Source organism: Scytonema sp. HK-05 (assembly GCF_963872035.1).
Classification (GTDB): domain Bacteria; phylum Cyanobacteriota; class Cyanobacteriia; order Cyanobacteriales; family Nostocaceae; genus Kalymmatonema.
In genome coordinates, this window is sequence record NZ_CAWMYC010000134.1 from 1 (window position 1) to 57,671 (window position 57,671).

Annotated in this window: 39 protein-coding genes and 1 pseudogene (1 of these 40 running past the window's edge); 17 read left to right on the forward strand and 23 right to left on the reverse strand. The window is 42.5% G+C overall.

From position 1 onward, the window contains the following. Nucleotides 1-329: 329 nt before the first annotated feature. From AACT52_RS29905 to pstS, 5 genes and pseudogenes are all read right to left on the reverse strand, one after another. Nucleotides 330-2,753 (reverse strand): annotated as a pseudogene (locus AACT52_RS29905) (esterase-like activity of phytase family protein); the annotation flags it as partial. A gap of 706 nt (nucleotides 2,754-3,459) precedes the next feature. Then, nucleotides 3,460-4,239, reverse strand: coding sequence for a phosphate ABC transporter ATP-binding protein PstB (gene pstB, locus AACT52_RS29910; RefSeq protein WP_073634440.1), 780 nt, complete (start codon nucleotides 4,237-4,239; stop codon nucleotides 3,460-3,462). A gap of 49 nt (nucleotides 4,240-4,288) precedes the next feature. Further along, a complete protein-coding gene (gene pstA, locus AACT52_RS29915; protein WP_073634441.1) occupies nucleotides 4,289-5,167 on the reverse strand; it encodes a phosphate ABC transporter permease PstA in 879 nt (292 codons plus the stop codon). Between the two features lie 239 nt (nucleotides 5,168-5,406). Further along, complete coding sequence (gene pstC / locus AACT52_RS29920) at nucleotides 5,407-6,399, reverse strand: phosphate ABC transporter permease subunit PstC (protein ID WP_073634442.1); 993 nt, start codon at nucleotides 6,397-6,399, stop codon at nucleotides 5,407-5,409. A gap of 86 nt (nucleotides 6,400-6,485) precedes the next feature. Next, complete coding sequence (pstS, locus tag AACT52_RS29925) at nucleotides 6,486-7,529, reverse strand: phosphate ABC transporter substrate-binding protein PstS (protein WP_073634443.1); 1,044 nt, start codon at nucleotides 7,527-7,529, stop codon at nucleotides 6,486-6,488. Between the two features lie 557 nt (nucleotides 7,530-8,086). Between pstS and AACT52_RS29930 the strand changes: the two genes are divergently transcribed. Next, a complete protein-coding gene (locus tag AACT52_RS29930) occupies nucleotides 8,087-9,130 on the forward strand; it encodes a hypothetical protein (protein WP_143172916.1) in 1,044 nt (347 codons plus the stop codon). Nucleotides 9,131-9,395: 265 nt separating this feature from the next. Here AACT52_RS29930 and AACT52_RS29935 read toward each other — a convergent pair whose 3' ends face one another. Then, on the reverse strand, nucleotides 9,396-10,061 hold the full coding sequence (locus AACT52_RS29935; protein ID WP_073634445.1) for a MotA/TolQ/ExbB proton channel family protein: 666 nt from the start codon (nucleotides 10,059-10,061) through the stop codon (nucleotides 9,396-9,398). Nucleotides 10,062-10,284: 223 nt separating this feature from the next. On the opposite strand from AACT52_RS29935, the gene AACT52_RS29940 reads away from it, so the two are divergent. The 3 genes from AACT52_RS29940 to AACT52_RS29950 all read left to right on the forward strand — a co-directional run bounded on the left by AACT52_RS29940 (nucleotide 10,285) and on the right by AACT52_RS29950 (nucleotide 13,914). Beyond that, a complete protein-coding gene (locus AACT52_RS29940; RefSeq protein WP_073634446.1) occupies nucleotides 10,285-11,793 on the forward strand; it encodes a UbiD family decarboxylase in 1,509 nt (502 codons plus the stop codon). Nucleotides 11,794-11,873: 80 nt separating this feature from the next. Beyond that, nucleotides 11,874-12,659, forward strand: a complete 786-nt coding sequence (locus tag AACT52_RS29945; RefSeq protein ID WP_073634447.1) for a DUF4058 family protein — start codon at nucleotides 11,874-11,876, stop codon at nucleotides 12,657-12,659. A 181-nt stretch (nucleotides 12,660-12,840) separates the two neighbouring features. Further along, a complete protein-coding gene (locus tag AACT52_RS29950) occupies nucleotides 12,841-13,914 on the forward strand; it encodes a ParA family protein (RefSeq protein WP_198941020.1) in 1,074 nt (357 codons plus the stop codon). A gap of 183 nt (nucleotides 13,915-14,097) precedes the next feature. On the opposite strand, the gene AACT52_RS29955 is transcribed toward AACT52_RS29950, so the two are convergent. Beyond that, complete coding sequence (locus tag AACT52_RS29955) at nucleotides 14,098-14,553, reverse strand: endonuclease domain-containing protein (RefSeq protein ID WP_083630618.1); 456 nt, start codon at nucleotides 14,551-14,553, stop codon at nucleotides 14,098-14,100. 278 nt (nucleotides 14,554-14,831) lie between these two features. Here AACT52_RS29955 and AACT52_RS29960 point away from each other — a divergent pair, with 278 nt between their 5' ends. Next, nucleotides 14,832-16,457, forward strand: a complete 1,626-nt coding sequence (locus AACT52_RS29960) for a tetratricopeptide repeat protein (RefSeq protein ID WP_073634448.1) — start codon at nucleotides 14,832-14,834, stop codon at nucleotides 16,455-16,457. Nucleotides 16,458-16,598: 141 nt separating this feature from the next. On the opposite strand, the gene AACT52_RS29965 is transcribed toward AACT52_RS29960, so the two are convergent. Together AACT52_RS29965 and AACT52_RS29970 are read right to left on the reverse strand one after the other, a co-directional pair. Further along, nucleotides 16,599-17,672, reverse strand: a complete 1,074-nt coding sequence (locus AACT52_RS29965; protein ID WP_073634449.1) for a WD40 repeat domain-containing protein — start codon at nucleotides 17,670-17,672, stop codon at nucleotides 16,599-16,601. A 188-nt stretch (nucleotides 17,673-17,860) separates the two neighbouring features. Beyond that, the gene (locus tag AACT52_RS29970; protein ID WP_073634450.1) at nucleotides 17,861-18,844 is read right to left on the reverse strand and encodes a CobW family GTP-binding protein; all 984 of its coding nucleotides are present in this window, start codon (nucleotides 18,842-18,844) and stop codon (nucleotides 17,861-17,863) included. A 257-nt stretch (nucleotides 18,845-19,101) separates the two neighbouring features. Between AACT52_RS29970 and AACT52_RS29975 the strand changes: the two genes are divergently transcribed. Beyond that, entirely contained in the window at nucleotides 19,102-20,169 is a 1,068-nt protein-coding gene (locus tag AACT52_RS29975) for an HlyD family secretion protein (RefSeq protein WP_073634451.1), read from the forward strand. A 205-nt stretch (nucleotides 20,170-20,374) separates the two neighbouring features. On the opposite strand, the gene AACT52_RS29980 is transcribed toward AACT52_RS29975, so the two are convergent. The 6 genes from AACT52_RS29980 to AACT52_RS30005 form a co-directional block, all read right to left on the reverse strand. After that, complete coding sequence (locus tag AACT52_RS29980) at nucleotides 20,375-23,020, reverse strand: phospholipid carrier-dependent glycosyltransferase (RefSeq protein WP_073634452.1); 2,646 nt, start codon at nucleotides 23,018-23,020, stop codon at nucleotides 20,375-20,377. Between the two features lie 573 nt (nucleotides 23,021-23,593). Continuing rightward, on the reverse strand, nucleotides 23,594-24,031 hold the full coding sequence (locus AACT52_RS29985; protein ID WP_073634453.1) for a GNAT family N-acetyltransferase: 438 nt from the start codon (nucleotides 24,029-24,031) through the stop codon (nucleotides 23,594-23,596). A gap of 77 nt (nucleotides 24,032-24,108) precedes the next feature. Next, a complete protein-coding gene (gene pruA / locus AACT52_RS29990; protein WP_073634454.1) occupies nucleotides 24,109-27,096 on the reverse strand; it encodes an L-glutamate gamma-semialdehyde dehydrogenase in 2,988 nt (995 codons plus the stop codon). A 343-nt stretch (nucleotides 27,097-27,439) separates the two neighbouring features. Next, nucleotides 27,440-28,558 carry a pentapeptide repeat-containing protein gene (locus AACT52_RS29995; RefSeq protein WP_073634455.1) on the reverse strand — a complete coding sequence of 373 codons (1,119 nt, stop codon included), beginning with the start codon at nucleotides 28,556-28,558 and terminating at the stop codon, nucleotides 27,440-27,442. Between the two features lie 305 nt (nucleotides 28,559-28,863). Further along, on the reverse strand, nucleotides 28,864-30,051 hold the full coding sequence (locus AACT52_RS30000; protein WP_073634456.1) for a glycosyltransferase: 1,188 nt from the start codon (nucleotides 30,049-30,051) through the stop codon (nucleotides 28,864-28,866). Between the two features lie 55 nt (nucleotides 30,052-30,106). Further along, nucleotides 30,107-31,234 carry a glycosyltransferase gene (locus AACT52_RS30005; RefSeq protein WP_073634457.1) on the reverse strand — a complete coding sequence of 376 codons (1,128 nt, stop codon included), beginning with the start codon at nucleotides 31,232-31,234 and terminating at the stop codon, nucleotides 30,107-30,109. A gap of 668 nt (nucleotides 31,235-31,902) precedes the next feature. Here AACT52_RS30005 and AACT52_RS30010 point away from each other — a divergent pair. After that, nucleotides 31,903-32,601, forward strand: coding sequence for a response regulator transcription factor (locus AACT52_RS30010; RefSeq protein WP_073634458.1), 699 nt, complete (start codon nucleotides 31,903-31,905; stop codon nucleotides 32,599-32,601). A 94-nt stretch (nucleotides 32,602-32,695) separates the two neighbouring features. Continuing rightward, complete coding sequence (locus tag AACT52_RS30015; RefSeq protein ID WP_073634459.1) at nucleotides 32,696-33,736, forward strand: sensor histidine kinase; 1,041 nt, start codon at nucleotides 32,696-32,698, stop codon at nucleotides 33,734-33,736. Between the two features lie 8 nt (nucleotides 33,737-33,744). Here AACT52_RS30015 and AACT52_RS30020 read toward each other — a convergent pair whose 3' ends face one another. Continuing rightward, on the reverse strand, nucleotides 33,745-34,383 hold the full coding sequence (locus AACT52_RS30020) for a restriction endonuclease subunit R (RefSeq protein ID WP_073634460.1): 639 nt from the start codon (nucleotides 34,381-34,383) through the stop codon (nucleotides 33,745-33,747). Between the two features lie 417 nt (nucleotides 34,384-34,800). Here AACT52_RS30020 and AACT52_RS30025 point away from each other — a divergent pair, with 417 nt between their 5' ends. Next, the gene (locus tag AACT52_RS30025) at nucleotides 34,801-36,651 is read left to right on the forward strand and encodes a serine/threonine-protein kinase (protein ID WP_073634461.1); all 1,851 of its coding nucleotides are present in this window, start codon (nucleotides 34,801-34,803) and stop codon (nucleotides 36,649-36,651) included. Nucleotides 36,652-36,669: 18 nt separating this feature from the next. Here AACT52_RS30025 and AACT52_RS30030 read toward each other — a convergent pair whose 3' ends face one another. Then, entirely contained in the window at nucleotides 36,670-38,772 is a 2,103-nt protein-coding gene (locus AACT52_RS30030) for an NACHT domain-containing protein (protein ID WP_073634462.1), read from the reverse strand. Nucleotides 38,773-38,945: 173 nt separating this feature from the next. Here AACT52_RS30030 and smc point away from each other — a divergent pair, with 173 nt between their 5' ends. Further along, nucleotides 38,946-42,617: a chromosome segregation protein SMC gene (smc, locus tag AACT52_RS30035; protein WP_073634463.1), complete on the forward strand. Its 3,672-nt coding sequence runs from the start codon at nucleotides 38,946-38,948 to the stop codon at nucleotides 42,615-42,617. Between the two features lie 58 nt (nucleotides 42,618-42,675). Further along, entirely contained in the window at nucleotides 42,676-43,671 is a 996-nt protein-coding gene (locus tag AACT52_RS30040; protein ID WP_073634464.1) for a PRC-barrel domain-containing protein, read from the forward strand. 211 nt (nucleotides 43,672-43,882) lie between these two features. On the opposite strand, the gene AACT52_RS30045 is transcribed toward AACT52_RS30040, so the two are convergent. Next, nucleotides 43,883-44,197: an RNA recognition motif domain-containing protein gene (locus tag AACT52_RS30045; RefSeq protein ID WP_073634465.1), complete on the reverse strand. Its 315-nt coding sequence runs from the start codon at nucleotides 44,195-44,197 to the stop codon at nucleotides 43,883-43,885. Between the two features lie 282 nt (nucleotides 44,198-44,479). On the opposite strand from AACT52_RS30045, the gene AACT52_RS41570 reads away from it, so the two are divergent. Continuing rightward, a complete protein-coding gene (locus tag AACT52_RS41570; RefSeq protein ID WP_073634466.1) occupies nucleotides 44,480-44,662 on the forward strand; it encodes a hypothetical protein in 183 nt (60 codons plus the stop codon). A 269-nt stretch (nucleotides 44,663-44,931) separates the two neighbouring features. Further along, a complete protein-coding gene (locus AACT52_RS30050) occupies nucleotides 44,932-45,861 on the forward strand; it encodes a cobalamin-binding protein (protein ID WP_073634478.1) in 930 nt (309 codons plus the stop codon). A gap of 118 nt (nucleotides 45,862-45,979) precedes the next feature. Here AACT52_RS30050 and AACT52_RS30055 read toward each other — a convergent pair whose 3' ends face one another. The 5 genes from AACT52_RS30055 to AACT52_RS30075 form a co-directional block, all read right to left on the reverse strand. Continuing rightward, nucleotides 45,980-46,267, reverse strand: a complete 288-nt coding sequence (locus AACT52_RS30055) for a protealysin inhibitor emfourin (RefSeq protein WP_073634479.1) — start codon at nucleotides 46,265-46,267, stop codon at nucleotides 45,980-45,982. A 149-nt stretch (nucleotides 46,268-46,416) separates the two neighbouring features. Beyond that, the gene (locus tag AACT52_RS30060) at nucleotides 46,417-47,496 is read right to left on the reverse strand and encodes a M4 family metallopeptidase (protein WP_073634467.1); all 1,080 of its coding nucleotides are present in this window, start codon (nucleotides 47,494-47,496) and stop codon (nucleotides 46,417-46,419) included. A gap of 535 nt (nucleotides 47,497-48,031) precedes the next feature. After that, nucleotides 48,032-49,048 carry a PP2C family serine/threonine-protein phosphatase gene (locus AACT52_RS30065; RefSeq protein WP_158054816.1) on the reverse strand — a complete coding sequence of 339 codons (1,017 nt, stop codon included), beginning with the start codon at nucleotides 49,046-49,048 and terminating at the stop codon, nucleotides 48,032-48,034. Nucleotides 49,049-49,062: 14 nt separating this feature from the next. Continuing rightward, nucleotides 49,063-49,764 carry a vWA domain-containing protein gene (locus AACT52_RS30070; protein WP_073634469.1) on the reverse strand — a complete coding sequence of 234 codons (702 nt, stop codon included), beginning with the start codon at nucleotides 49,762-49,764 and terminating at the stop codon, nucleotides 49,063-49,065. Next, nucleotides 49,721-51,349 carry a hypothetical protein gene (locus AACT52_RS30075; RefSeq protein WP_143172917.1) on the reverse strand — a complete coding sequence of 543 codons (1,629 nt, stop codon included), beginning with the start codon at nucleotides 51,347-51,349 and terminating at the stop codon, nucleotides 49,721-49,723. The genes AACT52_RS30070 and AACT52_RS30075 overlap by 44 nt, the downstream gene beginning before the upstream one ends. A 703-nt stretch (nucleotides 51,350-52,052) precedes the next feature. Here AACT52_RS30075 and AACT52_RS30080 point away from each other — a divergent pair. From AACT52_RS30080 to AACT52_RS30095, 4 genes are all read left to right on the forward strand, one after another. Continuing rightward, a complete protein-coding gene (locus AACT52_RS30080; protein ID WP_073634471.1) occupies nucleotides 52,053-52,793 on the forward strand; it encodes a hypothetical protein in 741 nt (246 codons plus the stop codon). A gap of 99 nt (nucleotides 52,794-52,892) precedes the next feature. Continuing rightward, nucleotides 52,893-54,092 carry a DUF1822 family protein gene (locus AACT52_RS30085; protein WP_073634472.1) on the forward strand — a complete coding sequence of 400 codons (1,200 nt, stop codon included), beginning with the start codon at nucleotides 52,893-52,895 and terminating at the stop codon, nucleotides 54,090-54,092. Between the two features lie 27 nt (nucleotides 54,093-54,119). Then, nucleotides 54,120-57,065: a CHAT domain-containing tetratricopeptide repeat protein gene (locus tag AACT52_RS30090; RefSeq protein ID WP_073634473.1), complete on the forward strand. Its 2,946-nt coding sequence runs from the start codon at nucleotides 54,120-54,122 to the stop codon at nucleotides 57,063-57,065. Nucleotides 57,066-57,148: 83 nt separating this feature from the next. Continuing rightward, nucleotides 57,149-57,671, forward strand: partial view of a PIN domain-containing protein gene (locus AACT52_RS30095; RefSeq protein ID WP_073634474.1) — the 5' portion only. It continues 650 nt past the right edge of the window; the window shows 523 of its 1,173 coding nt (coding positions 1-523); it begins with the start codon at nucleotides 57,149-57,151; its stop codon lies beyond the right edge, outside the window.

Below are 57,671 nucleotides of genomic sequence, written 5' to 3' on the forward strand. Positions count from 1 at the left end.
TTGTCTTGGTTCGGCGTGTGTTTTCTTTCTTCACACTTAATCTAGTCTAGCCACCGCTTTTTTTTTTGTCAAGGGGTTTTTCAAACTTTTTTCTTGCCCTTGATTTTTAATGGCTATGAGTCGCTTTGCGGCAACTGTCCTATCATAACTCAAAATCTTCTACTCAGCTTTTTGCTTCCCCTGTTTTGTTTTCAAAGCTTCGGTCTGCCAAAGTCTTCTTGACTTCACTACTTGGCTCACTATAAAAAATTCCCCTGTATTTGCTGCATTAGGGGGGTAAAGGCGAACTGAACTAAAAAAATTAAGACATTTCCCAGTTATGACTTTAACTAGACAGTACTCAACGTGGTTGGCTGTGCCCACTCCTGCGTCAGAGTAACATTGCTAGCTGTGAGTGGAGTGCTGGCAGAAAGACCACTATCGGGACTGATTTGGTCAATCGAGGTGAAGCCAAGGGAAACCTGGATGTCAACGACACCAGAGAGGCTTGGCTCGTTTTGTGTACCACCGCCTTTAGTGGCAAAGGTAAGTCCGGCAAGACCGACACGCGGATCAACGTTGAGAGATTTTTCTAACCCCAAAAGGATGATTTCGTCATTATCGATCGCAGGAGGACGACCTACAGAAAATGGATAGTTGTTGTCATTGGCAACTAAAATGGTCTTTTCATCAATCACGAGCACATTTTCAATGGTTTGGAAGGGGAAGGTGAACTTTGTGCTGCCATCTTGATTCAAATCATTTGGGTCTTGAATATTGAGTAGATCCGCGACTTCTTCTTTTGCTACATATCCATTGGCATCTTTCTCAGAGAAGTCAACCTTATATATTTTCTTGAATTTGGCGGCGTCTGCCTGTCCGTTATCGCGCTCAATCACCAAATATTCATTGTCGTTGACAACGGTAAAGTCACCAATCGCATGGCTGGTGTCTTCTAGACGGTAGTACCCAACTAGTCCGTCATACTGTTTGCTAGCAACATCAAACTCATAAATTCGCAGGGCATTGCTGGGATCGCCGAGAACTGTTCCTTCTAGCAGGGGATATAGTTTGGTTTTGTCAGGACTAATTGCCAAGCCTTCAAAGCCTTTGGAACCGCCGAGGTTAGAGGGGGCAAGGGCTGCAAGCACATCAGGGTTGTCGGGCGATCGCACAAATTCGCCAGTAATTTGATCGCGGACTTTGTCTCCGGTACCAGGGAAGTCGGTGAAGTAGCCATCCACTCCTAACTTGATAAACTGCTGGAACTCCAGTTCTGGGTTTCCGTTGTAATCTGCTGCCAAGTATTGACTTTCATTACGGAAAGTGTAGGGATGTACCAGCAAACTTGCTGCATGGGCATCTTGTACCAAAGTTGTGGGAGGTAGAGTGGTTTTGTCAGCGTCGTTGACGGCACCATCTCCATTGACATCATCCGCTTTGCCATCGCCATCGGCATCAACACCCTTAACAGAGACAATCATCCGCTTCCAAGGACCAATACCATCGGCGTATGTCGCAATTTCCTGCAAACCCTCAGGAGTCCGCAGGTCCCCATAGGTACGGGGATCACCACTCACGACAAAATCGTAGGGCTGCTTTTCAATCAGCGTACCGTCAAGGTTAACATCAGTTGCATCCAGTAATTGGATCAGCGGTACATCTATTTTCTGGTTGAGTTCTTTAAGATTCCCAACTTCAAAAGACTGGATGAACACCCGGCTTGGATCAGTAAAATCGTTTTTCTCGAGAGTTTCAACCAGTGGTTCTTCCAAGGACAAGCCCACAGAATCGTGGTAAGTGGGGTGCTTGGTTTCGGGGTAGATACCAATTTTGCGACCTGTTTCGGCTTCTACCTGCTTGACCAAATCGATGATTTCTTGAAAGGTAGGAATTTCAAACTTGCCATTATATGACTGATCCCGGAAAGAAAGACGTTCTTTGGCTCGCAAAGTCTTAATTTCTTCCAAGGTAAAGTCGTCCGCAAACCATCCTTTTTCAGTGACACCGTCAATGGTTTTGGTCGTATAGCGATCGCCAAACTCTGGACGACTTGCTACATCGGTGGTTTCTGTTATATTTACTTCATGGCGAGCGATTAACACTCCATCTTTGGTGGAAACTAGGTCTGGCTCAATAAAGTCAGCTCCTCGCTGGATTGCCAATTTGTATGACTCTAGGGTATGTTCTGGACGCTCACCACTGGCACCTCGGTGACCAATCACAATGGGGGGTTGACCATTGAGAGTGTTCAGATTGTAGTAGTTGGGCGTGGGAATCGGAGCCTCTAATAATTTACCTGTTGTATCAAAGTGCAATAGGTAAGGACCAAATTCATCGCCAATCCAGATAGTATCATCGCCAGGTAAGACAAAGGATTCTGTGTCGAAATCTGCACCAGTTAGCAGACGGTCTGTGGTACCTTCGTTGACGATTTTGAAGGGGACTTGATTATTGGGATCAGAAAGCTGGATGAAATTCGATACCTGAACGCTACCGTCACCTCCGTGCGTACCACGAAAGCTAGGGTTAAGGCGATAAATCCGCAGTTGGAAATCAGCACTGTTGTTCTTTGCGCCGAAACCGTTGTCAGGCAGAAACCAGAAAGTGTTTGGATCAGCAAACTGCACGGCACTAAAGCCTTGAACAGGCTGATTTGGAAACGGTGTTGCCCTTCCATTTGTAGTGCCTGTGATAAAGTTTCCAGAGGGAGGACCCTCAGCAAATGTATCTGCGTTTAAAACTGCAAATCCCTTGAGTGTTACGTTTGCCATAGTTTTTCCCTTGTTTGTCGCAACCTAATTTCTTAAGCGGTAACTAACTATCTGCCTAGCATTGAGGAGAAGTTTTTTTTGCAGCACAAATATCGAGATTGAATCTCTTTTTTATGACAGATGCGGTGGAAAAGAAACTGTAAACATCTGTCAATCTTGAAATGTACTGAAGTTATGATATTTACTTCTCTACATTCCCATCGAACCTCTCATACGTAGGTTAAGAATAAGAAATGCTTTGATTAAAAATATTTTTTTCTGAAGTAGCAGCAATCCAATTAAAGCTAGTATCACTATGAAGTCACTGAAAAATTCACTCATAGCGGTTCTAATATTGCGTACAGCATGGCTAAGGACACAGCAATGCTGTGTCCCTACAATTGTGACGCCAGTTTAAACTCTTGAGGAGACCTCCAAGGGCGTACTACCTCCTGTATTGCACTTAATTAAAAAAGCTTATAATTTCATATTATTTGTAAAAGTGAAACATTAATTAAAGTTGAAGATTATCAATAAGGCACTTATTTGAGAGTAAGAAGCTAGCTTATCAAGCGGGAACACAAATGATACTTGAATGATCAGCTTGTGAACTTTTCTTGAAGGTATACTTCATAAAAATACTGTGATAACCTGAGTCAGGTTAGAGCATCTCTTTTTCTAGCCTTTTAGACACAAGCTAGCGATTTTTTTTAGATGGTTAAACTCTTTATCCAAAACGTCCGGAAGTGTAGTCGCGGGTACGAGGATCTAGGGCGTTGCTGAAGATTTGAGTTGTTGATCCAAATTCAACCATTTGACCAATCCGACTTTCGTCGGTGCTGAAGAAAGCGGTGAAATCAGAAACCCGAGCTGCTTGCTGCATATTATGAGTAACAATTGCAATTGTCAGTTCGTCGCGTAAACTGTAGATAAGTTCCTCTATTTTCATTGTTGCAATGGGGTCAAGAGCCGAACAAGGCTCATCCATTAATAAAACTTTTGGTTTAACTGCCAAAGCACGGGCAATGCACAGTCTTTGTTGTTGACCCCCAGAAAGCCCCAAAGCAGATTTCTGTAGTTTATCTTTTACTTCATTCCAGATAGCAGCACCTTTGAGAGCCGATTCGACAATTGCATCTAACTCTGCTCTCGGACGCCATCCAGCTATTTTTATACCGTAGACGATATTATCGTAAATACTCATGGGAAAAAGATTCGGCTTTTGGAACACCATACCTATCTGGCGGCGTAGCCGATTTAAGTTCACACGAGAGTTGTAAATATTCTGACCATAAAATTCTACGCTGCCATCTACTTTTACTGGTCCTTCTAATTCGCTAATACGATTAAGGCATTTAATAAAAGTTGATTTTCCACAACCACTAGGACCAATAATTGCGGTAACTTGGTTCTGGTAGATGTCCATTGACACGCCTTCCAACGCTTTGGAAGTGCCATAGTAGAAGCGGAGATTCTTGACTTGGATGGCTGGGTTTAACTTACTCATACTGTGCTAGGTACTACAACAAAAACTCACACCGTTGCTGATGTTGTGATTATACGTTTCTCTTTCTAGTGAAGACACGAGAGAGAATACTGATTAACATAATGATCCCAACTAAGACCAGAGAAGCTGTCCAGACTAATGCTGTTTTTTCTGGTGAGGGATCGTTATATAAGTTAAAAACTAATACTGATAGCGAAGCTGTTGGACTGATTAAGTCGCTTGACCAATCTAGACTAAACAAAGCAGTAAAAATCAATGGTGCTGTTTCACCAGCAGCACGCGCTACGGCTAACAAAACTCCTGTGGTAATTGCAGGAAGTGCTGCGGTAACAACGACGCGAAAAATGGTCTGGAAGCGAGTTCCTCCCAAAGCGGCAGATCCAAGACGTACAGAGGTGGGAACAAGTTTTAAGGCTTCTTCTGTTGTCAGTACGACAACAGGAAGCATGAGAACTGCTAATGCAAAACCACCTGCGATCGCACTAAATTGCTTAGTGATTGATACAATCACAGCATATGCAAAAATACCTACTACAATCGAAGGAACTCCAGTGAGGATAGAGGCGACAAAGCGAACAGCACGACCAATTCGATTTCCTCTACCAATTTCTGATAGAAATATGCCTGTCATGAGTCCAGTGGGAACACTCAATAGCACAGCAATTGCTACCATTTCTAAGGTACCAAGAATTGCATTGCCAAATCCATCATAGAGGACTGATGTTACAAACATTGACGGCTTGAGGCTTGTTATACCTCGTCCGATGATTTCCCACAGTAATGACAGCAAAGGAATCAGAGCTAAAGCTGAGAGCAAGAATGCTATCACAGTCATTCCATTGTCAAATATCAGCCTGACAGACGGTAGAGGACTATATATTTCTGCTGCCACAGATTTATCTATTTCAGATTCTCGATTACTGGTCATATCGCTTACGCCTTTACATATTCAAATGAGTTGGCAACTTTGGCGTCTCTCTTTGGAAATATCCCTAAGAGGAGATTGTTGTCAATGATTTGCGCTACAAGTATGTGTCCTTAGCGTGTTTACAGTTATGGCGGTTTTCATTTGAGCCGAATACACATCCCGATTTTTGGATGTAATATTTTCTACATAACTGTAGAAAATAAAGTGTATGAATCCTTATTAGGGATTGAAATAGCTTCTTATCTACTCTTACGACCAACAAACTGTACTATCACCACAGCACAAATATTGACAACTAAAGTCACAACAAACAAAATCAAACCCAAATATGTCAGAGCACCAATGTGCAATGGATCTTGAGCTTCAGCAAATTCATTGGCTAGTACAGAGGGAATTGTGTAACCTGGGTCGAGTAGTGAAGCACTAATCTGAGCCGAGTTACCAATCACCATAGTGACAGCCATTGTTTCTCCCAAAGCTCTTCCCAAGGCAAGCATAGCTGCACCGACAATTCCAGAAAATGCAGCAGGTAGTATGACCCGAAAAATGGTTTCCCAACGGGTAGAACCCAAAGCCATTGAGCCGCTTCGCAACTCCTTAGGAACGACTAACAAAACTTCACGACTAATTGCTGCCATCGTAGGCAGAATCATAATCGCAAGAATTATGCCAGCAGTCAACATATTGAATCCAGCCGGACCTGGTGTACTAAACAGAGGTATCCAAGAAAAGGTGCTGGATAGCAAAGTTTGTAGGGGTACCAGCGCCGGAATAAAGATATAAACACCCCACAAACCGATAATGACGCTAGGAATAGCGGCGATCAGCTCGACAACAAAAGCTATGGTCGTTCGTGCTGAAGGAGCGATAAAATTTTCACTGGTAATTAAAGCGACCGCTATCCCTACTGGTACAGCTAACAACATGGCGATCGCACTACTAACCAGAGTTCCGTAAATGTAAGGCAAAGCACCAAAAACCAGATTCCCTGTATTCCATTCTTGACCCCATAAGAAGCCGAGTCCAAACTTTTGAATAGCTGGTAAAGCTTGTTGGAAAACGACCAAACTCATCCACAACAGGACAGCAACCGTCACGCCAGCAAGTACGTAAACTAGCCATGTAAATCCTTGGTCTATCCAAAAATTTTTCCCACTGGTCGCTGTTATGTCTATACTCTCATCAATCAAATTAGGTTGATTGCTATTAGCTGGTTCAGAGGAATTAGCCATTACTCATCAGTAAATTAAACTATTTTCATGACATTAGGGTGGACTGCTTGGCCACCCTGGTAGAGCAAAAAGTGTCAGATGATAAATTATTTGATAGCGCTGTTAACCGTTTGTATTACCTTTTGAGCTACAGGAGCTGGAATGCGAGTGTAGTTGAGGTCGTCATTAATCTGTTGACCATCGGTTAACACCCAATTCACAAAGTTCTTCACAGCAGTTCCTTTGGCAGCATTAGGATAACTCTTGTAGACCAATAGCCAGGTCAGACCAACGATAGGATAACCTTGTGTTGGATCGCCAACAAAAACGCGGTAATTTTCTGGGAAGCTTACATTTGACAATGCTTCATTTGCAGCTTGTAAAGAAGGAGCTACAAATTGTCCTTGCTTGTTCTGCACCTGTGCTGAACTTAATTTGTTCGTCTGGGCATATTGATATTCAACATAACCAATAGCACCAGGAGTGCGAGTTACTAAATTAGCAACGCCTGGGTTTCCTTTCCCCTTAAGCGCATTTGGAATAGTCCAGTTCGGAGTGGTGCTGGCACCAATTCTGCCCTTGAAATAAGGACTAATGCTAGTTAAGTGGTTGGAGAAAATAAAACTTGTACCGCTACTATCAGCGCGAACAACAACCTTAATCGGCTGATTTGGTAAATTGACACCAGGATTATCAGCTTTAATTTGAGCGTCGTTCCAGTTAGTAATTTGACCAGAGAAAATACCTGGGAGTGTCTTGCGAGACAATTTCAGTTCTTTTACACCAGGAATATTATAAACAACAGAAACAGCACCACCTGCAGTCGGTACTAGGATGACACCATTCTTGACTTTGGCGATTTCCTCATCTTTCATTGCAGCATCACTAGCACCAAAGTCAACAGTTCCGCTAATGACTTGACGGATACCAGCACCACTACCAACGGCTTGATAGTTCACTCCTAGCTCTGGATGCTTCTTTTTTACTTCACGAGCATAACGTTCGTAGAGCGGAGCCGGAAAGGTTGCTCCTGCACCATTGATAGTTTGTGCTTGTTGGGAATTTGCTGTAAAAATCGGTCCAAAAGCAACAACAGCCGTGAGCGCTGAAGCACTAACTACACGATTCAAAACGGTAGTTGAAAATTTCATATGCCTCGTTAATTAACGAAAAAAATTTTGTTGAACGACAATACGCAAATACCCTACTATGACGCTAGTTAATAAAAGATTAAGGGATGATAAATTAAAAATTAAATATTTTTTAAATGTCCTCAATATTTTGGAAAAGTAAATTTCAAATATTTATTATGTAGACTCAATATTAAAAAGTAAAGGCTATTTTTTTTCCTAGGTATTATATTTAATTCCTAAGAAAATTATAAAACCTCTTAAGAGTAAATATTTTTATATTGCATAAAATAAGATATAATTTTATACTTTAAAAATAATGAATTGATGGTATAGGACTCCTCCGCAGATTTTTGAACGACACGCTTCTGTGGGCAGTGCGAACGCAAAACCCGGATGTAGTCGGGAAAATACGGTAAGCACTGCCCACCCTACAATACTTAAGATTTTTCATAAATCCTGCGCGGATTGCTATATTTTAGATTTTGTTTGAATGAGTTTGAAGGCTAATTGAGCAATTCAAAGAGCGCAAAACCCTTATGCTCCAATCATTTTCTCCTAAAACTTTACTTCTAGGCTTGCAGCAAATATCTCCATATATGCTGCTACTTTCATTAATATTACATGGCATATTACTTGCAATACCAATATCTTCATTGTTTCCTGGAAAGACACAACTGTTTATAACAGCAAAAAATGAAGAAACAGCAAAAAATGAAGAAACGGCAAAAAATGAAAAAGACTTAAATGTGTTTCCAGTAACAACAGGTACTGAACTTTTCAGCGCAGATAAAACGCTTGTAGCTCCTAAACCACCTGTGGATACTTCTGTGGTAACAGAACCTGACCCTCTGATTGAGGAAGTCTCACCACCGCTTGCTACCCCCGAATTTATGGAAACATGGGAACGCAGTCAAGAGAATGCGCTTCCGGAGGGATACATGGAAGAGGACACCGAGAATAGAGAAGAACTCACTGCATCGCTTCCTTTACTCTCCCCGTCTTCGGTACCCTCGCCTGTCATAGCTAATTCTCAGGAGCAGACAACTAAGAATAAGAAACAATTGCCTACTTCCACAACTAAGCGAAAACCTTATTTAAAACAAAAGAAGAAATCTCTTGCTCGCCCTTCTAAAGATTCTACTGCTTCTGGTGTTGTTTCTGACTTTTCTACAAACACGAGTACTCAAAAAGTTTACGTTGATTCGTTACCAGGATATATAGATAAACCTGATCTGCAAACATCCGAGATGCTACCCCAGATTTCCGACAAAGAAGCATTTGATACTACCTTTATCAGTCTTGGAAGAGAAATTATCTTGACAGCAGATTTAAATTTTGCAGAACCAGATAAATTTTCTCTTTCAAAACCTGGAGTAGAGAATATCTTTGGTACCGCTATAGACAAAACTCCTGATGAATTAGCCTTGCTTATCAAGACAAAACTGGAGGCGCAAGGTTTTCAAGTATCTCAAATAAATACTTACGGCGGAGGACCACTTTATGAAGTTAAAAAGAGTACTTTCACCGAATACATTTCTTTTGCGCCTACCACAGATGGAACAGGAGCAATTATTGTTACTTGGAGAACTGCTCCTGTTTCAGTCAGTTATCAGTTGTGAGTTGTGAATTAGTCATTAGATTTCTTGCATTCATTCCAAAAAAAAGAATAATTAACCACAGATGGACACAGATGGACACAGATGGACACAGATAGAACTCACATTCTGCAATCTTGTCTATTAGATTTCTTGAAAAAGTATGATTAATGGATATTTAGAACTAGTGATATTAGGTATTTTACCCTGGGGGAACGCAAGAGCGGCGAACGGGCGGGAAGGGAGTAGTTATGTTTTGTTCACTCATCACTAAATAACTGTTCACTGTTTACTGGTCATTATTAGTCTGGGTGCTTGGTTGGGTAGAAGGTTGATGCCAACATTGCAAGTAAATGAGTTCCAATTCGTTACCAACTTGAGAAAAAAAGCTCATTTGCTGTGATTGCAAACATAAAAAAATTCTGAAGAATACAAAGGCAAAAATTGCTACAGCTATCCCAGTTATAGAGGTAATCAGCGCCTCAATGATACCAGAGGTTACTGTAGAGAAATCAGTAATGCCCACAGAGTTAGTTTTGAGATGAGTGAAAACAGTGAACAGACCATTTGCCGTACCTAGGATACCCAGCAAAGGGGCGATCGCCACTACACTTTCCAGTAGCATATCACCTTTACGCATTGCTATGCATTCTTTATCACAAGCGGCTTTGATTGCCAAATGAAACGTTTCGGGAGTGGGATTTTTTAGCCTCAGAGGTTCCACTAAAAAGCGACTAATGGCTAAAGTTTGGCTAGTTTCTGCAATTTTTTCGGCTTTCTCTAAGTCTACCTTTGCCGCGGCAAAAATTTCACGCACTACTTGTTTTTCTCGAATCACTAGCATCAACCAGAACCAACTGCGTTCCAAGATACATGCTAAAGTTACTACGGATAAACCCAACAGAGGCCACATGACAAGACCGCCTGCTAGAAAAGTATCATATATTCTAGTCATATTGAATCAGGTAAGCCCTTACTGGTAAAAATAAATGCATACTCCGGTGAGAATAGCAGAATTATTTTTATTATTAGTTAAAGAAAATGAATTCCCAAGTTAATTGGCAGTTAAAGCGAGTGGGGGACTAGAGGAAAAACATATCATAACGAGTGACTCATGACTCATGACTAATAATATAAGAAAGCGCTTCACACTTCTTAAATATTAATTTATTGGAACAATGGCAAGAGATTTGCGGGGATTCATCAAAATTCTGGAAGAAAAGGGACAATTACGGCGGATTGCAGCGCCAGTTGACCCAGATTTAGAAATTGCTGAGATTGCCAACCGGATGCTGCAAAAAGGTGGTCCTGGACTCCTATTTGAAAATGTCAAAGGTGCATCCTTCCCGGTGGCGGTGAACTTGCTGGGAACAGTGGAACGGATATGCTGGGCGATGAATATGCAGCATCCCCAGGAGTTAGAGGAATTGGGCAAAAAGTTAGCAATGCTGCAACAACCAAAACCACCTAAGAAGATTTCTCAGGCGGTAGAGTTTGGTAAGGTGCTGTTTGATGTCCTGAAGGCAAAACCAGGACGCGACTTTTTCCCCGCTTGTCAGCAGGTGGTTGTTGAAGGTGATAAGTTGGATTTAAATAAGTTACCTTTGATACGTCCTTACGTGGGTGATGCAGGCAAGATTATCACGCTTGGGCTAGTGATAACCAAGGATTGTGAAACGGGAACCCCAAATGTGGGGGTGTATCGCTTGCAACTGCAATCTGAGAATACGATGACCGTTCACTGGCTATCCGTGCGGGGTGGCGCAAGACATTTACGCAAGGCAGCAGAACGTGGGAAAAAATTAGAAGTGGCGATCGCCCTTGGTGTAGATCCTCTGATTATCATGGCGGCTGCAACGCCAATCCCTGTAGACTTGTCAGAATGGCTGTTCGCTGGGCTTTACGGCGGTTCTGGTGTGCAGTTAGCAAAGTGTAAAACGGTAGATTTGCAAGTTCCAGCGGATTCGGAATTCGTCCTGGAAGGGACAATTACACCAGGAGAAGTATTGCCAGATGGTCCGTTTGGTGATCACATGGGTTATTACGGCGGCGTGGAAGATTCGCCCCTGATTCGCTTCCATTGCATGACGCATCGCAAAGACCCGATTTATTTAACCACATTTAGCGGGCGTCCACCGAAAGAAGAAGCAATGATGGCGATCGCCCTCAATCGCATCTACACCCCCATTTTGCGGCAACAAGTCTCAGAAATTGTGGATTTCTTCTTGCCGATGGAAGCGCTATCGTACAAAGCAGCGATTATATCTATAGATAAAGCATATCCCGGACAAGCGCGACGGGCAGCTCTTGCTTTTTGGAGTGCTTTACCACAGTTTACTTACACCAAGTTTGTGATTGTGGTGGATAAAGACATCAATATTAGAGATCCGCGTCAAGTGGTGTGGGCGATTAGTTCTAAAGTTGATCCGACGCGAGATGTGTTTATTTTGCCGAATACGCCATTTGACAGTTTGGATTTTGCCAGCGAGAAGATTGGTTTGGGTGGAAGAATGGGAATTGATGCAACAACAAAGATTCCGCCGGAAACTGAACATGAGTGGGGTGCGCCTTTGGAGTCAGATCCAGAGGTGGCGGCGATGGTTGAGAGGCGTTGGGCGGAGTATGGTTTGGGGGATTTGCAGTTGGGAGAAGTGGATGTGAATTTGTTTGGCTACGATGTGAGGTAGAACCCCACCCCCTAACCCCCTCCCCGCAAGCGAGGAGGGGGATAAGAGAAGATTCTCAAATTTGCTGTTGAGGTGTTTTTATGCCTTCGCCGTTTCCTGGAATGAATCCGTATTTAGAAAACCCTGCATTATGGCAGAAAGTTCATAAGCGATTGATAGTGGCAATTGCAGATTCTCTTTCTCCCCAAGTGCGTCCTAAATACATAGTGGACATTGAAGAACGGGTGTATCAAACAAGTGGAGAAGATTCTCTGTTAGTGGGTATTCCTGATGTTGCGGTACAACGTTCCCAAACTGCAACAAACCCAGAAACGGCGAATATTGCTGTTGCGACACCTCCAGTTACGCCCATGACAGTGACAATTCCTATGCCTGAAACTGTTAGGGAAAGTTATCTGGAAGTGCGAGAAGTGACGACGCGGGAAGTGGTGACAGTTATTGAGGTTCTCTCACCTAAGAATAAACGTGCAGGAGAAGGACGCAAGGCATATGAAAGAAAGCGTCAGCGGGTGCTAGGAAGTTTCACCAATTTAGTTGAAATCGACTTGCTGCGAGACGGCAAACCAATGCCGATTTTGCACAATGATATTCAAAGTGATTATCGGATTTTGGTCAGTCGCGGTGAAAACCGTCCCAAAGCTGATTTATATGCTTTTTATTTACAAAATGTGATTCCTTCTTTTCCGTTGCCTTTGCGTTCAGAAGATGTTGAACCATTAATTTATTTACAAACATTAATAAGTGAAATATATAATCGGGCTAGTTATGATTTAGTCATAGATTATAGCCGTGAACCAGTGCCACCACTATCAGAAGAGGATGCCGCATGGAATGATACTTGGTTGCGGCAGCAAGGACTTCGTTGAAAATCAAAATTATATCAATGCCTTCGCTATTTCGTGGAATGAAGCCTTTTTTAGAACATCCTGAATTATTTTCAGGATTTACGTAGATTATTAAATTTAGAACTGTTGGAGGCAAATCCAAATTTTGTTGCTACTATCAGAAGAACATTATCTTGCCCAAAAGCTTTAAATAACAAATATTATGGCATTAATTAATAGTTACGCTATTTGGAATAACAAAGGTGGAGTTGGCAAAAGTACTATCACTTTTCATATTGCCTCCAGGTACGCCGAAAAATTCCAAAATAAAAAAGTTTTAGTAATTGATATGTACCCACAAGGTAACTCATCCATGATGCTGTTGGGTGGTGGCCAAGTGGGTGAAAGAAAACTACTCGAATACTGCACAGTACAACCAATTCCAAAAACAGTAGTTGGATACTTAAGCGAAGTAATCTGTAGTGGTGCTCGTGCTCCGTTGCCACCACCAATGGACTTTGTTACTCAGATTGTTCAAGTTAACAGTAAAATGCCAGAAAACCTGTACTTGCTCTGTGGTGATGGCAACCTTGAACCAATGGTACCAGCAATAAATCAGGCTGCCGCAGCACCAGCACTGACTCCCAATTCAGATCCTTGGCTGTGGGTGCACACTATATTGCGTGAGTTCATCAATAAGATTTCTCAAGAAGATCGTCAAGCAGACTGGATGGTTTTCGTTGATACAAATCCAAGTTTCAGTATTTACACAGAAATTGCTATATCTTCAGTAAGCAGATTGATTGTTCCGGTAAATGCTGACGATTCATCAAGAGTTGCAACAAGAGCAATGTTTACACTCCTGCATGGCACAAATCCACCACATCCAATATATGGTAGTTGGACTTATGCAACACGTGGAGTTCAGGCTCATCTGGACGTACCCAAGATTCACATAGTTGTAGGGAACAGGCTAACCCAATATCAAGGTCCAGCACAAGCTTTTAGAGCGCTTTCTGATGCCACAGCAGATACTCTATATAATGCTTACAAAGCAAATCCTGAACGATTTACTCCACGGAATCAATCGATTAATTCCATAGAGGAATTTCGAGATACTTACTCTGTGCCGCTTCGTGACTTTAACACTGCAGGTGTTGTAGCTGCTCACTTAGGACAACCACTATCAAAAATGGTACAGGGACACCACAAGGTGTACAACCAAAATGTACTTGTTGTAAAGCAGCGTATTACTGATTGCGAAGACGCTCTTGATCAAATTATTCAGCGGCTCTGAAAAGGGGAGCACCTGTAGCTTATTGGTCGCGTTTGTATTGTTTTGTATTGTAATCTAAAAATCACATTGGCATTGATTGATAGCAGAAACGCGATCGCACTTCTTGCCAAACACTATTACAAGCCCACTCACCACATCATTAGCCCCCTCCTCGCTTGCGGGGAGGGGGTTGGGGGTGGGGTTCTACCTCTGCAACCAACCGGCAATCTCCTCCAACACCGCATCAATTGAATTCAAAACATCCTCATTCCTAAACCGCACCACCCGCAACCCCAGACTCTCCAAAAATTCTTGACGAATTGCATCTTCCTGCTGAGTGTACTGGTGAACACCGCCATCCACCTCCACAACTAATCGCGCTTCCCCGCAGTAAAAATCCACAATAAAGCGGTCAATTACGTGCTGACGGCGAAACTTAAACCCTAAAAGCTGCTTGTGTCTCAATTTCTGCCAAAGTTTCTCTTCTGCTGGGGTGGGTTCGCGCCGCATCTGTCGCGCAAGTGGTTTGAGTTTCTCCCAGAGTTCAGGCGGCGTTTGCCAAGCGTGTCCCGGAACCCCACCCCCTAACCCCCTCCCCGCAAGCGAGGAGGGGGGATTAGAGTGAGATGCAAAGTTGGGTGGGTTGTCTTGTTGAGTCATTTGGTGGATTGGTATCTGATTGATGTTAATTTATTGTTCCCAACTACCGGACTCCAACCACTAAACAACACCATCACCCTCAACAAAGAACGCTTGCACTTCCTCGCAAACACCATTGCACCCCCACTCACCACATCATTAGCCCCCTCCCTGCTTGCGGGGAGGGGGTTGGGGGTGGGGTTCTATGCGTGAGGATGTTAAATTCAGTACAACAAAGACAAGTTCTCGCGCTCTTTGCTATTTTAATACAATAAACAAAAAGATTCGCAGAACTATAAATGGACTGGATTACCCTACTGCGATCGCTACAATCTGATTTCATTAAAAGGTTAACATCTGGTTGTTTGCTGCATTGTGAAACAGAAGGACAATATAGCGAATTAACGGTGATCTCCGGAGAGAGGTTAAAGACACTACGAGAATTTTGCTGGCAGATGGCTGAGAAATATAAGCGCACTTCAGCAGTCCGTGATGTTTTTATCAGTAATTTGAAAGGAAAATTAGGTGAAGAAGTTGTCAAAGAACGTTTGGCTGCTTTTGTGACTGAAGTCGATTATGAAAAACGATTCGGCATTGGCGATGGTAAAGTTGATTTTACGCTGACTTTTGATCCATCTGTTGGTATTGCAGTAAAATCTCGCCACGGCAGTATCAATAAAGTCAGATGGACAATTAATGCAGAAGAAGTTCAAAAAAATGCAGTTGTAGCCTGCATTTTAATTCAAGAGGAAGTCAATGAAGCGCAACCTGAATATCACCTCTTCTTCGCTGGCTTTCTTCCTACCCAAATGATTAAACTGAAAACTGGGAAAATTTCGTTTGGGATAGAACAATTACTGTATGGCGGTGGCTTACGGTGCTATTTAGAACAGTTAGAATCCTTTACGGTTCTCAACTCTTATAACCAAAAACCTCAAATTGAAAACTATAAAACTAAGCAGGAACCTAGCTATCAGCAACTACCAAAGCAACAGGTTCTTAAAACTAACTTTTCTCCTGAGCAAAAGGACTATCTCCGTTTCCATAATGGAGATTTAAATCTGCTTTATGTAAAACAGGGTGATGAATCGTTTGAGAAAAAACAGTACAACGCTGCAATCAATCACTACAATCAAGCTTTAAAACTTAACTCTAAAGATGCTGATACTTATTATAAACGTGGTCTAGCTCATTATCACTTAGGCAGTTACGAGAAAGCAATTGCAGACTACACTCAGGTAATACAAATTAATCCTTATTACGGTAAAGTTTACACCAAACTTGGTTTGGCTCGTTATCAATTAGGAGATTACGAAGGAGCGATCGCAGATTACACTCAAGCGATCAGAATCAATCCCAATGATGCCGTTGCTTACAGAAACCGCGCTGATATTCGCTATCATGTAGGCGATTATCACGGAGCTATTGAGGATTATAATCAGGCTATCAAGATTAATCCAAATAGTTCTAATTTTGGAGATTCAAACAGAGCTATTGAGCTTTTTAGTCAGTCAATTGAAATGAGCCCTAATGATGCTCTTAGTTACAAAAAACGTGGTAATTCTCGTTTTGATTTAGGCGATTACAAGGGAGCGATTGAGGATTATACTCAGGTTCTTAAGATGAGCCCCAATGATGTTGATACTTATTATAACCGTGGTCATGCTCGTTATGACTTGGGAGATTATCAGGGCGCGATTGAGGACTATACTCAGGTTCTTAAGATGAATCCCAATGATGCAGATGCCTATTACAATCGTGGTTATGCTCGTTATAACTTAGGAGATAAGCAGGGGGTTATTGATGATTTTCAAAAAGCAGCAGAGTTTTATCGAAAAGAAGGTAAGGTAGAGAAACACAAAAATGTCAGGGAAAAAATTTTAGATTTAGAAATAGAAGAATCATTAGATATTTTAAACTTCTAAAAATAGAAATCCTCTTGATTCAACAATACCTTTGCATATCATGAAGGGTTGATATGATGTTCGCTTAATTGCCCATAAAAAACTTGTTTGTAGTAAAAACTTCAGTCCTCGGTGTATCGGGAAAGAGGACTAAAGTCCTCACTACGAACTTCCGCAACCCCGCGTCGTTTTTGACCAAAGGAACAATTCGCCATTTTCACCACCTGCGGCAAGTTGCTTACCTTGGGGATGCCAAGCGAGTCTTGAAAAGCCGGAGGATGCACCTGTGAGAATTTGGGAGACTTGCTTTGCTTCTTCCCATAAGCAAATCCAGCCATCAGCGCCAGCGGAAGCAAGAAGCAAGCTTTTAGGGGCAAAGGCGATCGCCCCAATCACATCAACATGATTCGTTAATATTGTTGCTTCCCAACCTGAAGAATCATCAGCCTGCTTCTCCCATACCACAATACCGTCCACACTGGAACAAGCAAGCAGAGGTGCGCCTTGTTGAGTCGTGAGTTGTGACCATGCAAGATCGCGAATTTTGCCAGGAAAACCTCGCATCACCCAAGGTTCGCTTTCGCCACCAGAGCATAATGAGTGTGATTCTACAACAGTAATGGTGCGATCCATATTACCAGAGGCAAGATATTTCCCGTCTGGTGACCAACCTATAGCTAAACTGACAGAAGGTATGTGCAGGATGTATGGATCATCATCCCAGTTTTGGCAATCCCATACCTTTACTCCCTGATATCCACCAATGGCAAGGTACTGTCCATCACAACGCCAATCAATACCTAGTACCGAAGAGTTATCAAAATTCAGGGTAACGACAACCTCGCGAGTATCGGCGTCCCACACTTGCACGTAACGCCCTAAACTGAAAGCGAGTAAATGACTGGTGGGACTCCACGCCAGCTTATCAACCCAAGCGGGGGCATTTTCTAAAGTGGCGATTAATTCACTTTCTCGCCAAATTTTCACTTTTCCATCCTGTCCACCAACGGCTAAAAATTGCCCATCTTGAGAAAAGGCAACGCAGTCTACTGATTCACCTTGTGGAGTCTGTAAACTTGCTAAGTCACCATTTTGCCACAGCACGACTTCACCAGCAGCAGAAGTTGCTGTTAGGGTTGTACCTTGTGGGGACCAGGCGATCGCAGTGACATAATCTGAAAGTGTCCCCGAATATTGCTCTTCAAATTCTTGAGTGTTGAGGGTTGAGGGGTTCATGGTTGTGTAGGGAAGATGAGGGGGATGAGGGGGATGAGGGGGATGAGGAAGTAGATGAACAATAGACTTCTTGCATTCATTCCAAAAAAAAGAATAATTAACCACAGATGGACACAGATGGACACAAATGGAATCAAACAGATGCAATCTTGTCTAATGACTACTCTCCCTCATCTTCCCCATTTCAGTTAAGCCAAGCAAGCGAGAAAATCTTGTCTAAGTTGGGCTTCATCCAAATTACGACCGATGAAAACCAGTTCGTTTTTGCGGGTTTCGCCATCTTTCCAGGGGCGTTCTGGTTTACCTTCAAACAACATATGTACCCCTTGGAACACAAAGCGGTTATCTTCCCCAGCAATACTCAAAATACCCTTCATGCGGAAGATATCTGGTCCTTGGGTTTGCAGTAAGTGTCCCAACCAATCGTTTAACTTATCGCCATCGAGTGCGCCTTCTGCTACCAAAGCCACAGAATACACCGTTTCATCATGTTGGTGAGCATCTTCTCCCAAAAATTCTGGGTCAATTTCCAAGGCGCGGTTAAGGTCAAAGGCTTTGACACCCAACAGGGCATCCATTGATACCTCAGAATTGCGGGTGCGGTAAATTTTAGCCATTGCATTCATCCCCCGAATCCGCTTTTCTAACTCATCAAGCTGTTCTGCTGGGACTAAATCGGTTTTATTCAGGAGAATCACATCGGCAAAGGCAATCTGTTCTTGCGCTTCATCTGCGTCCCAGTGCTGCCATATATGCTTAGCATCCACCACCGTCACTACAGCATCTAACTCTAGCTTTTCCCGCATATCTTCATCGACAAAGAATGTCTGAATCACTGGCGCGGGGTCAGCTAGACCAGTAGTTTCTATAACCAAATGGTCAAATTTATTACGCCGCTTCATCAAATTACCGATGATGCGAATCAAGTCGCCGCGCACAGTACAACAGATGCAGCCGTTGTTCATCTCGAAGATTTCTTCATCGGTATCGATCACTAATTGATTATCGATACCCACTTCTCCAAACTCATTCACAATCACAGCGACTTTCTTGCCATGTTCATAAGTCAGGATGTGATTGAGAAGTGTCGTTTTGCCTGCTCCCAAGTAACCTGTTAAAACAGTAACGGGAACTGAATCTGTTATTGTGTCAGCTATTACGTCAGCTACCATGCCCTAGCCTCTTGTTTATGATTATCATTATCACTTAGCTTTTAAAGCTTCTTATATTTTAATGATGATTTCTAGTTTATGAGATTTTAGGCAAAAAATGACATAACTCAAGTTAACAGGGAGAATATGAACTGTATGGACTCTGGGGGGAACAGTTTATACACTAAAAGCATCAATCAAAAAGACCAAAAATATAGATGTATCACTACGGTGCGTGAAGTCCCAGTATTTATAATTTGTAATAAGCAAGGTCACTAATGGAACACATAGATTCTTCACAACAAAACCAGAACTTTTCCGGATTAGAGGAAAAAACAGTTTTAGAGCAAGGTTCTGACGGTGATATTAAAAAACCTGTAGCCCCGTCCAAGCGCCATGTGCTACCGAAAGTGATATTGGGAGTGTTGCTAGGCGCAGGAGCGATCGCCTCGGGAACGTACGCGTACCGATCATGGCAGTATAATCAGCAGTATGCTATGAAGTTTCAGCAAACGGATAACGCTTATGTCACGGCAAATATTTACAAAGTTACTTCGCGCGTAGCCGGAATAGTCACCGAAGTACCAGTTAATGATAACCAGGTCGTGTCTCCAAAGGATGTCTTGGTGAAGCTTGACAAGAACGACTACCAAGTCTCTCTGACACAGGCAAAAGCATCTCTAGAATTAGCCAAGCAGCAAGCAGCATTGGCAGCGGAAAATATCAAAGATGCCATCACTATTAATGTTCCTGAATCGAAGCCAACTCGAGGAAACAAGAATACCCAAGCAACACAGGCTGCTAACAGAAATAAAATACTACAGGCACGAACCATTAATCAGCAAAGAGAGATAAATCAGCAAAAGTACAAAACAGCGTTGGCTACAGTCGCCCAAAAGCAGGCGGAGGTCAAAAAAGCTGAACTCCAGCTATCTTACACCAATGTTACGGCGCTAGTCCCTGGAAAAGTTGGTAACAAAAACGTTTCTGTAGGGCAGCAGGTACAACCAGGACAAACTCTGATTACGGTAGTGCAGCCGAATCCTTGGATTATTGCCAACTTTAAAGAAACCCAATTAGAAAAAATCCAGCCTGGGCAAAACGTGACGGTTAAAATCGCTGCTTTCCCGAATCGGAAGTTTCGCGGCAAAGTGGATAGTATGTCCCCCGCTTCTTTTGGCAAAGTTGCCGTTCTCCCACAAGAGAATCCCACGGCTAATTCCACGCTGACTCAAGACGTGCAACGAATTCCGGTGAAAATTGTGTTTGAACCTGAGAGTATTCAAGGTTATGAATCTCGAATTACTCCTGGAATGTCAGCAGTCGCGGTTGTAGAAACTAATTGACATATAGCGCTTCGAGTGTTGGTTGAGTGCAATACATCAAGTTAGGAGAACCACAGATGGACACAGATGGACACAGATAAATAATTACTTCATCCACACAAGAAGCGCTATATTCTGCTGGGATATGCTTTGCGCTTACGCTATCAAAATTCAAAGTTTAAAAAACTATTTTGAATTTCCCAATACCCTATAAGGTATGGGGTTTTTAATTTTGAATTCCCCGCAGGGCTGACAAGTCTTTCCACGCTTTAACGAAATTGCCTTGCATCAGGGCAGCAACCCCTGAAAGACCTCTAAATTCAGGTAAATTGGGATTTTTGGCTAAACTGGGTTCTAGGGACTTTTGAGCTGCTGCTGGCTGCCAGTTGTAGAGTTGGACAAATGCCAGGTAAGCATATGCGTAGGGATTTTCGGAATCTAACTGAATGACTTGTTTGAGAGATGCGATCGCACCGTCCACCCGTCGCTGCAACACGTTTGCTAAAGCTAAAGCATAAGCCCAATCCCGGTTTGGAGTCATATGCTGCAATCGATATTCCAAAGTCAACCGCGCCTGTACCAAATAATCCTGAGTCGGGTCGTATTGATTAATACGCCCTATTTCCTCAAAAACTTGACTGACTGCTTCAGTTCCTTTAGTTAATTGAGCGCCTAAAGTCTCTAACTGCGTTACTAAATCTAGTTCTGGTGTTTGTGCGGCAGGTGCTTGAGGTTCGATTTGCAGCGTGACTTTTGGCACTTTAATAGAATAACTTTCTCCTGACAGTCTGTTGAGATACATTGCTTCTAGGGTGTAGGTTCCTGGTGATATGTCAGCAGGAGGTAACATCGCCATCTTTTCAATCACCTGAAATGTGCCTTCAGGTTTTTTTCCACCAGGATGTAAATTCCCCATTGCAATACCGTGGTCATGTATCCATAGGGATTTTGACCTCTCCCCTAATAGGGGAGGGGAATCTGCTTCCCCCTTCCCTTGCAGGGAAGGGGGTTGGGGGGTTAGGTTTTTCATCAGTGGTGGTTGCCTAGAATTATGCCAAGTCAGCAGTACTAACCCGTGTTGTAGTTCATCCCAAGAACCAGACCATTCGTAAGTTACGGGTACTGATAATCCTGGCGGGGCTTTTTCTGGAACTGTAACTTGCGACAAGGCAATTCTGGCTTGTGGTTTTTGTTCAGAGGTGTGTTTTACCTCAACTGTTGGTGTTTTTTGATGATAAAGTTTGAGAACACTTTCATCCGGTAAATTCCAAGACTTATTGAGTTGGAAATTACCACCTTGCTCCACAGTGTTTACCATAACAGCTTGAGATTCTTTGACTGGTCCTTGTTTTCCTGTTTTTGTGAGGAACCACTCAAGCGATCGCCCATCCTGATCGACATACTTTTTCCTAATTCCCACCTGACGCCCATAAACTTGAAAGTTTTGTAGCGCCCCGTAGTAATTCAAATTGTGTTGGTTAATTTCTGCCGTTGATGGCAAAACTCCCAGAGTTGAACGTAAATATGGTTCTGTTTGGATAATTTGGGCAATCACCTGCTGATGGGGTAACTCTGCTTTCATATAAGGATAATGCTGGGCATTGGGACTCAAAGCTTGTGTCACCCAAGCACCAACAACACCTCCCACTGGAAATAAGTTAAGCAACATCAGTATGACTGCCAAACCAATAGTACCCCAGCGGATACGCTGTCCTAGGAGACTACGAGAACGCGTCAAACCATAAGCTAAAAGCACCGCCAATACTGGTAAATAAGGCAACACATAACGCTCATGTTTGTTAACGTTCAAACATGAGAGAAAATATCCGCCAACCCAAAACACAACTAACCATGTGAGTGGTGAATTTTGAAACTTCGCTTTACTTAAGGCTATAGTTTTGAGCTTTGCATTCTCAGCTGCAAATTTTGAACGACCCCACCACAAAAGCAATGTCACCACAGGCACAATTAACAAAGGCACAGAAACCTGGTAGGGTAACTGGTTCCAATAATAAAACCAAGATTCCAGCTTATCCAGTCCTGGCTGACCTTCAGCAATAGCAGAGTCAATTGTTGCACGTTTACCAGAAGTCAAGATAAGCAGCCAATTCGTGCGATACCAAGGACCAAAAACCAACACCGATAAACACAAACTGCCCAGCAACTGCACTAACCGTCCCCAACGCCGATCAAGTACAGCCCCCACCCCAACCCAGACTATCGGCGTCAACAGAAAAAACAACGCTGTCTGCTTCACCAGCAACGCCAGCCCCAAGGTTATACCGAAGGCTACAGCCCAGAGAAGAGATAGGGAGACTTCTCCTCTCTTCCTCGGCGTCCTCTGCGCCTCTGCGGTTCCAAAACTCCGCCAAACAGTGAGGCAAAAGAAACTCAAGCTAACAACAGCTGTCAGGGGATAATCCAAGAGAAATTCTAGACGAAACCCATAAAGAGCAGGCAAAACTTGACAGAGTGCAGCAGCCCATAAACCAACAGACTCGCTAAACAGTACACTCCCTAAGCCATACACTGAACTCAGTAAAATTGCACTGAACAATAGCATCACCAGGGTTGCTTGATCTAGTCCAATCCCAAAGATATTCTGAACAACCGCTGTGACGATGTAGGTTAAAGGCGGTATTTTGGAAGACAGCAGCCAAAGACTTTGCCACCACTCTTGATTCCACCACTGGGGATTCTGTAGCGATCGCCAATAGTTTAGAGTACCAGTTAAATAATCTGCTTGATCCCAGGCGGGAATAGAGCGATCTAAGGCAAACCAAATGCGATCGCACACCGCCCCCAATAACCAAATGATGCCAAGTATGAGTAAATTTTTATATCTCTTTCGCTTATATTTGTGATTGCTCATGATTAGGGTATGGAACTGTAACCTAAAAGCTATTCAAGCCTCATCAAAGATAGTCAATTTTGAGTAGGTATAGCTAAAAGATGCTAGGATAGGCAATATATTAACGGTTAACAACCGTGCCGTCAGAGGATAACCCTTCCAGCAAAGGACTGGCGTTTGATAAACGTGCCACAGGCGAAGTGCAAGCTCCACAGACAGAGGATCGTTAGTAGCCCCTCGAAAGCAATTTTTTAATAGCTGTCAGTTAGACAGTGCTCGCGCCTGTGGACTGGTTAACGCGCCCCGTTGCCAGAATGAAGCAGGAAGTAAACGAAACTCAGACTTTGTTGTATAGCTTTGATAAGCTTTGACTAATTCTGAGTAGGATTTATGTAACGGAACAGTACTAATCGCGAATCGATTCGCATTTGGGCTTAAGCCTTACTACAAGTCCACGCATTCAACCTCTAGCAAAAGTATGATTTAAAAATATTTAAAACCACAGATGGACACAGATTAACACTAGTTAATTATCTGTGTCCATCTGTGGTTCAATTTTCATAATTTTCACTAGGCAAGAGGTTGATTCTATACCTACTTTAATTTCCTCCTCATTTTCACATGGCGAATACCCGCCTCTTCAAAAACCTCTCCCTCTTGCTGAAAACCTAACTTTTGATGCAAACCCTTAATATACTCTTGAGCATGAATTAGCACTTCTAAAATATTTTTACTATCTATAACTTCCAAAGCCTTTTGCATAATTTTCTTGCCGACACCATAGCCTCTTGCTATTGGCAAAACCGCAAGCCTTTCAATTTTCGCTGTTGTCTCATCCAAATATCTAATCCTGGCAGTTCCCACATACTCTCCATTTAAAGAAGCAATCAAGTGGTTAGAAGTTCCATCCTTACCATCAAAATCTATAGCTGAATCTACCCCTTGTTCTTCCTGAAAAACAGACTTTCTAATTGCTTGAATGGCAGCAAATTCCTTACCCCAATCAGCAACTTTAACAATAACATCACTCATCAAACTCTCTGTGTGCTATATGAATCTTTGCGGTTTGATAAAACAAAGGTGGGCAATTATTGCCCACCCTACTCAATTTAATCTGCCCCTTCAATCGGCGCAAAACCTTGACGCTGAATATTCTCTGTCACCGTACGCGGTTCCAGGAATTGTAGCAAGTAATCTGGTCCCCCAGCCTTAGAACCAACTCCAGAAAGCTTGAAACCACCAAACGGTTGTCGTGCCACAATAGCACCCGTGATGTTGCGGTTAATGTATAAGTTCCCGACTTCAAACTCTTCCTGCGCCTGCTGAATATGCGAAGGAGTTCTGGAATAAAGTCCGCCAGTTAAGGCGTAGTTGGTACCATTTGCAACTTCCAGCGCTTCCTTAAAGTCCTTTACCCTAATCACCGCCACAACTGGACCAAAAATTTCTTCTTGGGCAATTACCGCATTTGCTGATACATCTTTAAAGATCACAGGACCGATAAAATACCCGTTATCTGGTGCTGGCATTTCCAAAGCCACTTTTGCTTCTGCCTTACCCTTTTCGATATACTCACGGATGCGGCTGTGTGCATTAGCATCAATCACCGGTCCAACTTGGGTGCTGGGTAACTCCGTCTCCCCAATGTTCAGCGATTTCGTTGCTTCCACGAAGCGTTGCACAAAGGTATCATAAACTGGTTCTAGCACCACCACCCGTGAACAAGCAGAACATTTTTGTCCGCTGTAACCAAACGCCGACTGCACAACACCAACAACTGCTTGGTCTAAATCAGCACTTTCGTCCACGATGATAGCATTCTTGCCACCCATCTCAGCAATGACCCGTTTCATGTGCTTTTGACCAGGTTTAACAATTGCCGCTTCTGCGTAAATTCGACAGCCGACTTCCTGCGAACCAGTAAAAGCGATGACATGAGTGTCAGGATGATTCACCAGGTAAGCACCAACTTGGGAACCCTTACCCGGAACGTATTGAAAAACACCTTTAGGTATCCCGGCTTCTACTAGGATTTCCGTCAGCTTTGCCGTAATCACAGAAGATGTTTCTGCTGGTTTAAGCAAAGTACAATTGCCAGTAACCAAAGCTGCAACCGTCATTCCCGTAGCGATCGCCAACGGGAAATTCCAAGGAGAAATCACCACAGCAATTCCCCGAGGCTGGTAGATATATCGGTTCGTCTCGCCAGCAACGTCGTAATTGTAACCCTCATCTAACCGTTCGATTTCGTCGGCGTAGTAGCGACAGAAATCTATCGCCTCGGAAACCTCACCATCTGCCTCGCGTACTGGTTTGCCAACTTCCAAAACTATCCAAGCTGATAATTCAGCGCGGCGTTGTTCCATCAAATCAGCAGCTTTCCGCAATATTGCAGCGCGTTGTTTTACAGGTGTTTTGCGCCAAAGCGGAAAAGCAGCTTTCGCGGCTTGCATCGCCTGTTCGGCTTGTTCAACACTAAGTAGTCCGATTTTACCAACCACCTCGCTAAAATTCGAGGGGTTCACAGAATCTATAACTTGTTGAGTTTGGACGTATTCACCATTAATCAGAGGTAAATAAGTTTTTCCTAATTGCTGGCGGACATTTTGGAAAGCAAGAGTCGCTTCTTTTCTTTCCTCGTCCTCAGCATAATCTGTATCCGCAGCCCCGGAGAACCCCCCCTCAGTCCCCCCCGCAAGCGAGGGGGAAGCAGGAGGGGTAGATTTTATGACTGGCGGTGCGATCAATTCCTCGATGGGGCGATTCTCCATATTCTGCCGCAAAAAAGAACTATTAGCAGTATTTTCCAGCAAGCGACGAATCAAATACGCCATACCTGGGAGAAGTTCGCCGTAGGGACAGTAAACTCGGACACGATAACCTCTATCAACTAAAGCTTTTGCTAGTTTATCGCCCATGCCGTACAGAACTTGCATTTCAAAGCAACGGCGGGGGACATTTAAGGTTTGGGCTATTGCTATGGCATGAGCTTGCGATCGCACGTTATGGCTACCAATTGCAGCATACACATATTGATGATTTTCCAGCAATAACTGAGTTATCGTTTCAAAATTTGCATCCGTTGCTGCTTTATCGTTGTAAACTGGCTGTTGCCAATGTTTCTGCTCTGCTTTAATAGTTTCCTGATCCCAGTACGCCCCTTTCACCAAACGAATGGTAATCGGATAACCGCGCTGTTTCGCCCAAGCTATCAAATCTTTTGCATCTTCCTCGCTATCGCGCAGATATGCTTGAATTGTCAGACCAATATCTGTGCGAGTGCGAAACTCTTCTTCTAGCAAAAGTTTTTTCAGGATGCTGAAAGTCAGATCTTTGTAAGCATACTGTTCCATGTCAAAATGAACAGCAGCACCGAGTTCTTTAGCACGACGCAACAAAGTGCGGATGCGCGAACTTACCCGTTCCTCACTACCTGTAGCATCCAACGGGTCAAATTGCGAGTAAAACGCCGTTAATTTTACAGAAACTTGGACTTTTGGTAGTGATTGTCCATCTGCTTCGTCAATTAAAGGAACCGTTGTCCAATTTTTCGATGCTTCCACCAATTCTTGCATCAAATCTAGGTAACGTTCCAAGTAAGACTGCGCTTCTGCTTCGGTAATTACCGCCTCACCTAATAAGTCTACGGTGAAAGCCATTTTTTCTTTACGCAGTCGCTCAATCGTCTTCAGCGCCTGTTTAATATTTTCCCCAGAAATATATTTATGAGCTAATGTTTCTACACCTGTAGAAACAGTTGTCGCAGCAACTTGCCCTGGCATAGAATCGGGGTTAGCAAAGTTGAGCATTCCCTTAAGGGCTGCTGGAAGCTCCACCGACTCATCGCCCAGATATTCTTGTAAATGAGCTGCAATTTCTGGTTTACTACGTAAAGCAGGAAGAGTATCAATAAAGCGAAATAATTGCACCCGCAGCCCAGGATTACTCATTGCCCAAGCCAAAAGCTTGTCATCCCAGCGCATCTGATCGCGCAACGCACCAAAGAACGAACGATTCTCCTGTGTCGCCGATAGGAGTTGTTTAGCGATTTCTTGGGTTTTTGCTTCGTAGGTGCTTTTTTGTACTTGTAATACCACTGATAACACACTCCTTATTCAAGGCAAGGCTTTATTGTATACAGCCTGTGTCTTCTATTGTGGCTTTTTGATTGTGCTACCACCACATCCAGAGTGCAGGGATTTCAAGGACGCACAGACGCGGGGAGTCGGAGACGCAAAGACGCGTCCTTGAAATTTAATTCAGCCCAGGTACTTACCTCACGGGAATTTTGAGAATTAAGCAGAATAAACCAGAAAACGTCTTGACTCTACTAGTGCGACAACTCAGGAACAGACTTGTCTACGTTCTGCAAACAGAGCAAGCTTCTATATCTTCAGCAACTTCTTTCATTTCGTTTGGCTTACTATTGTTCATCTCTATTTAAAAATTTTCATCTTCGATAATTACACTTTTTTCATTTGCCTGATTCAAAGTTTCCCACACTAAAAGCCATTTTTTCTCCAACTGTGTTGCCTGGTTAATTCTGACACTACTCAAGTTAGCACCATTGAGATTGGCTCTACTGAGGTCAGCACCTTCCAAATTAGCACCCTCCAAATTAGCATTTTCTAAGTTGGCGTCGCTGAGGTTAGCGTTTTTGAAATTGGCACTACAAAGATTAGCACCACACAAGTTAGTACCGTTAAGGTTCGCTTCCTGAAGTTTGGCATTACTTAGGTTGGCATCTTGAAGCAAAGCACCACAAAGGTTTGCCTTTTTAAGTTTTGTACTGTTCATGTAAGCACTGCTGAGATTCGCACCCAAAAGTTTAGCGCTGCTAAGATTTGCACTCCATAAATGGACACTACTGAGGTTTGCACTGCTGAGGTTTGCATCACTCAACTGAGCATTGCTAAGGTTTGCATCCGTCAATTCAGCACTGCTAAGGTTTGCATTACTGAGGTTTGCATTACTGAGATTTGTATCTTTTAAGTTAGCATTGCTGAGATTTGCATTTATAAGATTAGTACTACTGAGGTTTGCATTCTTCAAGTTAGCATCGCTGAGGTTGGTTTCTACTAACTGAGCACCACTGAGGTTAGTATTCCCTAAATTGGCTCCACTAAGATTGGCATGACTGAGGTTACTACCACTAAGGTAGGCACAGTTAAAGTCAACATTTGCAAGTTGAGCATTCTTGAGGTTACCAAAGATGAGGTTTACATTGTGAATATCTTGAGCTTTAGATTTCAAATGAATAATTTTTTCAAGTCCATCAGGTTCTTTTTTTGCGTCACTTGAATCTGTATGATTGAGAGCTTGAGAAATTATCAAGATTTCTTCCGACTCCTTCTTGAACCACTGCAGTTCGCTCCAAGCAAAAAATAAACTAGATAAGCATAAGTAAATACCAACTACTAACGTTGGTGGTTTACCTTTTGTAAGCAGGAGCATGACTGTAAAACCTAAGCCAACCCAAGTTATTTGCTTAACTAACGAAATCAGTTCAGTCTTGGCTTTTCCATGTATACTCAATTTTTCACAGTTGGCTAAAACCATGCCCAATACCCCTCTTACTTTTGTTGAAATGACTTAAATTTGCTCAAAAATGACTAGTGATTTAACCTACAAGGTTGAATTTTGTAAGTAGGTCAATGTAAATAATTAAAGGTATGTAGTAAGCGCTTTAGCGTTCGCCGCTCTTGCGTGCCGCAGGCAAGACAGCGCTTACTACGAACTAGTTTTTAAGCTTTACTTTTCTTTACATATTTTGATTTTTTCTCGCTTACTTACAGCTTTCATAAAACGCTTGTCGCTCCATCCCCATAGCTGCAAGCGTGCGGGTTTTGCAACGAAGATATTGGTCAATTACCCCCACTAACTGACAAGCGGTATGATGGGGGATCTGGATGGCTGATTGCTGATGTATTCACTATCTGTGCTAAGTCCCTTAAACGCGCTTTGCGTTCTATCATTTGTGGAGTGCTATCAAGTCCTACAGCTGTCAAAATAGCTTCCCAACGGTATACCCAGTCATGCTTGAGAAGTGAGTTAACAGTATTATTTTTCCGTATTCTCTCTTGGCGCTCAGGCTCTGTATTTAAATCTGCTATTATATCAGCTATATTCGAGCAATCGAATGGGATTTCAATCACAGCATCTGACCAGTCAAAATTTTTAGTAAAATCCTCACATTTTGGAGGAACACCTAACATGATTGTTCCACCCGCTGCTCCTTCAAAGAATCGTGGTCCAACCTCCTCTTGAGGGTTGTTTTTACCAGTTAAATCAAACTTTGCTTTATTGACTATCATATAGCGGGTTCTTTTTACAAAATTTGTATATAGATTTCGATGGTAGCGATAATCCAGCATGTATAAATCTTTGATTGTATCGTAAATATAAAAAAGTTTTTCCCGTTCTACAAGTTCTTGTAAAGCATCGTGGGTGACTTTTGAACGCCGTCCAATATTTAAAACATCAATACAGCGGTAAAGGTTCTCTGGGTAAGCGCAGAATTTTATAGCGTCAACGCCATAAGGAATTGAGTAACAAGGGCGCTGGATAATATCGGCAACTTGATCAAGACTAGAACTAAAGTTCATGAAAATATAATCAAAGTCTTTGAGAAGCTGTAGTTGAACTAGCCAATTATCAACATCTTTTGCCCAAATTTTATCTAGCCAACAAACAGCGTAGCGGCATTTTTCTTGCCAACCTTGTATAGAATTTAAAATGAGAATGTCTTGAATTGACTGGCAAAAAATAAAGAATAAATCGTATTCTTTATCGAGTTTAAATTTATAGTTAACTAACGATTTTACCAGTTTGCCATTTTTGAAAAGCTTGGCCGCTGAATTAGCTAACGTATTCGTTACCTTAAAAAGAGTAGGATTGAAGTGTGGTGTAACTAAATCAACCGTATCACAATTACAGATGACATCCTCAAATTCATAGGAGCCAGAACGAGAAACATGAAATTTTAGATTCCGCATTGACACGAGTAATACCCGTGATGCTTCACCAAGAGAGGAAGCGATGTTTTCTGACATAATGACATCCTAAAATTAAATAATTATCAAAGCTTGACATAAAACCACTTCTAGACTAAGTACAAAGGTTTTCTCTAGTCTGACAGAGCAAATTGGGATGATTGATACTCCCAAATCTAGAAGTGAGTTTTGTCACCAAAGCTTGAGTATACTTATGATGATTAAATTGATTAACTACTAGTTCATAACCTTGCTGAGCCTGTTGAAAAGCTTTTTGAGGGTCATTTAAGAGGTTGGCGATCGCCTGCTTTAATCCGACAATATCACCAGGATTTACACCAGTAACAATACCTGCATCAATCAGATTGGCAATAATTCCCGAGGAACGGGTGATGATCACAGGTCGCCGACAAGCCATTGCTTCAAACAAAGTGTTAAGGCTGGCTGGCAAATTATTTTCAACAGCGCTAATAACAACTATGTCGGAATCGCGGTAAAATTGCACCAACTGACACCAGTCGTAAAAACAACACGACATATGACTTGGCATATGACTTGGCATATGACTTGGCAACGCCTGTTTTAATGCCTTTGCGTCCGGTGAAAAAGCACAAATCTTGACATCAACATTTAAATCTTGAGTCGCATCAGCCAGAGTTTGATAATCCCGTTTTTGTAAATCTCGACTTCCAATTATTGGACGCAGCTTTTTGGGTGAAGCTGGTCCTGGTGTAAAGAAGGATATGTCTGTAGGTGGTGCCTCAACAACTTGACAAACACGCTTATATGGTAAGCACAGAGAGTTACGCAGGAAATCAGCTTGAACCGGGGAAATAGTCAGGAACAAATCAACCCACTCTTGCACATTCAATAGTTTGAGTGCCAGACGCCCCTGTAGTTGAGTGATGTTGTGGACAAAGACAACAATCTTGGGTGGCGCAACTTTAGCACCACAAAGCCTGGCAATTGGAAAGCCGACGTCTTCGCCTGCGCAAAATATGACATCATCGCTGTGAAGTTGCTTAGACAAAGACCGTGCCAGTGCCCAGTGTTGAGGTTTGCCTATAATCTTGGAACGGATAATATCTAAACCAGACAATGAGTCTGCAATTGGTAGATGAACTTTCGCTTTCAAAAGCTTACTGATGTCCCACATCGCATCCATCGGACATTTGCCTGCTTGAGCATTTTGAGCGATCAGTTCTAGATTGGATGCATAGCTTAGAGCTATATGGTACCTCAAAATGTTGCTCCTTTTCAGCTTTTGTTATTTGCAATATAGGTAATATTTCTGTGGTTTATATTTGTCTCGGTATGAGCAACTATCCCAAGCAAGTCTGAATTCACATGCTAAGGTAATGCCTGCTGGACCACCACCAACAATACAAACTTCAGTTTCAATAGTTTCACTCTTTAGGTAAAGTACCTGCATCAATCAACATCAGATCATTTCCCACACATCACAATTTTTATGAAATTCATTTAGAAAGAGTTGCTATTAGCTTTTTCGCGCGTCAATTTGACAGTTTGACGAAACACAATTATTAGGAATCAATGCACCGACACTAGAATAAAAGTGTTACAGAAGCCTGTCAAAGGGAAACGGAACGGCTGTGGAAAACTAGATTGTCCATTCGCAGCCTTTCCGCCAACTATGTTGTTGCTATTTGTAAATTTAGACTTTTCTCCGACTTAAGATGTGTAAATCCTGTGGCGAACCTGTGACATATTCGCTAAGATTTGTTAATGCAAGCTACACAGTTTGTTAAGAGTATGTAAATTTTGTGGTGCAGGTGTGACATATTCGCGCTGCTGCCAGTAAGCTCTTGCTTCCAACTTCGTTTGTCGTTGATGTAGCCGGATAAAGTAGTTTATGATTGCTCGTTAGCAGAAAAAATCTTTATCAAGCTAATGGAGATTTTGATTGTTGAGGATGAAATTGAGATTGCTCAGTTAATTCAACTGTATTTGGAAAGGGAAGGATTTTCTTGTCGCCACTGTCGAGATGGATTGTGTGCAATTTCTGTATTTCAAGAGCATCCGCCTGACTTGATTATCCTAGATTTGAAGATTCCCGGTTTGGACGGACTGGAAGTTTGTGCCCGCATTCGACAGCAACCAAGCTTTAAAGACCCTTACATCTTGATGTTGACGGCGAAGGGTGAGGAAAATGACCGGATTGTCGGTTTATCTACCGGGGCAGATGACTACATGGTCAAGCCCTTCAGCCCAAAAGAATTGGTAGCCCGTGTGCGATCGCTCCTACGACGCACGCTACGTCATGGTAAGCAAAGCCAAATTTATCGCAGCCAACACTTTGTGATTAATATCGAGCGGCACTCAGCGAATAAAATTGTGAGTACCAATCAATCGGCTTCTTTGGATCTCACAACTTTGGAGTTTGAACTGCTAGCAACATTCGTGAGTTCCTCTGGTCGAGTTTGGAATCGCACTGAACTGATTAACAAACTGTGGGGTACTGACTTTTATGGTGATGAGCGGGTTGTTGACACCCACGTTGCACGGTTACGCAAGAAGATTGAACCCGACCCAGCTAATCCAACCTTTATTAAAACTGTAATTGGATCGGGTTATAAATTTGAAGACTAGTTATGTAGGACGAAGTGTGAGTAAACTTAGCCTGCGATTGCCGAAGGCACTGCGCTTCGCGCAATCGCGACTCCTCTTGTGCCACATTGCTGTAATGTTGCTTGGTTTAAGTACTTTACTCACACTGGGCTGGTTCTTCTCGCAGCACCTGTTTGGGTTACACTTAACGCTTTTAGAAGCACAAGGATTTTACCTGGGTGCAATTCGTAATCAGTTGATTGAGGAGTTTAAGACAGCCTGGAACCAAGGAGCTTTGTGGTCATTACTGATCAGCGCAACTTTAGTAGGTGCTTTAAGTTACCTAGTTGCCAAGGAAATTATACAACCTCTGATTCAGATGGAGAAAATTACTGAGCAATTTGCTCAGGGGAATTTGACAGCCCGTATACCTGAGAGTGAAATTCCAGAGTTGAACCGCCTTGCCATAAACTTTAACCGAATGGCATCAAACCTTGAAGGGGTAGAACAGCGCCGTCAAGAACTCATGGGAGATCTCACCCATGAACTACGTACACCATTGACAATCTTAGAAGGTTATCTAGAGGGTTTAGCAGATGGCGCGATTGAACCAAAAGCAGAACTGTTTCAGCGATTAGCCACAGAAACAGCCCGCTTGGGTCGGTTAGTGAATGATACACAAGAACTTTCTAAGGCAGAAGCGGGATACTTACCCATCAAAATTCAACCCATCGATTTATATCCACTTCTGCTTTCTTTAATGAAACGGTTCTCGGATCAACTTTTAGAAGAAGGTCCCGTGTTGCTTTTGGAGTGTCCACCCAATCCTCCTTTAGTATCTGCTGATCCTGAGCGAGTTGAGCAGATTCTAGTCAACTTACTTGGCAATGCAGTACGCTACACTGCGACGGGTTCTATCAAAGTGCGAGTTTGGAGCGAACCTCCAAAGTTATGGATTGCAGTGATTGATACAGGTCATGGTATGAAGCCAGAGGATCTACCGTTTGTGTTTAATCGGTTTTGGCGTTCAGAACGTTCTCGCGATCGCCATCCTGGTGGTTCTGGGATGGGTCTAGCTATTTCCCATCGTCTAGTTATATTGCAGGGAGGTGAAATTTTAGTAGAAAGTGAACTAAATAAGGGAAGTACGTTTCGATTTTCACTGCCGTTGGCGTAAGAAATAAACTACTCTTGGCGGATTGCTTTAAGAACTTGTAGCAATTCACTTGACGATTCCGGGCGAGTGATATCTAGTTTTGGCAATAATTGATATATTGAGGGATTTCCTTGCTGAAGATAAACAAACTGATAATCCATCCCGTTTGTCGTCAGTCCCCAAACTGAGGTTTGCTGCTCTAAACTTGTATATGCATAAGTGAGTAATTGCGGCAACCCTTCGGAGGCATTCAAACTACTATTTTTAGATTCAATCACTAGTATCCAAAACGGTGTAGTTACTGTTCTTCCTTGCGTTTTGTTAACAGCTAAAATATCCATCCGTCCTTTAATGATTGTGTCTTCATCTTCGACGGAGATATCAGCAATATTTTCTTCCAAAGTTATCTTAATGCTAGACTGATAAAACCCTGCTACCTTCATTAACGGCGCAAGGATGAGAAATTTTATTTGCCCTTCGGAGATTTTTCCTTCTGAGTAATATTCGCGAAAAACATTGCGAATGTCCTCTAATTCTTGCTGCTCATATTCTGTAATATTATTTAATAATAACAAGGATGTAAATGAGTTATTCAAATGCTCTTCAAATTTTAAAAGCCGTTGAACATCTTTCAACCTTAGATTGGTTGCATTTAGATTTGTTTGCATTAGTTATTCTCCTATAACTAAGTATTATAAATAAAATTGTAATCAGCAAAAGTATTATTAATCAAAACTTACATACATAAGGCAAATAGCAGGCTGGAGTCAAACAGGTAACTTAAGACATCAAATGTTTGATGATTAAAAAAACCTATCAAAAGTTAGAGTTTAAAAACTTTTAAGTTGCAGCTTTAGATTGAATGTAGTTTAACTGAAAATCTATAAGCTTAAAAATTATACAGAAATGCTGGAAAGCAAATTTCAGAAAAAAGCAAATTTTGCAACCCATTACGGCATTAAGCCGAACCGTGTGGAGAGTCAATAAAGGCTGAAAAGCTTTTGCTTAATGTATGTTTCAGCATTTTTGGGGAAATTGACGCATCTTACAATTGACGCTAAGGGGGCGAGCGCTTTTAACGGAGCATGACAACGCTGCTAAACAATCGCTATCAAGTTATCGAGGTGCTGGGCGGTGGTGGCTTTAGCGAAACCTTTTTGGCAGAAGATACCTACGTACCTTCTCGCCGTCGCTGTGTTATTAAGCAACTGAAACCAATCACCCATGATGCTCAAATTTACGGAAAGATTCAACGGCGGTTTGAACGCGAAGCAGCAACCTTAGAGTATCTGGGCGAAGGTAGTGACCAAATTCCTAAACTGTTTGCCTACTTTACTGAAAACGGGCAATTTTACCTGATTCAGGAATGGATTGAAGGATCAACCCTGTCAAATGTTGTCAAAGCGAAAGGGCCAGTCAGGGAAACTGTAGTCAGGGAAATTTTATTGAGTCTGCTGTCAGTATTGGATTATATTCACAGCAAAGGTATTATTCACCGGGACATCAAGCCTGATAACATCATTCTCCGCTCCTCCAATAGTAAGCCCGTGTTGATTGATTTCGGTGCAGTCAAGGCAATGATTCATTCAGTAGTGTCTCCAGGAAACCTTACTCAATCACTTGTAGTGGGTACACCAGGGTATATGCCTAGCGAGCAAGCTATTGGACGCCCAGTTTACGCGACTGATATTTACAGCCTAGGCTTGACAGCAATTTATTTGTTGACTGGTAAACGTCCGCAGGAGTTCCGAACCAACCCTGAAACAGGGGAAATAGTTTGGCAAGATTATGCTTCTGGGGTATCTGCAAGTTTGGCGAAGGTGCTGAATCGAGCAATTAAGCCGCAAGCAAGCGATCGCTACACCACTGCTAGTAAAATGTTACGTGCTTTGCAGTCTGCTATTGCTCGACCATTGTGGTTACAAAAAGCGCTACAAAGAAGGTTGCTCCCCCAACGCACTGCTTTACAGCAGTTCCATAACAATGGCTACAACGGAAACAAACCCCCGCAAACTGCTGATTCCCCTACACCAACCGTTGCAAAACCTACAGTAGCCCAATCTCCTACTAATGCATCACTCCAGCAAACCCAGGTATTGTCTTCTTCACAAAATACTCTACTGACACTTGTGTATTCCACTAGGAAAAACTGGCAAAAGCCGACTTGGATCGTCAGCAGTCTGGTTGTGGGTGGATTGATGAGTGTGCTGGCGATCGCCTTTATAACCCGCAAGCCCGCATCTGAAGTCCCGATTGCGACATCGCCAGCATCCGCACCTGCGTCAGATCACACCACAAATCCAACACTTTCACCACAATCCCCGGCTTCCACTTCAAAAAAACGCAATACACCTGTAGCTTCGCAACCTACCTCACCTGCTCCCGTAGTTCCTGTCACATCGGTACCACCAGAAAAAGACAATCAAAATTCTCCGGTTTTCACACCCAAAACACGTACAGCACCACGTAAAAACTCACTCGGTACTAGTAGTAACATAGCTCGCGTTCCAGGATTTCCTACGGGTACATCAAGAAGCAGTGTAGAAGAAGTTTTTGGTAAACCAGTTCGAGATTCAAGAGGTTTTTGGCGCAATACTCGTGCTGTCACCTATGTATTAGTGCCAAATCAAATTGAGCTTGGTTATTTATTCGATGCTGATTCTGGAGTCATTCGCCAAACCGAAGTCGCTTTTGCTCAATCTGTAGACTTTCAAGTTATGCTGACAACTTTAGAAGGAATGTTAGGCAATAAAGCAACACAAGAAATTAACCAGGGACTGCAACAGGTACAACAGCGTCAGTTAAATAGTTTTCGTTTTAGTATAGGTTCGTTGAAGGGTCAGATTGTGCGTCAGGACTGTGATTTAATTTATATCAGTGTATGGGATGCAAATTTACATGATTTTGTGAGTCCTTCTGATGCTAGAAAGTGTTGAGCCTTTGGCTAATAACTATTATCCCATCTTCGCAAAATGCTCTCGTAGCAAGTCGTGGATGAAGCGATAGCGCCCACCAATTTGCAGGATAAATCCGCCTTCAACTGCATAGCCAAGAAAATGTTTATAGCTGCGAGGACTAGAGCCACTTTGCCAAAGAATGAAGCGCAGAATGCAATGTTGGATGGCAGGAATACCGCCAAAACTAAAGCCGAAAATTAATCCTAAACCAAGTCCAAAAGTTATTGCAGTGACTGGCTCTACTGTTCTTTCCACTGCCAGCAAATGATATCGCACATAATAAATTAATACTCCAAAAGGATTGGTAATCAGAGTAAGAATTAGTCCATATTTTAGTGACTTCCAAATACCTTGATTGGGAATTATTCTATTTTTAATGTCAGTTTGTAGCCCAACAATCAGCCCAACAATCAGCCCAACAATCAGCCCTAAAATCAGTCCAACAATCAGCCCAACAATTAGCCCTAAAATCAGCCCAACAATCAGCCCAACAATCAGCCCAACAATCAGCCCAACAATTAGCCCTAAAATCAGCCCATAAATCAGCCAATTTATTATTTTTTTCCAATTATCTCTTATTTGTTGCCAGGATAAATTGAACGATTCAGTAAGTTCTATTTTCTTGGATAGCCCTACAATCAGCCCTAAAATTAGCCCAACAATTAGCCCATAAATCAGCCCATAAATCAGCCCTAAAATCAGCCCAACAATTAGCCCTAAAATCAGCCCTACTGCAACTCTATACAACCATTTTTGATAAGATTTTTCTAACCAAGTAGGCTGCATCTTTTCAATCAAAAATTCTGTCTGCTTTTTGTCTTTTAGCTTTTTTGCTAACCAAGCCAGCCAACGCTTAGTCTCTTCTGGTGTTGGCTCTTTTCCTCGTTCGTACCACTTGCTTTCCTTGGGTTCTTCTAGCTTATGCTTAATATAAGCATCAAACAAATCGTCAAGATAAGCCTGACGACGGGCTTCAGGCGAACTAAAATTCTGCAATTTGCTAGCAGGAGCTTGTTGATATGCCTGCACCATAATCTTTAAAATCAGCGGCGTCTCTGCCAATTTTAATAAATCATTATCTTTGTTGATACCATTCCATAAATCTAAGCGATTGGCACGAGCAAAGTATGCTTGAATTTGAGTTTGATTAAGCGCTTGCACACCCACCGCATTTAGCCGTAACACGGTATTGCCTTCGTCATATTCTTGAGAGCGACAGCAAACAACTAAATGGAAAGGTTGAGTGTCTTGGTTAATATAATCATTGATGGCGTGAATACAATTTATTTGATTTTCTTTGAGTTCATCTAAACCATCCAGTAAAGGTAAGAGTTGATTGGTCTTGAGCCACTCTTTAGCAATATCTTCTGGAATGTTGTACTGAAATTTGAGTTGCTCTATCAGCCAATTAGGAATTTGTTGATTATTTTTCCAGTTAGTTAATTCAAATATAACTGGGATAGGTTTATTATCCTCCGCTTCAGCGTTGGCGATTAAATCCTGCGCTAATTGCAGCAGTAACGTAGTTTTCCCTGAACCTGGAGAACCCAAAATCAGTAATTTCCCTTCTTGATGAAAAACATCAATAATCTTTGTTTGTGGAGGTAGAGGGGTATTTTGTCCACTTCTTCTCCAAAATAGAATCGGTTTCCATAATTCAGCAGTAGCTGCCAGAAAATTGGCTTCCTGCTTATTTGTATTTTCTGGCTGCGGAACCAGTGACTGTTTCCCCCATTCATCCATATCCAGACGAATCAGCACTTGATTGTGCAATGATTTTTCTAGGCGTTCATCAACATCGCCTTTCACAACCCTCAACAACTTGCGCCGCCAATCTTGCAGCATTTGAGGAGAAATTGTTTTGCCTGGTGTTGTTCCACTGCTGAGATTATTCTGGAGTTTAACAGCCCACCAAGTAAGATAAGCAAACAGCACAGACAATATCAATGCCAGCAGCCAGATGACATGATTCGGAATAACATCTTTCCATTTGTATATGTCAGATAATTGATTGAGAATAAAACTCAGACAATTATTGACTATCACAGTCAGTAGACCGATAACAAATAGCCATATCAGACGGGGGTCAAATGCTTGCATATTGACAATTGGTAGCCTTGCTATAAACTATACTGTGCCAAAAAATTTCCTGCTAAACTCCCCTCCTCCTCTGCGCCCTCTGCGTCCTCTGCGGTTTAATAATCCAGACCCCCTCACCTTTTGAAAGCTTTATTGATACACTTGAACTTCATTAGCCCAGTTAACCAGCGCCTATGGTCTATGTAAAGCGCGTGGAACTCACCAACTTTAAATCCTTCGGCGGTACGACTTCTGTCCCCCTGCTGTCCGGGTTTACTGTCATTTCTGGTCCCAACGGTTCCGGTAAATCAAACATCCTTGACTCGCTGCTGTTTTGCCTGGGGCTTGCGAGTTCTAAGGGCATGCGTGCCGATCGCCTACCCGATTTAGTCAACACCACCCAAACCAGCAAATCTCGTTCCGCCGTCGAAGCCAGCGTCACGGTGACGTTTGATTTGTCAGATCATCAACCAGAGGATGAACTGGAAACCTTGCCTGTTGTATCCGTTGTTGAAGATGAGGAAGTTGGGGAAGTAGAGGAAGCGCCAAAGGAAGAAAGCGAGGATGAAAAAAATCGTCAAGAAAAAATCCGCGCGACACCAGGTAGCGAGTGGAGTGTCACCAGAAGGTTGCGAGTCACTCCACAAGGAACCTATACATCGAATTACTACATTAACGGTATCTCCTGCACTCTGACAGAATTACACCAAGAACTAGAAGAGCTACGTATTTATCCTGAAGGGTACAATGTCGTACTACAGGGTGATGTCACCAGCATTATCTCGATGAATGTGCGAGAAAGACGGGAAATTATTGATGAATTGGCAGGGGTGGCAGCATTTGACCGTAAAATTAACCAAGCAAAAGAAACTTTAGATGAAGTTAAGGATAAGGAAGACAGCTGTCGGATTGTAGAGACAGAGTTAATTGCACAGCGCGATCGCCTGTCTCAAGATCGCGCCAAAGCGGAAAAATACCAAAGACTCCGCACGGAATTTCAAGAAAAACAATCTTGGGAAGCGGTTTTATCATGGCGTTCCCTACAAGCACAACAAGAAAAGTTAGTTGCAAGCATTCAAGCAGGCGATCGCACCTCGGCTGAAATCACAAATCAACTCACAACCCTTAACACACAAATCGCCCAAAAAACCGTTGAACTAGAGCAACTCAACGCCCATGTGAAAGCATTGGGAGAAGAAGAACTTTTGGCGGTACAATCTACCCTTGCGACTCAAGAAGCCGAACGCAAACAACTTCAGCGTCAACAAAAGGAACTAGAAACAGCTTCCCAAGAAACCGCTAAGCGCCTGCAACAAACTCAAGAGGAAATTAAACAGCATCAGCAAACTATAGAACAACTCGCACAACAACAAATTGTAGAGACGCGCCATGGCGCGTCTCTACAAACAGAACGAGATGAAGCACGACAAGCATTAGACATCTCGCGTGAAGCCGCAGCCCAAATTGCTTCTGCTTCGGAAGCGTGGGTACAGCAACAAACAGCCCTGAACCGCCAAATTGAAGCTGTGCTGCAAACGGTTGAACCTCAGCGCACAGAGCAAGCACAACTGAGAGAACGTAATAACCAACTCCAGCAGCAAATTCAGGAGCAAACCGAACTAGTTCAAACAATAGAACCGGAAATTGCTGAAAAACAATCTCAAATTGCTAATGTAGAACTTTCGGATACAACGTCTCTACAACAAGTCGAATCTTTAGCCGAAACAGTATCCGCCACAGAACAAGAACTGCAAATCCAGCAAGAAACCCAAAAGCGGCTGTTGCAAGAGCAACGAGAGAAACAACGCCAATTGGATAAACTAGAGGCGCAACAAGCAGCCCAGCAGGAAGTTCAAGGAACCCAAGCAAGCAAAGTCATCTTACAATCAGGTATGCCTGGTGTCTGTGGGTTGGTTGTGCAGTTGGGACGCGTGGAACCCCGTCATCAATTAGCTTTGGAAATAGCCGCAGGGGCGCGTCTGGGGCATATAGTTGTGGAAGATGACAGCATCGCAGCCGCAGGAATTGAACTACTCAAACAAAAACGTGCAGGTAGAGCGACTTTCTTACCGCTGAATAAAATTCATGCTTCCAAATTTACCCAAGATTTTACGTTGCGTTATGCCAACGGCTTTGTCAACTATGCTGTGAACTTGATTGAGTGCGATCGCCGCTATAAGGATGTGTTTACCTACGTGTTTGGTAACACAGTCGTCTTTGAAACCATAAATCAAGCGCGTCAGCATTTGGGACTGTATCGCATCGTCACCTTAGACGGGGAATTGTTGGAAACCAGTGGTGCGATGACTGGTGGTAGCACAAACCAACGTTCGTCGTTGCGGTTTGCGGGGGTGGAAGCTGCGGAATCTGAGGAAGTTTCTTCTTTGAAAAGTCGCTTGGCGGATATTGAGAGGATTTTAGAACGTTGTAGCGAGGCAATAAGTACTTTATCTACCAGGACAAAACGACTCACGCAAGAACTGACAGAAGCACGACAGGCGCGGCGAGAACAACAACTGCAATTGGAACAGTTGCACAAAGAAATTAAGAGTTTGACGGCGCAATTGGAAACAACGCGATCGCAGCTTTCCCAAAATCGTGAAAGACTAGCCACCGTCCAAGTCCGCCTAGAAGTTTTGGATCGGGAATTACCAGGTCAAGAGCAGCAATTACAACAATTGCGACACGCTTTAACGGAGTTAGAACAATCGCAAACTCCCCAAGAATGGCAACAAATCCAGGCAACAATAAAAATTCAAGAGCAACAATTGCAACAACGCGATTCAGCGTTAAGGGAAGGAGAGCAAAGATTAAAAAATTTGGAAAATCAGCAGCAGCGGTTGCAAGAAAAAATTCAAGAAGGTGAACAGCGTATCGAAGCATACCACGAGGAGCAGAGAAATCAGCAAAGTCAACTCACAGCACTGAGTACTCAGCACTCAACACTCAGCAGTCAAATTGCTGAGACTCGCGCTGCTTTGAGTCAAATGGAACAAAATCTGGGGGAAGAGAAACAACAACGCGACGCCACAGAACAGGAATTGCGATCGCACACAATGCGTCAACAACACTTGGAATGGGAACTGCAAAAACTGCAAGAAACCCAACAAACAAGAGCGGAGGAACTCACTGCATTGCAAACTCAAATGCAAACTACGGCAGCAGAATTACCCAATCCTTTGCCAGAAGTGCCAGATAAAGTCAATTTAGAAGAATTGCAAAAAGAATTGCGCTCTCTTGCCAAACGCCTGCAAGCAATGGAACCTGTGAATATGCTTGCCTTGGAACAATATGAACGCACACAAAAACGTCTTGAAGAACTTAGCCAAAAATTGCAGACTTTAGAAGCAGAACGAACGGAATTACTGTTAAGGATTGAAAATTTTACAACTTTGCGTCAACGCGCATTTAAAGAAGCCTTTGATGCCGTAAATGAAAACTTTCAATCAATTTTTGCCACCCTTTCCGAAGGCGACGGCTACTTGCAACTCGACAATCCAGAAGATCCGTTCAACAGCGGATTGAACTTGGTAGCACACCCCAAAGGCAAGCCTGTGCAGCGACTGGCTTCTATGTCAGGAGGAGAAAAATCTCTGACTGCTTTGAGCTTTATTTTTGCTTTGCAACGCTACCGTCCGTCGCCATTTTATGCATTTGATGAAGTAGATATGTTTTTAGATGGGGCAAACGTAGAACGATTAGCTAAAATGATTAAGCAACAGGCGCAACAAGCACAATTTATCGTTGTCAGTTTGCGTCGCCCGATGATAGAATCAGCCGAACGCACAATTGGCGTTACTCAAGCAAGGGGAGCTTATACCCAAGTTTTGGGTATTAAGTTACAATCCAACCATACTTCTGCTTGAGTTTTTGTTAATAATAGTGTATAGATAAACCGGATTCGAGATCAGGACTCGGTATAGAATGACCTCTGAACAAAGTATTAGACGTTCCGATATTTTAAACACCCAGGTAATCACTCGCGACAACGGCAAGCGATTAGGAATCGTGAGCCAAGTTTGGGTTGATGTAGATCAGCGAGAGGTTGTGGCTCTTGGCTTGCGAGACAGCCTGATCTCTATTTCTGGAGTGCCACGTTATATGTACCTCAACAGCATCAACCAAATCGGTGATGTCATCCTCGTGGATAACGAGGATGTGATTGACGATATTGAGGTTGAACTCTACAGCAACCTGATGAACTGGGAGGTTATTACAGAGACTGGTGAAGTTTTAGGCAGGGTGCGGGGCTTCAAGTTTAATGGCGAAACAGGCAAGCTTTACTCAATTGTCATCGCCTCTTTGGGAATAGCGCAAATTCCCGACCAATTCTTGAGTACCTACGAGTTTTCAGTAGATGAAATTGTCAGCACAGGTCCTAATAGATTGATTGTCTTTGAGGGGGCTGAAGAGCGAGTCACCCAATTGACTGTTGGTGTGCTAGAACGCTTGGGTATCGGCAGAGCACCGTGGGAGCGCGATGTCGAAGAAGAATACTCCACCTACACTCCTCGTACAGTCACACCAGACAAGCAACTGCCAAGTGGAGTGCCATTAGAGCAGCCTAAGCCGAAAATCATTCGTACACCCGAACCTGTAGCGCAGGAAGAATGGGATGAAGACTACTACGAAGAAGAACGTCCCCAGCGCCAGGTTATGAAGGCGCGACAGTATGAGCCGATTCAATACGAAGAGGAAGAAGAAGATAACTGGAGCGAGGCAACAGGTAAAGACAGGTATCAAGCACAACCAAAGTATGACTCAGGTTCTTACAATAACAAGTCATACGCTGATCAATACGACGATTTAGACGACGATTTAGACCGTGATGCTTGGGATGATGAGCCACCAAAGCCAGTGAATATTCCCAAGAAAGTCAAAGAAAGACAGCCAGAGTACGAAGAAGAAGGTGGTTATTAATTTAACTCCTCCCCTGCCCCTCTGCACTTACAGCAAGAGGGACGGGGGTGAGGGCAGTAAATGATACTTCATCCGTTAGCCCATCTGTGCTAGTTTTTCTCAAAAAGCAACAAAAAGCCCCCGAGAGAAGTCGGGGGCAAAATCCATAAAGTATTTTGGTCTTTTAGCTTTTGCCTATTGGATTTCAAAGCTAAAATTCGAGTTATGAAGCTTAGTAGCGGCTACGTCCGCTGTAATTTCCTCGGTTTCCGCCGCCATTACCGCGATTAAATGAACCTTTTTCTTCCCTGGGTCTTGCCTTATTGACTTTCAAGTCACGGCCCATCCACTCAGCACCATCAAGAGCTTCAATAGCTGCTGATTCTTCAGCATCTGTACCCATTTCCACAAAACCAAAACCACGTAGCCGACCTGTTTCGCGGTCAGTAGGTAACTGAACTCGCTTTACAGAACCATATTCTGCAAAAACAGCAGTCAGATCATCTTGTGTAACTTCGTAAGAGAGATTACCTACATAAAGTGACATATATTGTCTCCAAAATCATAACTGTGTGGAGATTTAGATTTCGGAGACAAGCTTGTCAAGACTAAAAGGAAAAAGCCTGTCAATACTAAAAACAAACACTATCACCGAATTTCTTCTCATTTGCCATGATAGCATAGCAACCCCCCTAGAAGACGGCGAGTGTGAAAAACTCTGAGAAAAACTCATGTTGGCAATTGGTCACTAGGTGTAGCGACGCCAAATTCCTTTGACTGATACCTAAGAGAAATATTTTTCATTGGTAGATGATATCAAGTGCGTCTAATGACTTATCATTTAGAACTCTCCGCAAAGTATAATGAAAACAACACGGTTGTTACTGTCGTCCTTAAACCGTGGGTTGTTGAAGAAGTGAACAAAATCAAAGCCCCATCCGAGTCGTATGGGGGATGGGTTAGGAAACAGATCGAAGCTTGGGCAGAAAAGCAAAGACTTGATGCGGAGTAATATTTAAGCAGTCAAACAGTCCATATCTATGTAGAAAAGTAGTTTTGCAGAGATATGCCAAGATATTAGCAAGCAGCACTCAACCCTTATTATAAATATTTAAAAAAACGTAATATGAAGAGTTCTGGCTGTGGCATGGTATCATATGACTCCTTCCACCACCCCATCTTTGCCGACTTCTCTGACTCGATCCACTGACCTAGAGAAAGATTGCTATCTTGTGGAATTTTGCGAAAATTAAGGCAATGGCAGCTGTTATGGAGGTTGAGATGACAGATGGCAGTTTAAGAATTGTCTCGCTAATTCCAAGTGGAACAGAAATTGTAGCAGCACTCGGGTTGACTGATGCAATTGTCGGGCGATCGCACGAATGTGATTATCCCCCAGAAATCAAAGACCGTCCTGTTTGCACTCAAGCCCGGATAAATAGCGCTGCTCCTAGTGGCGAAATTCATGACAAAGTCAATAATTTGTTGCAATCTGCCCTAAGCATTTATCAAATCAAAACAGATGTTTTAGAAAAGTTACAGCCCACTCACATCGTTACCCAAGACCAATGTGATGTTTGTGCTGTTAGCTTAAAAGATGTTGAACAAGCAGTTGGCACTCTCACCAATAGTTCACCTCAGATTATTTCCCTACAGCCAAATATTCTCAACGATGTTTGGGAGGATATTCGGCGAGTGGGTAACGTGTTTGGGGTAGACTCGCTACAGGTCATAGAAAACTTAGAAGCGCGGGTGAAAATAGTAGACCAAAAAACACAAGGTCTTTCTCAAACAGAGCATCTCCCCACCGTTGCTTGCATCGAGTGGACTGATCCTTTGATGGTTGCTGCTAATTGGATTCCTGAACTAGTGACCTTAGCAGGAGGACAGCCACTCCTAAGCATCACAGGTCAACCTTCTACTCCTTTAAAATGGGAAACACTCATTTCTAGCAATCCAGATGCGATCATTTTTATGCCCTGCGGGTTTGATTTAAATCGTACCCGTCAAGAAGCCCAGTTGTTCAGCCAACGTCCAGAATGGCAACAATTGCACGCCGTCCAAAGTGGCAGAGTTTACATTACAGATGGGAATTTCTACTTCAATCGTCCAGGACCACGACTCGTAGAATCCCTAGAAATTTTGGCGGAAATTCTGCATCCAGAAATCTTTCAATATGGATATAAAGAACAGGCTTGGCAACTGTTGTAAAACTAAACAAGAAAGAAGCCGAAAGACAAAAGAATTTTTTCTTTTTTCATGCTTAATTCTTTCGTCCTTATCCAGATGAAAGAATTAAGCATTTTTTCTAAATTCATTCTTTTTTCTTCTATCTTTTTTGGAGCCATTCTATCAGGGGTCTTAAGGTTCCTGGTAGAGCAGCCTCACTCACGGTGACTGTGTGTTTTCTCCCCTCGTCTTCTACCGTTAACCTGTACTGAAAACGGTCAGCCTGAGCCGTAGAAGCTGTGATTTTTTCGGGTAAATTGAAAAAATCTGAGGCTTGTACCAATTGGGGGAGTTGGTCGGCTTCATTTGCCGGAATGTCTGCTGTATCGACAGTTTTTCTGCTGCTTATCCCAGCAAAACCACCCGTGCGTTCAAATGATATCCGCATTTTCTTGCTCTCCGTCTTGCCATTTTTTGCAAGAAATAGTAAAAACTGGGAGGATAATATAATATCTCCCAGTTTAGCAAGAACCAACAACACTCAATGATGAATTATGAGACGTTAAAAGTTTCATAATTCATCCATCATTCATAATTTTAAAGAACTCCTACCTTTTGCCAAGCGTTCTGCACTGCTTTTTGTTCTTTACTTCCTTGACCGTACAGTTCTCCAGCCACTTGGATAGTTGTATTGGCAGCTTGTTTGAAATTGGCTTTAGAGCGCAGGCGATCGCGTAAAGTTATGTACCATATTTTTCCAGCTTTTTCCCAAGCAAAGCCGCCAATCTCTACCGCCGCTAGGTAAAAGGCTTGATTGGGGATACCTGAGTTGATATGGACACCACCGTTATCTTGAGTACCCTTGTAGATGTTTTTCATATGGGCTGGCTGCGGGTCTTTACCCAACGCTGGGTCATCGTATGCTGTTCCTGGCGCTTTCATTGAGCGAACACCCACGCCTTTGACCTTAGGTGTAAATAGACCTTCTCCAATGATCCAGTCTGCCTGATCCGCAGTTTGTTTTTTGACTCGCTGTTTAACTAGAGAGCCGAAAACATCAGAGAATGACTCATTAAGTGCCCCAGATTCTCCAAAATAGATGAGACCGGCTTCATACTGAGTAACCCCATGAGTTAACTCATGCCCAATCACATCTATTGACTTGGTAAAGCGTTGAAACAGATCTCCATCGCCATCACCATAAACCATCTGGTCGCCATTCCAAAAGGCGTTGTCATATTTCACACTGTGATGCACGGTAGAGTCTAAACGCAGTCCCTTGTCATCAATAGAATTGCGCTCAAAAACCTCTTTAAACAAGTCATAAGTTGCGCCAGCCCCATCATAGGCTTCGTTCACCGCCTCATCTTTGCTGGGGGGATCGCCTTCTCCACGCACAAGTACGCCAGGGAGTTCTTCACTATTTTTACCATCAAAAATGGTACGGCGCTTCTGACCAGGGGAAACCGCAAAATTGACGGCACCTATGATATTCCGCCGTCCGCGAAATTGTGCTGAGACATTTAATGTGCGAAACGCCCACTCACGCTGCTCTTCGTTACCATTCACTGCGACATGTTCGAGTATATGGGGTGGCAGAATACAACAGATAGGGCATCTGGAGTAAATTTGATGGTCACATTCAAACCCAACAGATTTTTTCTTTTTTCGAGCCATCTTAAAGATGTTCTCCTTTTTCAGATAAGTGATGAAAAACAGTCGCTCTTACTCTTCATAACAAAAAGCAGAGAATGACTGCAAACGACAAACACCCGGTATTTTCTACCTTCTATTTTCAGATTTGTCTGTTAAGACAAGCAGTACCCTGTAAGGGTACTTTCAGAGTACTCCTAGCACCTTGATGTCGCAAGTACAATCAGCAAACCGTTGCGTTAATGAGTCGCTTCTCCTTCATAGACCCAACGGCTTTACATCATAGTTCCTCTTGAGAGGTAATGGTGTGATTTATTAGTGTTTTGTTACTAGAAATTTGATTATGTATCTTAATAAATTTTAAAAAATGAAAAGTAGTACCGTGTTTATACAAGGGCTGGCTTCTACCTCTTCCTTTGTCTGACATAGGGTAGTAGCTCAAACGAGCACGTTTTAAACATTATAAGCTTGACTCAAGTTCTTGTTTGATTGCTCATTACTTACGAACAGATATGTTTCCCAAAATCAGGATAACTAGAATATGAAGATTTTTTATAACCTAACCTTCTCTTATCCACCTGCGAACAGTATCTACTGAAATACTTGTTATTTTACGAATCTGTTTTGGATCTTTATTCTTGTTACAGGCTAGATACCTTACCCAATTTCGGACGTGTATAGGATATGCTCGACGTGTTTCTGCCTTAAATAGTTGGATGTGTCCGCAGGACTCACAGCGAATTTTAAACTTGGTTTTACCACCAAAGCCACGTAGAGATTCTGATGCTCTACAAATAGGACATGAGTATGGTTGAATAAATATGCCGCGACGAATGACAGCGACCGTGCAGTCATCATCAGTCCTAGGTATGAGAGAATTTTGAATTGCCGATTGCATACCAAGATTGACTTCTTCAGCAGGCGCATCATCAAGCCAGCTTGCCATCTGCTCGACGACAGAAGAAACAATATTATTTTTCTTATCATATAGAGAGGCTTGCGCACCATCAGACATTAATACAAAAGACTTGACGAGTGAGGTGATTGGAAGAACATTCACTCGCATTCTGTGTAGAGCAGAAGAGGAGGTTACGAAAAAAGTCTCGTTTGCAAACTCACCATTATCTGGAGGAGATAGCACTCTTGGTGAGCCATCCTCCACCATAGCAATCACTCCATCTCCTAAATGAACTGTGACGACTTTCTCGTTAGTAACAAGCAAAGCCACGATTGTACATGCATAGTCTTTGGCTTTACCTCCATGAGTTTTTACTTGTTGATCAATTACTGCACGAGCAGTATTCACAATATCTTCTTCAGTAAGGGTTTTACTGATGAACTCGTTAGCTTTCTCACAGAGAAGTTGAGTTACTGCATTAGCCACAGCTTGAGCGCCCAAATGAGAAAGGCGGGCGCTACCTGCACCATCACATACACAAGCTGCAAGAGCATCTTTTGCCTGATTAATTTGAATTGCAGATGCATCTTGGCAGGGAACACCAGCCTTATTATGCTTGCTCCCTGCAACCGAAGCATGGGCAGCTTTCCAGTTTATGGCTTCAAATGCTGACTCCATAGCTTTTATCATTATCATAGTGGGTCATACCAGCTTTTTGCTGCTTCCATATCTTGTTGAAAATCCTCATCAAGTCTACTCATAGAGACTTGACAAACACTTGCACTCAACCATTGAAAAAACTTGTCAAATTCTAAGCCTTTAAGTTTTAAGGGGGCTATTTTGGGAGAAAAGCTAGCAAGAACTTGACTATCTACGCCGACTCCAACACTAATAGGAATGACGGTTAATTGTTTCTTTCTAACTTGCTCAGCAACATCCAAAGCAGCAGAAATATGCGTGTCGTCAGTCGGAGTACCGTCAGTAATTAAAACTAGCCAAGGCTGATAATAATCAACACCTGTGTCTTTATATTGCTGCTTGCGGTCTTCTAAAAGTTTTAAACAAGTTGCCATTGCCGTTCCGATGCTTGTTCCTCCAGTATTGCAACTTTGAAGACGAGGAGGAACTGCATCCAGAATGGAGCCAAAATCACGTACAACGCTGGCATTACTTGAGAAGGCAACAATTGCTACTTCTACAGCATATCTCGCCCGTGCATCATTCTGGATGGCATTGTAAAAAGTGGCAACTCCCTGATTGAGTTCATCAATAGGTATACCCGATGAGGTATAAATTCCCATTGAAGGGCTGATATCAAGACAAAGGCAAACTGCTACACGCGGAGTGGGATTATGAATCAAATCCTGGTCTAATATTTTGTATTTGCTCTGCATGGTTATTATTTCCTTGAGTTCTAGTTCTTCTTCTCAACCGAATTTTTCTTCTGCTTTCTTCTGCATGTGGACTGATTTGTTTATACGAATCAGGGAAAAGTTCGTTTAAAACGTAATTCTTATCAAGGTCATTTGCATACGCTTTGAGAAGAGATATCCAAATATCTACATTTCTTCGCTTTTGCCCTTGACAAGATTCATGGAATGTTTCATAGAAAGCTTCTTTCACCTTGTAAGTTAAATTACTCCAAATGTACTTCCACGGTCCCTCTGGAGCTGTTCTTTCAGCCCTTTCTCCTAATGGATAAGGAAATCGCATATTGCGAATATTTTCAATAATTGTTCCTCCTCCAAGTTGGGCGTAAGGCTGTTTTCCTGCATGGAGAATCATGAACAGCATGGTGGCGATCGCAAATGCTTCGTGTTCATAAGTACGAAATACTTTTGCAAAATCCACATTCTGTAGTTCTGGCGGTGTGGTGTAAGTAAATCCCACCGGACATGGATAGTTACCGATTTGATAACTATCAGTGTCTACAAAAAATATGTTATTTTCATCTTCAACGCGGATATTGTAAGGATTAATATCACCAATAATAATGTCATTATCGTGAAGGATTTTGATTTTCTTCAGTAAGTTAATACAAAGAGTTACCAAATTTCGTCTTTTCCAGTAAGGGAAGTGTTTTTCTAATTCAGGTCTAATAAATACACACGAACCTAAATCTGTTCCCAAGGCTTCGCGCATCAAATAGCCACGAAAGACTCCATCTTCATCGGTCAGTATATCTAGAGGCCAGCAAATACCTCTTCCATCACCTGACACATCAAGTCCCCTAGCTAACATGCACTGAAGTTTAGTATATAGTCCTTTTGTGAGTTTTTCAGGCTTATAAATTTTGGCAACTGTGCCGCTAATTGATGTGGCAAAAACCTTACCTTCACCACCAGAGCCAATCTCTCTTTCTAAAACACAATATCCTCGACTATGATTTAGTTGAGAACCTACAGATACTTCCACTCGCGCATTAAGTGGTGTTGGATCTGGATTTATATTGCATACCGCATCTATTTGTTTTCGCTTTATCTGTCTTTGAAGACGAGCCTTAACATCTTGAGCATCAACTTCTACAAGACTACCATTTTGAATTTCCCAAACTGCAATGGGCTTTATACCTTGAACAGAGTTACTTGTTTGTAGCTCTAGAATATCTACCATTAAGGAAACATCTTGGGTAATCAATGAGAGTGGAGCATTTACGCGATGGTGCATAAAGACTTGCTGAAACATATTGTCAACAAATTTATTTGGCTCTCCCCCTCGCAATTCAACAAGCTTACTACTGTGAAGCTTTAATAAAATTTCATATCCTTTTTCAGCTAATTTTCTTCTTTCTATATCTTGATTGGAGCCAAGCCGCTTTAACTCATCTATGACAACCTGAAGCACAAGCAGTTGGCTTCCAGACTCTATGAGAGCCTGTTTTACCTCTCCTAAAAACACCTTTTCTGCATCGGAATGCATGAGACTACTTGTATCAACTAAAAGTCGGGAAGTCTTTAGATGATTTCTCAAGGTTGTCATGCTACTAATCCTTGATTTAAGTTGGTTAAGCTTATAAATTGTGTTTTACGAACCATGCACCTATTGCTCATTCAGCAGGTTGGCTCTGGGGTGACTGCTTTTGAGTAGAAGCACACAACTACTATGCAAAAGCTTGAGCATATATCCGGATAAAGCAGTAAAAATACTGATTTTTATTGATTATATGCAGTCAAAATCTTTGCAAACGTGATTTGTTACAGTATATTATATGACATAAATCACTCCTATTGGTAAATGTATAACTGTAGATTCTACAGATATTTATAAAACGTGCATTAATTGCAACAAGAAACAGACAACCATAGCCATTCTCAGTGAGGTGAGGGCAATCTGAAGCAGCAGGAAAAAGGAGAAAGTAGAAAAAGCAGGGACAAAATAGGTAAACTTTCCGGAAAGTAATGTCCAGCCCTTGTATATCTAATAGTTTCGAGCACTCTCACTTTGAATATCAGCTAGAGCGTGATCGCTCTAACATTGACCAATTTAGGCGAAAATGTGTTTATTGCCACAAAGTGACACTAGTGGTATCAGTATAGTTTTACATCACTCAGTTACAATATTGTACTATAAATTGATAGGTACTTAAAGACTTATTTATACAAGTCCTTTCTAAACAACAGTAATATACTTATAATTTTAGCTACAATTATCTCTTGTTTTCCTTCTCAATTGTGAATTACTTATGGAAGAACAACTTTTAAAAGCCAAACAGCTTAGGCAGAAACTCAAGGAACTAATTGATATAGCGTCTAGGGTAGAACCTAATTTAGCAAGTAGGTTACGAGCAATTCAGCAACCAATAATAAAAATGAAAGCCGGAGATTTGGCAAGCAGAAAGTATTTAATCAAAGGTCTAGAAGAGATACTGGCAGATGCTGAGTTTTGGCTTTGTTATCGTCAGGCTTCTCCAGAAGATCAGCAAATTCTTGCAGGCTTGTTACAGCCTATCTATAGATATTGGTATTTGTATATGTTTCGTAATTGGTTTCATAAGCACGACAAAAAGTTTGAAAAATGGAAAGAATATTTTATTCGCGGAATGTGCCAACAAAATGATGCCAATGTAATTAGACAAATTAGTAGCAATATTATTAAAGGTCGGGAAGAAGGTAAAGACAGCAAGTATCAAGGTGCTGATGTTTTAAATAAAATGGTTGCTGATAAAGCAATGGCAACGGACTTAATGATAGTTGCGAGCAAAGCGAATCCTCTGTGCGTTCAACTTACTCAAAGTTCTGATAAACATACTCACAATAAGTTGCAATGTTGGCAAGAGACGCTTGTTTATTGGGAAATCAAACGAGGACTGTTTGCTAGTTATAATCCCCGCGTAGCGAGCTACATTAATTCGCTAGTAGCTAATATACTGTCGGGTACTGATGGTATCAAGACAGGAGAATATAAACAAGTATCTATAAAATAAAATTAAATTTTTATAAATTAATAAATATTTATTACTCTTTTTAAAAAAGTTATGAATAACGGAAGTACAAACTCAAGCAAAAATATTATAGAAAAAGCCATGCAAGCTCTCCAAGTGGCTCAAAGATTGCAGCGGGACAAACTATCTCTTGGTACTGACTATGTAAATGTTGAAGGTGGGGATGATAATTGGCTCCAAACCAGGGGTGAAGAAGAAGATTTATTGAACGAAACAAATAACGAACTCCCACAGATGGCAAGTCAGGAAAACGTCAGCTACACTCCCTTGACTCCACAACAGCAACAGGAAGCTATTGAAAGGGTAGCCAGTTGGGTGCAAAACCATCCGGATGCTATGGCGGTTCGGACTCAGTACCTCACTCTAGTTGACTCCCAAGGCACTTTAGAACAACAGCAAGAAGCTATTAGACAAACCGCCTCATGGCTAGCATCCCATTTAGAGACGGCAACGGTTCGGGAAAAATACCTGATATTAATAGGCAAAGTCGGGACAAGCCAACAGCAGCAGGAAGCACTTGCCCAAACTAATGACTGGCTGAAATCTCATCCACAGGATGTATACGTGCGCGAACAGTACCTGGTACTGGTTGGGAAAGTGGGGACGCGACAACAGCACCAGGAGGCGATCGCCGAAACCGCAATTTGGCTAGAATCCCATCCAGAGGATAGGTATGTACGCGAACAATACCTGGCACTGGTTGGGAAGGTGGGGACAAGAGAACAGCAGCAGTGGGCGGTTGCCCAAACCACTATATGGCTGCGATCGCATCCGCAGGATCAGTATGTACGCGAACAGTATCTCACACTGGTGCATAAACTAGCGTCAGCAACCACTTCTCAATCAGAACCTACAAGGCGCGTCAACCTGAGACAGTTGCAGCAGGTTCTTGGCTCTATTGGAGATGCTGTGGACACCTTGTTAGATACTACGCTAGAAGCAAGGTTGGCTTTCAGGTCAACCAGCGCTGACAGATGGCAAGATATACACAGCCAAGAAATTACGCTGGATGGTCAGACTGTGCTGCTGACCATCGAAAGCAGACCAGAAGAGGAAGAGAAAATCAGCATCCGGGTGCAATTGGAGCCTACCAGCGATGAAATTTATTTGCCAGAGGATCTGAAACTCATCTTAATCACTCTATCAGAAGTATACGAAGACCAAGCTGGCAGCGACAGAGAGTTAATTGAAGCGGTGATTCCGGAATTTGAACCTGGAGAAAGTTTCACTATCCAAGTTGCTTTAGGTGATGCCAGCTTCACTCAAGATTTTGAAGTTTGACTGAATTCAGGTTGACAGGAGGCAATAGTGGCAAAGAAAGTTGTTCTAGAACTGAGAAAAGCAGAATTTCAGCAGGATTTTGCTGTCACTCTTGAGATTGACAACGATAACGGTATCCGTTTAGCGCGTGTCATAGGGACATTACCTGAATCTCTAGAAGTCGCCAAACACCACGAAAATTGGCGGAGCGCTTATCGCGAGCTAGATATACGTCGTCGAGCTAAGCCTATCCAACAAGGAAGAACTAGTAGAAATCCTCAACAATGCGAGATTTCTGGTAAAGCATTGGAAAATAGCATGAAGGTTTGGTTCGACTACCCGCAGTTTGCCAAAATTAGAGAGACATTGTATGGAGATCTCAATAAATCTGATGAAATTCGCTTGCTGATTCAAACCGAAGATAGCAATTTGCGACGGTTGCCTTGGCATTTATTTTTTGATACTTTTCTATACTTGTACACTAAAGCTGAAGTTGCTTTGAGTACGCCAGAGTACTATCAGCCACCACTTCTATCAACAACTAAAAGAAATAAAGTCAGAATTTTAGCTGTTTTAGGCGATAGTGACGGAATTGATGTCAACAGAGACGAACAGTTACTAAAACAGTTGTTACCCGATGCAGAAACCGTACTTCTGGCAGAACCACAACCTAAAAAATTACATGATTGTCTGTGGGATGAACAGGGCTGGGACATTCTGTTTTTTGCTGGGCATAGTTCCAGTGACGACAATGCCGAAAGGGGTTATATCAATATCAACAAAACTGACCAATTACAAATTAGCCAGTTAAAGCGTGCCCTGAAAACAGCCTTGGAACGAGGTTTGCAGCTAGCTATTTTCAACTCCTGTGATGGGTTGGGCTTGGCTCGGAACTTGGCTGAATTACATATTCCCCAAATTATTGTCATGCGGGAGCCTGTGCCCGATAAAGTAGCCCAAGCATTTTTAAAGTACTTTCTCACAGAATTTTCAGGTGGCAAGTCTCTCTACCTAGCTGTGCGAAAAGCAAGGGAGAGACTGGAAGGCTTAGAATTTGAAGCTCCCAATGCCACTTGGTTGCCGGTGATTTACCAGTTGCCAACTCAAGTACCCCCAACTTGGCAACAGCTATGTCGTGCAACAAATACTCCCGGTATTCTTGAGCAGAGGAGTACGGTTGTCGGAAGGAGTTTAGAAAACAACCCTGCTCAAACACAGACAAACAATAAACAAAATTCGCCCGCTTCAAGCGAACCGGGGAACATGAGGACTCGCTCTTCCCAACTGGAACGTCCCCCAGTGGTTACATCCCCTGTAAGTCCTAGCACGCAGAAAAGTCCTCAAACACCAGCACCTGAGGTGTTACCCAAGGAAAAAAATATTGCCGATGTTATCAAAGCCTTGCCCAGAAGTCAGGAATATCCAGTTTATCAAGTTTTTGGGGTTATTTGCAGCTTCTGCCAGTATAATATCGCCACACCTGCTGAAATTCTGCCGCTCTGTTTACCAGAATATTCTAAAAAAGCGGTTCAGAAGGTCGTTGATGATGCTCTCAACAAAGAATTAAAGGACTTGGTTATTCAGGGTAGGTTTGAGCGGTTGGGGACGAGTGACAAACTGAATCCCCAAAAAGCAATGCAGGGTTATCCCCCCAACTCCTTAGAAAAATATTTGACAGCAGCAATTCAGGTTTTAGACGCAACTAAAGAAACCCACCAGCGCTGGGCATCTTATGGGTTGAGAAACTTGGCTATCAATGGTGAAGATAGTTTGGTTCGTAAAGTTTTGCAGGACTATCCAACCCAAATTCAAGCTCTCAAACCAAAGGATCAGTCTCCTGAGTGGTCTATTTGGATAAAGATATATGAAGCACTGCTGCAAAAGCAACCAGACGATACAATCATTCGCGGCAAATACCTGGGACTGATTAAGCAGTATGGGACAGCAGAACAGCAGCGTTCGGTGATCGCCGAAACTACCGTTTGGCTGCAAAAGCATCCAGAGGATAAGAGCGTTCGCACCAGATACCTAATTCTGATTGAGAAGTGTGGGACAGTCGAACAAAAGCGTTCGGCGATCGCCGAAACCACCACTTGGCTGCAAAAGCATCAGCAAGCATTTCAATCTGCTCTTCGTGAAGATGCCAAGCTGAGGACTGAGTTGATTGCTTTACTGCAAAAATTTATTAATATTACTCTAGATTATAACCCAAAAACCCTAGAACATCAAAACATTTTATTTAGTATGTTTGGCTCATTTAGGGAGTATTTAAACGATAAACACTGCGACCTATTAGCAGATTTTGTTATCCAAAAAACATTCAATTTACCTATATATTATTGGGTATTATTTATTAATGCTGCTAATGTATTTAGAGATTATAAAAATGACTTAGACAAAGCAGAACAAATTTATCTACAAGTCTTGAATGCAGCAAAATTGCGGCTTAAAAAGCAGGCATCAGATATCCAGCAAATTAATCAAACCATTCAATATGCCCATTTAAATTATGCCCGTCTCTTAATCATACGCCAGCCTTCCAAACCGAACGAAGCAATTAAGTATCTCGGGTATGTCCTAGCTGATAATCCCAACCACGCTCTTGCTCACTTGTATATGGCTGAGTGTTATCAAGAAAAAGGTAAGAAATTCAACAATGAAGCTATCTATAGCTTTCAACAGGCGATTGCATTGGACAAGCAGCAAGCAGGTCACTTTTGGTACGAGTTTGGCTGCTTTTGGCGAGATGCTCTGAAGAACCGAACAGAAGCCCGCAAGTGTTTTGAAAACTCTCTGAAGCAGAAGATAAATCTGAGAGCCTGTGTGGATCTTGCTGAATTAGAAGTACAAGACCGTAACTTTGCTCGTGCTGGGGCTTTGCTGAAACAAGGATGCGACTTAGAACGTATCACTCGCCTAGAAAGGGAACAGTGGCGTCAACTGCAACACCGTATTCAAACCCTAAAAAATGACATTTCAGGTAATTGCCGCTAAATATCATCAATAACTCTTAAATCTTAAATTTGTATCACTTAAAAAATGCTTTCTCACAAGCCTATTCTACTGGAGAATTTCTAATGAGTAACCTGTCCTTTGGGAATCAAAAATCGAAATACAAGCATTTATTAGTTTTTGATACGATTGCTCTGTTGAGCGCCGATGAGTCAAATCGAGTTCAAGTTTGGCGTAATAACGAGCAGCTGGGAGAATGCTACATCCCAGGAGCCACCTATGCAGAAATAAGTAAGTTTGCTCAGGATTACAAAAACTCGAAAGACCAAGCCAGAGCTAGGGCATTTCTTGAGTTTCAAAGTAAAGGAGGTCACTACAAAACCCAACCCACGGAAGATAATCGTAAAATTCCCCTAGACAATCCGAAAGATAGACAGATTCTGGCTTGTGCTTACAGATTGGCGGCTGAGAATCCAAATTCTGCGGTCATACTTGTCACCTATGATGCGACTATGCAGGCTCTAGTCAAACAGTCGGGGTTGCCTAATTTCTGCTATCTTACTGCCAAGGATATTGCTGAGTGGTTTCACAACCTCTATTACCAAAACAAGGTTCCTCAAGCCGTGCACGACACATACCAGCGGATGA

Bases quoted from the DNA above. Each gene is read 5' to 3' on its own strand.
- smc (WP_073634463.1), top strand. From the start codon at position 38,946: ATGGTCTATGTAAAGCGCGTGGAACTCACCAACTTTAAATCCTTCGGC.
- AACT52_RS41570 (WP_073634466.1), top strand. From the start codon at position 44,480: ATGACTTATCATTTAGAACTCTCCGCAAAGTATAATGAAAACAACACG.
- AACT52_RS29980 (WP_073634452.1), bottom strand. From the start codon at position 23,020: ATGAGCAATCACAAATATAAGCGAAAGAGATATAAAAATTTACTCATA.
- AACT52_RS30065 (WP_158054816.1), bottom strand. From the start codon at position 49,048: ATGGAGTCAGCATTTGAAGCCATAAACTGGAAAGCTGCCCATGCTTCG.
- pstS (WP_073634443.1), bottom strand. From the start codon at position 7,529: ATGAAATTTTCAACTACCGTTTTGAATCGTGTAGTTAGTGCTTCAGCG.
- AACT52_RS29995 (WP_073634455.1), bottom strand. From the start codon at position 28,558: ATGGTTTTAGCCAACTGTGAAAAATTGAGTATACATGGAAAAGCCAAG.
- pstC (WP_073634442.1), bottom strand. From the start codon at position 6,399: ATGGCTAATTCCTCTGAACCAGCTAATAGCAATCAACCTAATTTGATT.
- AACT52_RS30025 (WP_073634461.1), top strand. From the start codon at position 34,801: ATGACAACGCTGCTAAACAATCGCTATCAAGTTATCGAGGTGCTGGGC.
- AACT52_RS29985 (WP_073634453.1), bottom strand. From the start codon at position 24,031: ATGAGTGATGTTATTGTTAAAGTTGCTGATTGGGGTAAGGAATTTGCT.
- AACT52_RS30040 (WP_073634464.1), top strand. From the start codon at position 42,676: ATGACCTCTGAACAAAGTATTAGACGTTCCGATATTTTAAACACCCAG.
- AACT52_RS29955 (WP_083630618.1), bottom strand. From the start codon at position 14,553: ATGACTCAACAAGACAACCCACCCAACTTTGCATCTCACTCTAATCCC.
- AACT52_RS30010 (WP_073634458.1), top strand. From the start codon at position 31,903: ATGGAGATTTTGATTGTTGAGGATGAAATTGAGATTGCTCAGTTAATT.
- AACT52_RS30080 (WP_073634471.1), top strand. From the start codon at position 52,053: ATGGAAGAACAACTTTTAAAAGCCAAACAGCTTAGGCAGAAACTCAAG.
- AACT52_RS30045 (WP_073634465.1), bottom strand. From the start codon at position 44,197: ATGTCACTTTATGTAGGTAATCTCTCTTACGAAGTTACACAAGATGAT.
- AACT52_RS29950 (WP_198941020.1), top strand. From the start codon at position 12,841: ATGGCATTAATTAATAGTTACGCTATTTGGAATAACAAAGGTGGAGTT.
- AACT52_RS30075 (WP_143172917.1), bottom strand. From the start codon at position 51,349: ATGACAACCTTGAGAAATCATCTAAAGACTTCCCGACTTTTAGTTGAT.
- AACT52_RS29970 (WP_073634450.1), bottom strand. From the start codon at position 18,844: ATGGTAGCTGACGTAATAGCTGACACAATAACAGATTCAGTTCCCGTT.
- AACT52_RS30020 (WP_073634460.1), bottom strand. From the start codon at position 34,383: ATGCAAACAAATCTAAATGCAACCAATCTAAGGTTGAAAGATGTTCAA.
- AACT52_RS30000 (WP_073634456.1), bottom strand. From the start codon at position 30,051: ATGTCAGAAAACATCGCTTCCTCTCTTGGTGAAGCATCACGGGTATTA.
- AACT52_RS30030 (WP_073634462.1), bottom strand. From the start codon at position 38,772: ATGCAAGCATTTGACCCCCGTCTGATATGGCTATTTGTTATCGGTCTA.
- AACT52_RS29940 (WP_073634446.1), top strand. From the start codon at position 10,285: ATGGCAAGAGATTTGCGGGGATTCATCAAAATTCTGGAAGAAAAGGGA.
- AACT52_RS30060 (WP_073634467.1), bottom strand. From the start codon at position 47,496: ATGGCTCGAAAAAAGAAAAAATCTGTTGGGTTTGAATGTGACCATCAA.
- AACT52_RS30070 (WP_073634469.1), bottom strand. From the start codon at position 49,764: ATGCAGAGCAAATACAAAATATTAGACCAGGATTTGATTCATAATCCC.
- pstA (WP_073634441.1), bottom strand. From the start codon at position 5,167: ATGACCAGTAATCGAGAATCTGAAATAGATAAATCTGTGGCAGCAGAA.
- AACT52_RS29975 (WP_073634451.1), top strand. From the start codon at position 19,102: ATGGAACACATAGATTCTTCACAACAAAACCAGAACTTTTCCGGATTA.
- AACT52_RS29935 (WP_073634445.1), bottom strand. From the start codon at position 10,061: ATGACTAGAATATATGATACTTTTCTAGCAGGCGGTCTTGTCATGTGG.
- AACT52_RS29945 (WP_073634447.1), top strand. From the start codon at position 11,874: ATGCCTTCGCCGTTTCCTGGAATGAATCCGTATTTAGAAAACCCTGCA.
- AACT52_RS30055 (WP_073634479.1), bottom strand. From the start codon at position 46,267: ATGCGGATATCATTTGAACGCACGGGTGGTTTTGCTGGGATAAGCAGC.
- AACT52_RS30085 (WP_073634472.1), top strand. From the start codon at position 52,893: ATGCAAGCTCTCCAAGTGGCTCAAAGATTGCAGCGGGACAAACTATCT.
- AACT52_RS29960 (WP_073634448.1), top strand. From the start codon at position 14,832: ATGGACTGGATTACCCTACTGCGATCGCTACAATCTGATTTCATTAAA.
- AACT52_RS29965 (WP_073634449.1), bottom strand. From the start codon at position 17,672: ATGAACCCCTCAACCCTCAACACTCAAGAATTTGAAGAGCAATATTCG.
- AACT52_RS30050 (WP_073634478.1), top strand. From the start codon at position 44,932: ATGACAGATGGCAGTTTAAGAATTGTCTCGCTAATTCCAAGTGGAACA.
- AACT52_RS30015 (WP_073634459.1), top strand. From the start codon at position 32,696: ATGTTGCTTGGTTTAAGTACTTTACTCACACTGGGCTGGTTCTTCTCG.
- pstB (WP_073634440.1), bottom strand. From the start codon at position 4,239: ATGAGTAAGTTAAACCCAGCCATCCAAGTCAAGAATCTCCGCTTCTAC.